At 71.0% G+C, this 56,319-nt stretch carries 48 protein-coding genes and 9 pseudogenes (1 of these 57 only partly in view); 37 read left to right on the forward strand and 20 right to left on the reverse strand.

Annotation, left to right across the window (positions count from 1 at the left end):
• The coding region (locus tag BIV23_RS34450) for a transposase (RefSeq protein WP_143079168.1) at positions 1-609 on the forward strand (609 nt) is incomplete at its 5' end.
• Here BIV23_RS34450 and BIV23_RS34455 read toward each other — a convergent pair.
• Positions 590-1,717: pseudogene (locus BIV23_RS34455) on the reverse strand (IS256 family transposase); the annotation flags it as partial. The gene BIV23_RS34450 and the pseudogene BIV23_RS34455 sit on opposite strands and share 20 nt — an antisense overlap.
• A 291-nt stretch (positions 1,718-2,008) precedes the next feature.
• Between BIV23_RS34455 and BIV23_RS49140 the strand changes: the two are divergent.
• From BIV23_RS49140 to BIV23_RS53345, 4 genes are read left to right on the forward strand one after another with little or no spacing between them, the layout of a single operon-like run.
• On the forward strand, positions 2,009-2,260 hold the full coding sequence (locus BIV23_RS49140; RefSeq protein WP_218161900.1) for a helix-turn-helix domain-containing protein: 252 nt from the start codon (positions 2,009-2,011) through the stop codon (positions 2,258-2,260).
• On the forward strand, positions 2,260-2,712 hold the full coding sequence (locus tag BIV23_RS34460) for a DDE-type integrase/transposase/recombinase (RefSeq protein ID WP_107471356.1): 453 nt from the start codon (positions 2,260-2,262) through the stop codon (positions 2,710-2,712). The genes BIV23_RS49140 and BIV23_RS34460 overlap by 1 nt, the downstream gene beginning before the upstream one ends.
• Entirely contained in the window at positions 2,663-4,081 is a 1,419-nt protein-coding gene (locus BIV23_RS34465; RefSeq protein ID WP_079173605.1) for an IS30 family transposase, read from the forward strand. The genes BIV23_RS34460 and BIV23_RS34465 overlap by 50 nt, the downstream gene beginning before the upstream one ends.
• Positions 4,062-4,385, forward strand: coding sequence for an integrase core domain-containing protein (locus BIV23_RS53345; RefSeq protein ID WP_107471357.1), 324 nt, complete (start codon positions 4,062-4,064; stop codon positions 4,383-4,385). Before BIV23_RS34465 ends, BIV23_RS53345 begins: the two co-directional genes overlap by 20 nt.
• A 473-nt stretch (positions 4,386-4,858) precedes the next feature.
• Here the strand turns inward: BIV23_RS53345 and BIV23_RS49150 are convergent, their stop codons facing one another.
• The 3 genes from BIV23_RS49150 to BIV23_RS34485 all read right to left on the reverse strand — a co-directional run bounded on the left by BIV23_RS49150 (position 4,859) and on the right by BIV23_RS34485 (position 7,828).
• Entirely contained in the window at positions 4,859-5,152 is a 294-nt protein-coding gene (locus BIV23_RS49150) for a hypothetical protein (RefSeq protein ID WP_071384931.1), read from the reverse strand.
• 91 nt (positions 5,153-5,243) lie between these two features.
• Complete coding sequence (locus BIV23_RS34480; protein ID WP_245790786.1) at positions 5,244-6,467, reverse strand: FAD-dependent monooxygenase; 1,224 nt, start codon at positions 6,465-6,467, stop codon at positions 5,244-5,246.
• Between the two features lie 1,184 nt (positions 6,468-7,651).
• A complete protein-coding gene (locus BIV23_RS34485) occupies positions 7,652-7,828 on the reverse strand; it encodes a hypothetical protein (RefSeq protein WP_245790802.1) in 177 nt (58 codons plus the stop codon).
• Positions 7,829-7,882: 54 nt separating this feature from the next.
• On the opposite strand from BIV23_RS34485, the pseudogene BIV23_RS47310 reads away from it, so the two are divergent.
• Both BIV23_RS47310 and BIV23_RS50745 read left to right on the forward strand, forming a co-directional pair.
• A pseudogene (locus tag BIV23_RS47310) lies at positions 7,883-8,150 on the forward strand (helix-turn-helix domain-containing protein); the annotation flags it as partial.
• Between the two features lie 100 nt (positions 8,151-8,250).
• Positions 8,251-8,496, forward strand: a pseudogene (locus BIV23_RS50745) (transposase); the annotation flags it as partial.
• A 46-nt stretch (positions 8,497-8,542) separates the two neighbouring features.
• On the opposite strand, the pseudogene BIV23_RS47315 reads toward BIV23_RS50745, so the two are convergent.
• From BIV23_RS47315 to BIV23_RS34505, 3 pseudogenes are all read right to left on the reverse strand, one after another.
• A pseudogene (locus tag BIV23_RS47315) lies at positions 8,543-9,147 on the reverse strand (universal stress protein); the annotation flags it as partial.
• A gap of 455 nt (positions 9,148-9,602) precedes the next feature.
• Positions 9,603-10,969, reverse strand: a pseudogene (locus BIV23_RS34500) (Ni/Fe hydrogenase subunit alpha).
• Positions 10,911-11,613, reverse strand: a pseudogene (locus tag BIV23_RS34505) (NADH-quinone oxidoreductase subunit B family protein); the annotation flags it as partial. The pseudogenes BIV23_RS34500 and BIV23_RS34505, both read right to left, overlap by 59 nt.
• Before the next feature lie 621 nt (positions 11,614-12,234).
• On the opposite strand from BIV23_RS34505, the pseudogene BIV23_RS34510 reads away from it, so the two are divergent.
• The 3 genes and pseudogenes from BIV23_RS34510 to BIV23_RS34525 form a co-directional block, all read left to right on the forward strand.
• A pseudogene (locus BIV23_RS34510) lies at positions 12,235-13,752 on the forward strand (heavy metal translocating P-type ATPase); the annotation flags it as partial.
• Positions 13,753-14,212: 460 nt separating this feature from the next.
• Complete coding sequence (locus BIV23_RS34520; protein WP_071384935.1) at positions 14,213-14,671, forward strand: Crp/Fnr family transcriptional regulator; 459 nt, start codon at positions 14,213-14,215, stop codon at positions 14,669-14,671.
• A gap of 44 nt (positions 14,672-14,715) precedes the next feature.
• Positions 14,716-15,369, forward strand: coding sequence for a CBS domain-containing protein (locus BIV23_RS34525; protein WP_071384936.1), 654 nt, complete (start codon positions 14,716-14,718; stop codon positions 15,367-15,369).
• Positions 15,370-15,411: 42 nt separating this feature from the next.
• Here BIV23_RS34525 and BIV23_RS34530 read toward each other — a convergent pair whose 3' ends face one another.
• On the reverse strand, positions 15,412-16,014 hold the full coding sequence (locus BIV23_RS34530; protein WP_071384937.1) for an Rv1733c family protein: 603 nt from the start codon (positions 16,012-16,014) through the stop codon (positions 15,412-15,414).
• Positions 16,015-16,049: 35 nt separating this feature from the next.
• Complete coding sequence (locus BIV23_RS34535; RefSeq protein WP_071384938.1) at positions 16,050-16,751, reverse strand: CBS domain-containing protein; 702 nt, start codon at positions 16,749-16,751, stop codon at positions 16,050-16,052.
• 174 nt (positions 16,752-16,925) lie between these two features.
• On the opposite strand from BIV23_RS34535, the gene ppdK reads away from it, so the two are divergent.
• The 3 genes from ppdK to BIV23_RS34550 all read left to right on the forward strand — a co-directional run bounded on the left by ppdK (position 16,926) and on the right by BIV23_RS34550 (position 21,286).
• A complete protein-coding gene (gene ppdK / locus BIV23_RS34540) occupies positions 16,926-19,613 on the forward strand; it encodes a pyruvate, phosphate dikinase (protein WP_071384939.1) in 2,688 nt (895 codons plus the stop codon).
• A 184-nt stretch (positions 19,614-19,797) separates the two neighbouring features.
• The gene (locus BIV23_RS34545; RefSeq protein ID WP_071384940.1) at positions 19,798-20,256 is read left to right on the forward strand and encodes a pyridoxamine 5'-phosphate oxidase family protein; all 459 of its coding nucleotides are present in this window, start codon (positions 19,798-19,800) and stop codon (positions 20,254-20,256) included.
• A gap of 442 nt (positions 20,257-20,698) precedes the next feature.
• Positions 20,699-21,286, forward strand: a complete 588-nt coding sequence (locus BIV23_RS34550) for an Rv1733c family protein (protein WP_245790787.1) — start codon at positions 20,699-20,701, stop codon at positions 21,284-21,286.
• 117 nt (positions 21,287-21,403) lie between these two features.
• Here BIV23_RS34550 and BIV23_RS34555 read toward each other — a convergent pair.
• Positions 21,404-21,757 (reverse strand): annotated as a pseudogene (locus BIV23_RS34555) (universal stress protein); the annotation flags it as partial.
• A gap of 20 nt (positions 21,758-21,777) precedes the next feature.
• On the reverse strand, positions 21,778-22,683 hold the full coding sequence (locus BIV23_RS34560) for a universal stress protein (RefSeq protein WP_071384942.1): 906 nt from the start codon (positions 22,681-22,683) through the stop codon (positions 21,778-21,780).
• A 239-nt stretch (positions 22,684-22,922) separates the two neighbouring features.
• Between BIV23_RS34560 and BIV23_RS34565 the strand changes: the two genes are divergently transcribed.
• The gene (locus BIV23_RS34565) at positions 22,923-23,579 is read left to right on the forward strand and encodes a CBS domain-containing protein (RefSeq protein WP_071384943.1); all 657 of its coding nucleotides are present in this window, start codon (positions 22,923-22,925) and stop codon (positions 23,577-23,579) included.
• Between the two features lie 116 nt (positions 23,580-23,695).
• Positions 23,696-24,421 (forward strand): response regulator, encoded by a 726-nt coding sequence (locus tag BIV23_RS34570; RefSeq protein ID WP_071384944.1) that lies wholly within the window; start codon positions 23,696-23,698, stop codon positions 24,419-24,421.
• Positions 24,422-24,441: 20 nt separating this feature from the next.
• Here the strand turns inward: BIV23_RS34570 and BIV23_RS34575 are convergent, their stop codons facing one another.
• On the reverse strand, positions 24,442-25,311 hold the full coding sequence (locus BIV23_RS34575) for a CBS domain-containing protein (RefSeq protein WP_071384945.1): 870 nt from the start codon (positions 25,309-25,311) through the stop codon (positions 24,442-24,444).
• 166 nt (positions 25,312-25,477) lie between these two features.
• Here BIV23_RS34575 and BIV23_RS34580 point away from each other — a divergent pair, with 166 nt between their 5' ends.
• From BIV23_RS34580 to BIV23_RS34620, 9 genes are all read left to right on the forward strand, one after another.
• Positions 25,478-25,915: a hypothetical protein gene (locus BIV23_RS34580; RefSeq protein WP_245790788.1), complete on the forward strand. Its 438-nt coding sequence runs from the start codon at positions 25,478-25,480 to the stop codon at positions 25,913-25,915.
• Complete coding sequence (locus tag BIV23_RS34585; protein ID WP_071384946.1) at positions 25,912-26,841, forward strand: hypothetical protein; 930 nt, start codon at positions 25,912-25,914, stop codon at positions 26,839-26,841. Before BIV23_RS34580 ends, BIV23_RS34585 begins: the two co-directional genes overlap by 4 nt.
• Positions 26,828-28,270 carry a V-type ATPase 116kDa subunit family protein gene (locus BIV23_RS34590; RefSeq protein WP_245790789.1) on the forward strand — a complete coding sequence of 481 codons (1,443 nt, stop codon included), beginning with the start codon at positions 26,828-26,830 and terminating at the stop codon, positions 28,268-28,270. The genes BIV23_RS34585 and BIV23_RS34590 overlap by 14 nt, the downstream gene beginning before the upstream one ends.
• Positions 28,255-28,668, forward strand: coding sequence for an ATP synthase subunit C (locus BIV23_RS34595; protein ID WP_071384947.1), 414 nt, complete (start codon positions 28,255-28,257; stop codon positions 28,666-28,668). The genes BIV23_RS34590 and BIV23_RS34595 overlap by 16 nt, the downstream gene beginning before the upstream one ends.
• 2 nt (positions 28,669-28,670) lie before the next feature.
• On the forward strand, positions 28,671-28,898 hold the full coding sequence (locus tag BIV23_RS34600; RefSeq protein WP_245790790.1) for a V-type ATP synthase subunit F: 228 nt from the start codon (positions 28,671-28,673) through the stop codon (positions 28,896-28,898).
• A complete protein-coding gene (locus BIV23_RS34605; RefSeq protein WP_071384949.1) occupies positions 28,895-29,407 on the forward strand; it encodes a hypothetical protein in 513 nt (170 codons plus the stop codon). The genes BIV23_RS34600 and BIV23_RS34605 overlap by 4 nt, the downstream gene beginning before the upstream one ends.
• Positions 29,408-29,514: 107 nt before the next feature.
• Entirely contained in the window at positions 29,515-31,200 is a 1,686-nt protein-coding gene (locus BIV23_RS34610; protein ID WP_245790791.1) for a V-type ATP synthase subunit A, read from the forward strand.
• Entirely contained in the window at positions 31,197-32,588 is a 1,392-nt protein-coding gene (locus tag BIV23_RS34615) for a V-type ATP synthase subunit B (protein WP_071384950.1), read from the forward strand. The genes BIV23_RS34610 and BIV23_RS34615 overlap by 4 nt, the downstream gene beginning before the upstream one ends.
• Positions 32,588-33,208: a V-type ATP synthase subunit D gene (locus tag BIV23_RS34620; protein ID WP_245790792.1), complete on the forward strand. Its 621-nt coding sequence runs from the start codon at positions 32,588-32,590 to the stop codon at positions 33,206-33,208. The genes BIV23_RS34615 and BIV23_RS34620 overlap by 1 nt, the downstream gene beginning before the upstream one ends.
• Before the next feature lie 64 nt (positions 33,209-33,272).
• Here BIV23_RS34620 and BIV23_RS34625 read toward each other — a convergent pair whose 3' ends face one another.
• A complete protein-coding gene (locus BIV23_RS34625; protein WP_071384951.1) occupies positions 33,273-33,695 on the reverse strand; it encodes an Hsp20/alpha crystallin family protein in 423 nt (140 codons plus the stop codon).
• 170 nt (positions 33,696-33,865) lie between these two features.
• On the opposite strand from BIV23_RS34625, the gene BIV23_RS34630 reads away from it, so the two are divergent.
• The 8 genes from BIV23_RS34630 (at position 33,866) to BIV23_RS34665 (ending at position 42,219) form a co-directional block, all read left to right on the forward strand.
• The gene (locus BIV23_RS34630) at positions 33,866-35,260 is read left to right on the forward strand and encodes a nicotinate phosphoribosyltransferase (protein ID WP_071384952.1); all 1,395 of its coding nucleotides are present in this window, start codon (positions 33,866-33,868) and stop codon (positions 35,258-35,260) included.
• 137 nt (positions 35,261-35,397) lie between these two features.
• Positions 35,398-35,685: a DUF1918 domain-containing protein gene (locus tag BIV23_RS34635; protein WP_071384953.1), complete on the forward strand. Its 288-nt coding sequence runs from the start codon at positions 35,398-35,400 to the stop codon at positions 35,683-35,685.
• Positions 35,669-36,547, forward strand: coding sequence for a universal stress protein (locus BIV23_RS47320; protein ID WP_079173595.1), 879 nt, complete (start codon positions 35,669-35,671; stop codon positions 36,545-36,547). The genes BIV23_RS34635 and BIV23_RS47320 overlap by 17 nt, the downstream gene beginning before the upstream one ends.
• Before the next feature lie 30 nt (positions 36,548-36,577).
• The gene (locus BIV23_RS34645; RefSeq protein ID WP_071384954.1) at positions 36,578-37,567 is read left to right on the forward strand and encodes an Acg family FMN-binding oxidoreductase; all 990 of its coding nucleotides are present in this window, start codon (positions 36,578-36,580) and stop codon (positions 37,565-37,567) included.
• Positions 37,568-37,606: 39 nt separating this feature from the next.
• Positions 37,607-38,065: a CBS domain-containing protein gene (locus tag BIV23_RS34650; RefSeq protein WP_071384955.1), complete on the forward strand. Its 459-nt coding sequence runs from the start codon at positions 37,607-37,609 to the stop codon at positions 38,063-38,065.
• Positions 38,055-40,910, forward strand: coding sequence for a cation-translocating P-type ATPase (locus BIV23_RS34655; RefSeq protein ID WP_245790793.1), 2,856 nt, complete (start codon positions 38,055-38,057; stop codon positions 40,908-40,910). Before BIV23_RS34650 ends, BIV23_RS34655 begins: the two co-directional genes overlap by 11 nt.
• Positions 40,907-41,566, forward strand: coding sequence for a potassium channel family protein (locus BIV23_RS34660; RefSeq protein ID WP_071384956.1), 660 nt, complete (start codon positions 40,907-40,909; stop codon positions 41,564-41,566). The genes BIV23_RS34655 and BIV23_RS34660 overlap by 4 nt, the downstream gene beginning before the upstream one ends.
• Positions 41,563-42,219: a potassium channel family protein gene (locus BIV23_RS34665; protein ID WP_071384957.1), complete on the forward strand. Its 657-nt coding sequence runs from the start codon at positions 41,563-41,565 to the stop codon at positions 42,217-42,219. The genes BIV23_RS34660 and BIV23_RS34665 overlap by 4 nt, the downstream gene beginning before the upstream one ends.
• Before the next feature lie 28 nt (positions 42,220-42,247).
• Here BIV23_RS34665 and BIV23_RS34670 read toward each other — a convergent pair whose 3' ends face one another.
• From BIV23_RS34670 to BIV23_RS34700, 7 genes are all read right to left on the reverse strand, one after another.
• A complete protein-coding gene (locus tag BIV23_RS34670; RefSeq protein WP_071384958.1) occupies positions 42,248-42,691 on the reverse strand; it encodes a universal stress protein in 444 nt (147 codons plus the stop codon).
• Positions 42,692-42,970: 279 nt separating this feature from the next.
• On the reverse strand, positions 42,971-43,846 hold the full coding sequence (locus BIV23_RS34675; RefSeq protein WP_079173596.1) for a universal stress protein: 876 nt from the start codon (positions 43,844-43,846) through the stop codon (positions 42,971-42,973).
• Between the two features lie 120 nt (positions 43,847-43,966).
• Positions 43,967-44,446, reverse strand: a complete 480-nt coding sequence (locus tag BIV23_RS34680) for a hydrogenase maturation protease (protein ID WP_071384960.1) — start codon at positions 44,444-44,446, stop codon at positions 43,967-43,969.
• Positions 44,443-45,789: a Ni/Fe hydrogenase subunit alpha gene (locus BIV23_RS34685; protein WP_071384961.1), complete on the reverse strand. Its 1,347-nt coding sequence runs from the start codon at positions 45,787-45,789 to the stop codon at positions 44,443-44,445. Before BIV23_RS34685 ends, BIV23_RS34680 begins: the two co-directional genes overlap by 4 nt.
• A 25-nt stretch (positions 45,790-45,814) precedes the next feature.
• Positions 45,815-46,663 (reverse strand): NADH-quinone oxidoreductase subunit B family protein, encoded by an 849-nt coding sequence (locus tag BIV23_RS34690; RefSeq protein WP_071384962.1) that lies wholly within the window; start codon positions 46,661-46,663, stop codon positions 45,815-45,817.
• A 1-nt stretch (position 46,664) separates the two neighbouring features.
• Entirely contained in the window at positions 46,665-47,483 is an 819-nt protein-coding gene (locus BIV23_RS34695; RefSeq protein WP_071384963.1) for an FAD/NAD(P)-binding protein, read from the reverse strand.
• Entirely contained in the window at positions 47,480-48,670 is a 1,191-nt protein-coding gene (locus BIV23_RS34700; RefSeq protein WP_071384964.1) for a 4Fe-4S dicluster domain-containing protein, read from the reverse strand. Before BIV23_RS34700 ends, BIV23_RS34695 begins: the two co-directional genes overlap by 4 nt.
• Before the next feature lie 468 nt (positions 48,671-49,138).
• On the opposite strand from BIV23_RS34700, the pseudogene BIV23_RS34705 reads away from it, so the two are divergent.
• The 5 genes and pseudogenes from BIV23_RS34705 to BIV23_RS34725 form a co-directional block, all read left to right on the forward strand.
• Positions 49,139-51,465, forward strand: a pseudogene (locus BIV23_RS34705) (heavy metal translocating P-type ATPase).
• A 155-nt stretch (positions 51,466-51,620) separates the two neighbouring features.
• On the forward strand, positions 51,621-53,453 hold the full coding sequence (gene acsA / locus BIV23_RS34710) for an acetate--CoA ligase (RefSeq protein ID WP_071384965.1): 1,833 nt from the start codon (positions 51,621-51,623) through the stop codon (positions 53,451-53,453).
• Positions 53,450-54,475, forward strand: coding sequence for a pyruvate dehydrogenase (acetyl-transferring) E1 component subunit alpha (gene pdhA, locus BIV23_RS34715; RefSeq protein ID WP_245790794.1), 1,026 nt, complete (start codon positions 53,450-53,452; stop codon positions 54,473-54,475). Before acsA ends, pdhA begins: the two co-directional genes overlap by 4 nt.
• A complete protein-coding gene (locus tag BIV23_RS34720) occupies positions 54,472-55,551 on the forward strand; it encodes an alpha-ketoacid dehydrogenase subunit beta (RefSeq protein ID WP_071384966.1) in 1,080 nt (359 codons plus the stop codon). Before pdhA ends, BIV23_RS34720 begins: the two co-directional genes overlap by 4 nt.
• 1 nt (position 55,552) lies before the next feature.
• Positions 55,553-56,319, forward strand: the 5' portion of a protein-coding gene (locus tag BIV23_RS34725; RefSeq protein WP_071384967.1) for a 2-oxo acid dehydrogenase subunit E2. Its footprint extends 721 nt past the window's final position; the window shows 767 of its 1,488 coding nt (coding positions 1-767); it begins with the start codon at positions 55,553-55,555; its stop codon lies off the right edge, out of view.

Here is a 56,319-nt window from a genome sequence, read left to right on the forward strand (position 1 = left end):
AATGCGTCCCCGCTACCCGACAAGGTCTACCGCGCCGAAGCCCTCGCAGCCAAGGCCGTCGAGGCCGCGGAGCGCCAGCACACGGCCGTTGCCGGTGAGAAGGCCATCTCCAAGATGGTGCACACCCTGGCGAGGGAGGTGATGGCCCTCAACGAGAAGATCACCGAGACGGACAAGCTCATCGAGGGCCGGTTTCGCGAACACGAACTCGCCGATGTGATCACCTCCATGCCCGGCATCGGCACCACCCTGGGCGCCGAACTGCTCGCCGCCACTGGCGGCAGCATGGACGCGTTCCCCACCCCGGACCGGCTCGCCGCTTTCGCCGGCGTGCCGCCCGCGCCACGAGACTCCGGGCAGGTCAGCGGCAACCTCCACCGCCCCAAGCGATACCACCGACGCCTGCAACGCGTCTTCTACACCTCCGCCTTGGTCAGCATCCGCTGCGACCCCAACTCGCGCCGCTTCTACGACAGGAAGAGAGCCGAGGGCAAACGACACGTCCAGGCCGTCCTCGCCCTAGCCCGTCGACGCGTCAACGTCCTGTGGGCCCTGATGCGTGACCGACGGTGCTACACCGTCACGCCACCAGCCACTCACGCCGCTTGACTTCGAGATTGGGAAGCATCTCGAAGAGCACGGCGGTGACCAGCCGGATGAGCGCGTCGTCGTTGGGAAAGACCTGGACGACGTCGATCCTGCGCTTGATCTCCGTTCACCCGCTCCAACGGGTTCGTCGACTGGATCTTCTTCCACCGCGGTGGGAAGTCCGCGAATGCGGTCAGATCCTCCTTCGCCTCCAGCAGCATCGCTTTGACCTTGGGAAACTGGGCGCCGAGCATGTCCGCGACCGTGTCCAGTTGAGTGCGCACGAGGCCGGCAGTGGGCTGGGTGAAGACCGTGCGGATCGTCGCGGCGACCATCTCACCGGAGTCCCGGTCGATCACGCTGAAGACATTGCGCAGAAAATGAACCCTTGCCAGGCAGCGCCGAGCATGACCTTGCGGACCGCGGCGACCAGCCCGGCGTGCTGGTCGGTGACAACCAGACGGACCCCGGACAGACCGCGCTCACGCAGCGAGCGCAGGAACTCCTTCCAGAACGCCTCGCTCTCGCTGTCGCCGACCATCAGGCCCAGGACCTCACGGTTGCCGTCCTCGGTGATACCGGTGGCGACCACGACGGCCCGCGAGACGATCTGGTGGTTCACCCTCGCCTTGCAGTAGGTCGCGTCCAGGTAGACGTAGGGGAAGCGGACGTGATCCAGCGGGCGGGTGCGAAATGCGGTCAGCGGCTCGTCCAGCGCCGCGCAGATCCGTGAGACCTCCGACTTCGAGATGCCGCTGTCCCCGCCGAGGGCTTTGACCAGGTCATCGGCGCTACGGGTCGAAACACCGTGCACGTATGCCTCCATGATCACGGCGTAGAGGGCCTGGTCGATCCGGCGCCGTCGCTCCAGCGGTGAGGGAAAGAAGCTGCCGGTGCGGACCTTGGGAATCTCCAGGTCCAGGTCGCCGGCCAGCGTGGTCAGCACCTTCTCGCGGTGCCCGTTCCGCGTCGGCGTGTGCTCGTTCCACTCCGCACCGATGTGGGCACTTGCCTCGGCTTCGATCAGCTCCTGCACCATCCGCTCGGCGATGGCGCGGATGAGCTCGATTCCGTCCGTCGAGCGTAGTGACTCAAGCAGCCGTATCAGTTCAGACTGGGACAGGGCCATCGTGCACTCCTCGTGGTTGAACTGGGCGTTCACCAAGGAGAGTTACGCGATGGCCCGCCTCCTGTTGAGGGAGCGGTACTCACCCGTGGAAGTGCGCCCCGGGCAGACGCCCGCGCACTCCCAGCCGCTGATCCCGTACACCACGACGAGGGACACCATCGGAGCGGTTTCGGGCCGAGGCGAGGGGACAAGGACAAGCGCATCCGTGAACTGGAGATGGCGTGATGTGTGCACGCGATTCGTGGCCTTGTGGGTGAAGTAGCTGACACGGACCCGGCCGCAGTGGTCCGGGTGATCAGCAGCTGCAAGGCCGAGCAGAAGATTCCATACCGCACCGCCTGCCGGGCTCTGGGTGTGTCCGAGTCGTGGTTTTACAAGTGGCGGGAGCGGCCTCCGACCTCGTGGGAGACGCGCCGGCAGTGCCTGGCGGAGGACGTCGAGGAGATCTTCCGGGGCTCGGGCGGCACCTACGGATCGCCGAAGGTGTTCATCGAGCTGGTGCGGCGAGGTTGGCAGGTGTGTGTGAATACCGTCGCGAGCTGATGGCCGAGCTCGGTCTGGCCGGACGCAGGGTCCGCCGGCGCCGGTCTCTGCCCAGGCCGGGCAAGGGGCTCGCAGCCCCGGATTTCGTGAAGCGGGATTTCACCGCTGAGGAACCCGACCTCGTCTGGGCGGGTGACATGACGGAGATCGACACCGGCGAGGGCAAGCTCTACCTTGCCACCGTCATCGACTTGTTCTCACGGCGCCTGCTCGGCTACGCGATGGGAACCCGGCACGACGCCGAGCTGGTGGTGGCCTCACTCAACATGGCCGCGGCCACCCGTGGAGGCCACGTTCGCGGCGTGATCATGCATACGGACAGGGGCAGCGAGGGTGGATTCAACTGGTCGTCGCAACACCCTGATCTCGGAGGTGTGCGACGTGGCCACGGCGGACTGGAGTTTGAAGACCAGCGATGTTCCGGAGGGGCGGCGTCGGCAGTGGCGCGCTGACCGTGCGTTGCGGCCGGCGATGCGTTCGCCGGGGCGGCCTGATCCGTCTCGGGTCGTGCAGCGCCAGTTCTGGCGACTGATCGCCACGGGGGTCACGACGGCCGAGGCGTCGCTGGCGGTCGGCGTGTCGTGGCCGGTGGGTGCGAGGTGGTTTCGTCACGCTGGCGGCATGCCTCCGATCTCGTTGGCCGAGCCCTCGGGCCGGTATCTCACGTTCGAGGACCGCGAGGAGATCGCGATCCTCAGGGCGATGAGCAAGGGTGTGCGCGAGATCGCCCGCGCCCTGGGGCGTGACCCCGGGACGATCTCGCGCGAACTGCGCGGCAACGCCGCCACGCGCAGCGGCAAGCAGGAGTACCGCGCGACGGTCGCCCAGTGGAAGGCTCAGCAGGCGGCCAAGCGCCCGAAGAGCGCGAAGCTCCTGGGCAACGACCGGTTGCGTGAGTACGTTCAGGAGAGGTTGTCGGGGAACGTTCACCGGCCTGACGGGACAGTCGCCGCAGGACCGCAGACGCCTCCGTGGAAAGGGCTGAACAAGCCGCACCGGCAAGACAGGCGGTGGGCGACAGCATGGAGCCCGGAACAGATCTCGCACCGGTTGAAGGCCGACTTCCCCGAGGATGAGTCCATGCGCATCAGCCACGAGGCGATCTATCAGTCGCTGTTCATCGAGGGCCGTGGTGCGCTCAAGCGTGAGCTGGTCGCCTGCCTGCGCACTGGGCGGGCGCTTCGAGAGCCTCGGTCAAGGTCACGTAACAGGCCGCAAGGGCATGTCACCGCGGATGTCGTCCTCAGTGAACGTCCTGCAGAGGCCGCAGACCGCGCGGTCCCGGGGCATTGGGAAGGCGATCTGATCATCGGGACGGGCCGGTCCGCGATCGGCACGCTTGTCGAGCGCAGCAGCCGATCCACCCTCCTGGTGCATCTGCCGAGGATGGAGGGCTGGGGCGAGGTGGCGCCCGTGAAGAACGGCCCGGCGTTGGGCGGTTACGGCGCCGTCGCGATGAACACTGCCCTAACGGTGTCGATGACGAAGCTTCCCGAGCAGCTCCGCAAGACACTGACCTGGGACCGCGGGAAGGAACTCTCCGGGCATGCCCAGTTCGCGCTCGAGACCGGGACGAAGGTGTTCTTCGCCGATCCGCACTCGCCCTGGCAGCGACCCACGAACGAGAACACGAACGGGCTGCTGCGTCAGTACTTCCCGAAGGGCACCGACCTGTCCCGGTGGTCCGCCGAGGACCTCGAAGCCGTCGCCCTGGCGATCAATAACCGCCCCCGCAAGATCCTCGGCTGGAAAACCCCGGCCGAGGTCTTCCAGGAGCAGCTACGCTCACTACAGCAGCCCGGTGTTGCAACGACCGGTTGAACTCGCCGAGTACTGCTCCCGGAAGCTCAAGCGAGCCTGCCGCAAGCTGGGCGTCACCCAGTCCATGGACAGAGTTGGATCTTGTTTCGATAACGCCGTGAGCGAGGCGTTCAACAGCGTGCTCAAGGTCGAGTACGTCCACCGTCACACATTCCGCACCCGCACCGAGGCCCGCATCAAGATCGCCACCTGGATCACCGACTTCTACAACACCAGGCGGCTACACAGCGTGTGCGGGTTCAAGAGCCCGATCGGCTACGAACGTGACTATCGGGCCACCCTCGCCGAGGGACTGGCCGCATAGATCGTCTCCACGCTGCGAGGGGATGGACACCCGTGCGAACCCGGTACCACGCCCGCCCCAACCTTGCTCGACCGATTCGAGCGATGGACTACGACTCATCGTGCGAGTGTCTCCGACCGGCCCGACGATCTCAACCAAGATCTCAGCCGCGCTGCTGGGGACGTTCATCCGTACGCGGCTGGGGAGTCGAAGCCGTACTCCGACAAGCGCCAAGGCATCGACGTCGACCAGGACGGTGCCGTGGGTCTTGCCCTTGGGGAAGGCGAAGTCGTCCACCCCGAGTACCTGCGGGCTGCCCGCCGAGCTGGTGGCGGGAGGGTCGGGCAGGGCCATCAGCATGCTGATCAGCGTCACCCGGCTGACTGCCACCGCGAGTACTGTCGCCATCCGGGCTCCAGCCCGGCCGGCCAGATCCATTGCGAGGGTCAGCAACGGGTGATGCAACAGCGGGGTTCTCCGCCCGTAGCGGATGGTCAGGCCCTCGACTTGCTCAACGAGCGTACGACGCCGGCATGTTGGCTGATCGCAGATGAGACGGCGCACCAATAGCCGATGACCACCGGGCGACCGGGGACAGCAGTATCGGCGAGGTGCCGCTGATAGCGGCCGTGGACACGGTGCGCGGCCATGCCGCAGCTGGGGCAGTCCACGGTGCGGTTGTCCGGAGTACGCGCGGTGACGTGCACCGTGCCACTCTCCACGCATACACGCTCCACCAGCACCGTCTTCAGGTGCGGAAACACGATGTCCAAGAGTTCGTCACACATGGGTGACGATGCCAGGTAGATGACGCTCCGTCACGCTCCACAATGTTGCCTGAACCGCTTTCAAGAGCGTCATCAACCCTGTCCGGTGCCCTCACCGCTGGTGCCCCGCCGGTGCCGCCAGGGCCGCCGTGGTCGCGGCCCTCCCGGTGGTGCTGCCCGCGCCGAGGACCCTCTCCCCGCGCCGCAGCGCCAGATACCTCCGCAGGCCCGTGTTGGCTTCTCGTCGCACCCGGCGCAGCACCGGGACCTGGGTGGCCCTGTGCAGCTGGTAGTGCCACGGCGCCTGGGCCCCCTGCCGTACCGACATCGCGTAGGCGAAGTCCACCAGTTCCTGCTCAAGGTAATGGTCGAGATGCTCGAACCAGGCCATGCTCGTGCGGGCCGCGGCCTGCACGGGATGGAGCGCGGCCCGGCGGCGCCTGTCGTAAGCCTGCAAAGCGGCAGGCAGCTCTGCCTCCGTATACAGGCTGTGCGCGAGCTCGATCGCATCCAGCAGCGCCAGCCGGGTGCCCGAGCCCAGGGTGTAGTGGGTGGTGTGGGCGGCATCCCCCAGCAGCACCACGTTGTCGTGGCACCAGGTGGCGTTGCGTACCTCGGTGAAGTGCTGCCAGCGTGCTGGTTCCCCCCGGGACCGGCCAAGCAGCGTGTGGCCGTCCAGAGCGGAGACGAAGACCTGTTCCAACAAGCGCACACCATCGGCGGTATCGAGCGTATCGAGCCCCAACCCCCGCCAGGTCTCTGGGGCGCACTCGACGACGCAGGTGCTGATTTCCGCGCTCGAGGGGTAGGCGTAGAACCAGATCCACCCGGCCGGGGTCGGTTCGAAGGCGAAGGTGAAGCGGGGGAACACCTTGTCGGTGCCCAGCCATATGTAGGGGTTGCGGCCGACTTCCAGGCGGGTGCCGAAGTGGTCGCCGTGCAACTGGCGCACCCGGCTGCTCGCCCCGTCGCAGGCGACGATCAGGTCGGCCTCGGCGAACTCGGCCAGGTCGTCGACCTTGCGACGGTGCTGGACATCCACCCCCAGCTCGGCTGCGCGTCGGGTCAGGATGTCGAGCAGGGATGCGCGGGCGATGCTGTAGCCGTACCGGCCCAGATACACGGTCTCTTCCCCGCGGCGGACCTCCTGGTCCTGCCACAGCGCCGACGCCGCACGCACCGCCTCGGCACTGCCGGGATCGTTGCGGTAGAGGTGGTCCAGCAGGTCATCCCCATACCCCACACCCCAGCCGTAGGTGGCCCCCGGCGGATCACGTTCAATCACAGTAATGTCAAGACCGGCATCCCGGCGCTTGGCCGCGATCGCGAAATACAACGCGCCCGGCCCACCACCGACACACACGATCTTCCTAGCATGTCCCGTCCCGACCGCACGACCGGACGACCGCATCGCGGCTGCGGCACCCCGGCGCGCGGTCAGCGTCGGATTCGGCGTCGGATGGGGGCCGCCCAGCGGCGGGCGGGGGGTCCCGGCCGGCGTCCCCTGCCGGTCGGATCCCTGGAGTAGTGGTCGCATGGGTTCCTCTTCTCTGGATCGAATCTCTGGGTTGACTCGGTGGGTTGGGTCTTGGTGCTTGCAGGTCGGTGTGCGCACCCGAGGATGCAGAAGGGGGCTGGGCCCGCGCCCGGCACCGGGCGCGCGGGTGCGGCGAACTCACACCTCAGGCGTGGCTGCCGCACCCGCGCCCGGGCCTCGGCGATCTGACCGGGGGCTCCTCGTGGCCGGTCAGGCGCCGCCTCGGGGTGCCGCAGGGGTTAGGGCAGTTTCGGTGCCGCTGTCCCCAAGTCGGCTACCCCCAGCCGCCCCAGCCTCCATCGTCACCCCAGCCACCCCAGCCTCCGTGGTGGTGACAGCCACCCCAGCCTCCATCGTCACCCCAGCCACCCCAGCCTCCGTGGTGACCCCAGCTATCGTCGCCCCAGCCGCCCCAGCTGCTGACGCTTGCCACGGTGGCGGCGTGCGTCGTGGCGGGTGCGGCCTGGGCGGCGGCGCCGCCGCCCAGGAGCGCCCCTGCGGCGGTTGCGGTGATGGCCGCGACCTTGGCGATCCTCTTACGCGTTCGAAACATAACCTGTCCCTCTTTCGGTGGATGAGCCTCACTCCGGATCGGTGAGGTCGTGTTTCGAGTAAGCCCGAAGGGGTCATGCGTCGTCACGCCACTGAATGTCGTGACTTGACACCCATAAATGATCTTGATAAGAGTCCGCGTCCCTCCTAGGCCAGCCGGGTACCCAGCCCCGTGACAGCCCTGTCGGCCCTGGGACGAGCCCCTTGAGGCGCCTGGCCCCGCGGACCAACCGGACGGCCGCCGCGACCCCGCCCTCCGCACCGGCCCCGGCGTCTTCGCAACCGCACCGGCGACCGCACCCCACTTCATCGACTCCACCCGCAGCACCGGAACCACCGACCCACCGATGCAACCTGCGCGACTGGACACTGCCCATGGCCACACCAGCACTGCCATCGTCCCGTCCACTCCCCCAGCCCGGTGCGGACGGTCAGTGCTCGGCGGAGAAGATCTCCCGTACCTCGCGGACTGCGTAGTAGACCAGCACGTACCCGGCGGCCGGGTCGGCCCACCACCAGCCGACGGTTGCATTGAGGACCAGGCCGAGAAGGACGGCGGCGGCCAGCAGACCGTCGATCAAGGTGACGCGGCTCTCGGTCTTCAGCACGGTTGTCCAGCGCGGCGCCGGTGCGGGCCTTGCCCGCGGCGAGGGCGAACATGCGGTCGCCCGCCGCGGCCAGGCTTCCCCGACCAGGTTCTGGCCACGGTCCTCCATCTACGGGTTTCCCTGGCCGCGGAACCCCTCGCCGTGCTGTTCGACAGCAGCCGGACCGCCATGCACCGCGCCCTGCTGAAGGTCAGGAGACTACTCAAGGCGCACGGCATCGTTATTCCGTCGGCGACCACCCCACCCCCTGCCCTCGCCGCCCTCCAAGCTCGGGCTCGCCCAGAGCGACGAACCCCACAGCAAGATCAAGACAACGTGTTGATGATCGGTGAGCCCTTAGAAATCCCAACAGAATCCGTAACCAGCCTTGGAATGTTGGTGCCTGATGGGGTGTTAGCCTGCATGTGAGATTGGGTGAGCAGCTGCCCTGGATCGTGTCGGATGAGCTGTGGGGGAGGGTCGAGCCGTTGTTGCCGGTCGTGCCGCGTCGAGCGGATCACCCGGCCCGCAAGCGTCTGGACGACCGGAAGGTGCTGTCAGGCATCCTGTTCGTGCTGTACACCGGCATTCCGTGGGAGTTCCTGCCCCAGGAACTCGGCTTCGGATCCGGCATGACCGGTTGGCGGCGGCTGCGCGACTGGAACGACGCGGGTGTGTGGCAGCGACTGCGCGAGTGATGTGCCCCGGCTTGCATGGAGTCGAGTCGCTGGAGGCCGGAGGCTCGGGCCAGGCGTGGACGACCCGAAGGGCGGCCTTGCGACATGCAGCGGCCTCGAAGGCGAACTCCAACAGCGTGTCGTCCGGATGCCCGATGTCCAGGCCCAGCACCACTGCCCGGAAGGGGCCGCGGCGGACGGCACACCCGACGCACCCATCCAGTGCTCGTCCGCGGCCTGCTCTCCCGCCCGGACCAGCACCACCGGACGCTCGGCGTGCGCCACGACGGACAGGCTCACCGAGCCGACCATGAAGCCGCCGACCCCGCCGAGGCCCCGCGAGCCCAGCACGACAAGGTCGCCGGGACCCGCCGCCTCGCACAGGACATCGGCCACGGTTCCCGCGGGCTGGTCGGTGCACACCTCTATACCGGGGTGACGAAGCCTGACGCCATCCGCCGACTCGTGGGTCAGCTGCTCGGCCCAGTGCCGGTAGGTCTCGGGATCCAGCAACGGGGTCCGGGCCACGAACCTCGGGGTCGGCTCCCAGACGTACACGATCTTGAGAGGCAGGCGACGTAGCAGCGCCTCGCGCGCCGCCCACTCGACTGCGGCCTGGCTCTCGGGTGAGCCGTCGACACCGACCGTGACGGTTCGGGGCATGGTCTCCACCTCCTGGTCGGGGTTCAGGTCTCAGCTTGGCGCCGCGGCACCAGCTCGTTCAGGGGCCACACGGTCCCATCGAGGCACGACCGACCCTCTGCGGTGCGAAGCCGGACGGCTCCTGGCCCGGCGTCGGGCTCCTGACCCACCCGGAAACCAGTCGCCGCCGTCGGCCGACAACTCCTCAAGAAGACCGTCCTGACACGCGACGCGCAGGCAACTGTCCCGCCCGCGACCGTGGGCGCGGCCTGGGCGGTCGGTGTGGTCTCTCCGAGGTCTGCCTGCCGGCCAAGGACGATCTCCGGGACAACCCCGTCACGGACTGCCGCCGACTGCGTCATTCCGTGACGGGGGGTGACGAAGACGGTATGGCCGGCGGTCAGCTCGCTCAGTCACTCCGACATGGCCGACGCATCCTCGGGGTGCCCAGCCGCCGCCCGGCGTCCGCAGCTGTCTCAGCTTCGCTCGACGCTGAGTTTCAGGAAATGGGTGGAGCAGGAGATGCACGGGTCGTGGTTGCGGATCGTTCTCTCGCACAGGGCGGTCAGCTCGGCCTCTGTGGGTTCACCACTGTCGAGGCGTTCCTGGACCATGCGGCGCAGGTCCTCCTCGATGGCGCCCTGGTTCTGCGCGGTGGGAGGGACGAGGCTCGCGTCGGTGAGCGTGCCGTCGGCGTCGATGGTGTAGCGGTGGTACGACAGCCCGCGGGACGACTCGGTGGCCCCATGGCCAGTGGCGGCGCGAGGCGGCACGTCGACGTGCGGGTGTGGCGGCGGCTCGTAGCCATCGTGATGCGCAGAGCCTCGTCGACCGCGTAGAGCGCCTCGACGGCTCGGACGATGATGCTGCGGAACGGGTTGCGGCACACCACGCCCTGGCGCGGGTCGCCGAGCCCGGCATCCTGGTCCGCCTGCACTGCGATTGTCGAGAGCCGACCTCCGCTGATCGCATAGCGTGCGAGCGAGCCGGTCAGATGGCGGCGTCCATCCAGCAGTGAGCGGAGTGCGGTTGAATACGGCACCTGGGTCTCCGCCACGTGCTCACCGAAGTCACGCACGTCGAAGGTGCGGGTGGGCAGCGCCCGGTCGTGGTCGGCGGGCACCCCGGCCGCGCTTGAGGCGGTCATCGCGGTCGGAGTGCCCGATTCGATGGCGTAGGTGCCGGGTTCGGCGAGGGCCAGCAGTTCGTTGTCGCATCCGGCGTCGGGGAAATCGAAGCCGGCAACCCAGCGCACGGTGCGCTCGGCGTCGTCGCGGGCCCGGCGCAGTCGCTCGGCGAGAGGGCGCAGTTCACTGACGGCCGGGACGCGGTGGAAGCCGCCATGGCGGACGTTGACGGGGTGGATCGCCCGGCCGCCGAGGAGTTCGAGAATCGCGTTCCCGGCCTGTTTCAGGCGCAGGCCGCGTTCGATGTCCGCACGCCGGGTGCGCGCCAGGTCGATCGCGCTGTCCGCGCCGAGGAAGTCGGGCGCGTGCAGCAGATAGATGTGCAGGGTCTGGCTCTCGATCCACTCGTCGCAGTACAGCAGTCGGCGCAGTGGGGCCAGTTGGCCGTCTACGACGACTCCGCAGGCGTCCTCGACGGCACGGCAGGCGCTCGTCTGGTAGGCGACCGGGCAGATCCCGCACACCCGCGCGGTGATGTCGGGCGGTTCGGTGTACGAGCATCCGCACAGGAACGCCTTGAAGAAACGCGGGGGTTCGTAGATCTGCAGCCGGGCCTGGTCGACCTCGCCGTCGCGCAGGCTCAGGTGCAGGGCTCCTTCACCTTCGACGCGGGTGAGGGAGCCGATGCGCAACACCTTGGACCGACGGTGTGTCACTCGCCCAGTTCCTTCCGTGAGGCGGCGTCGAACTCGGGGCGGCGGTGTTGAAGGTGCGTAGCACCCGCACCACGTCGAGGGTGTCCATACCGTCACGGCGCAAAAGCGGGACGAAGGCGCGGAAGTTGGTGGAGTCGGACGGGCCGAAGCAGCCGTAGCAGCCGCGCGCGTACGCGGGGCACAGCGCGCCGCAGCCGGCGTGGGTGACCGGACCGAGGCAGGGTGTGCCGTGGGCGACGGTCACACACAATGCCACGCCGTTTGCACTCGAAGCAGACGCTGTGCGCCGGGACGTCCGGGGTGCGGCCGGAGAGGTAGGCGGTGATGACCTCGATCAACTGGCCGCGGTCGATCGGGCAGCCCCGCAGTTCGAAGTCGGCGGGGACGTGGGCGCTGATCGGGGTGGAGGTGGCCAGCGTCCGGATGTAGTCGGGCCTGGCATAGACGAAGGCGCGGAACTCGGCCACGTCGGCGTAATTGCGCAGCGCCTGGACACCGCCGGCGGTCGCGCAGGCACCGATGGTCACCAGCCGGAGCGAGACCTCGCGGATGTACCGGATGCGCTCGATGTCCTGCCCGGTGGTGACCGATCCCTCGACCAGCGACAGGTCGTACGGTCCGGACCCGAGGGCGCTCGATGCCTCCTCCTCCTGGCCGCGACCGGCGCCCGGCTCCTTGTCGACGAGGGCTCGGAGACACTTGCACCTACCTCCTGACCGGGCCGCTTGAACGCAGGCCCCGTCCTTGATGACTCATAGGTAGCGGCTTGAGCTGACGGCCGTGCAAGCCGCACAGTGCGAGGAGTTCGCGAAATGACGCGCCGCGGTGCAAGCAACTGGCCGACGCCGGCCCGGCAGGGTGTGGTGCTGGTGCGCCCGGAGAATCCACGTGCATTGACGCAGACGCGGAAGGCTGTCGGACGGGCGTGCGCCGAAAGGCACTTCGGCGCGTCCGTGCACGGCACTGGCACGGTTCTGGACGTAGCGGTGGTGGAGGGCGCCCGGTCGTACGTCGCGGGTGAGCAGACCGCGCTCCAGCGTGGGCTGTGGGGTCCGCCGACGGCGGTGAACAACGTCGGGAGCCTGGCGGCGTCCCGTGAATCGTCTCCCGAGGCGGTGAGGCGTACGCCCGGCGCGGAGCTCGCGGCGAGACCGGGACGAAGCTGGTCTGCCTGTCGGGACGGTTGGCCCGGCCGGACGCGTACGAGGTCGAGCTGGGTACCGACTGCTGCGAATCGTCACGCCGTCCCACCGGCGGTGGGCTGGGTGGTCGCCGCACTCCGCCAGGGCCGTGCGGGCGTCGGCCTGATCGCGGTTCTCGCTCTCTGCGGCACCCTTGCCGTCCACGAGTACCTGGCCGGGGCGCTGATCGCGCTGATGCCGGCCTCTGGTCGCACCCTGGAAGCGACAACCCGGCGGCGGGCCTCGCACGATCTGCGCGCGCTGCTGGAGCACGCGCCCCGCGCGGCCCGCCGTCGGACAGCGGCCGGTGTCGCCACGCTTCCGCTTGCCGATGTCGTCGAAGGTGACCTGCTCGTCGTGGGTCCGCGTGAGGTCGTGCCGGTCGGCGGACGGGTGGAGGGCGCCGTGGCCACCCTCGATGAGGCCGTACTTCACCGGCGAGTCCCCGAGCGTGGAACGGGTGGCGGGCGACACCTTACGCAGCGGGGTAGTCAACGCGGGCGCCGCCTTCGAACTGCGGGCCACGGCAGCCGAGCGGGACAGCACGTACGCCGGAATCGTGCGGCCGGCCAGGCAGGCCGGTACCGAATCCGCCCCTGTGGTGCGGCTGGCCGACCGTTGCGAGACCTGGTTCCTTGCGCTCACCTCGGCGGTGGCGGGACTGGCCTGGCTGCTCAGTGGCTCGGCGGTGCGGGCGGCCAAGGTACTGGTGGTCACCACTCCGTGTCCGCTGCTGCCGGCCGCTGCGGTGGCCATCGTCTCCGGGATCTCCCGCGCCTCGCGCCTGGGAGTCATCGTGCGCGACGGTGGCGCGCTGGAGAACCTGGGCCGGGCCCGCACTCTGCTGCTCGGCCCGGCACCCTCACCCGCGGGCGGCCTCGCGTCCTCGTCGTGGCCGCCGCACCCGGGTGGCAGCCGGCGGAGGTGCTGAGGCTGGCCGCATCGCCGGACCAGTACCCGCCCCATGTCCTGGCCGAGGCGATCGTCGGTGCCGCGCGTGAACGGAGGCTGGACCTGTCGGTCCCGTCCGATGTGACCGAGGTCCCCGGCCGGGGCCTCGGTCACCGTGGCCGCCACGACGCGTCCGGCGCCCCTCCGGCCTGGACGCTCGCGGCGGACAACCAGGCGCTTCTCGACGGTGCTGCCGTGGCCTGGGTGACCGTCGACAGCTGTCCTGCGGGTGCTGTGCTCCTCCTGGACCCCGTGCGCCCCGACACCCCGCGTACCCTGCGCGCCGCGGGCATCGAGCGGCTGCTGACGCTGACAGACGACCGCGCGGAGCAGGCCCGCGAGGTGGGCGCCGTCCTCGGTCCGGACGACGTCCGCGCCGGCCTCGACCCGACCGACAAGGTCGCCGTCGTCCAGGCCGAACGCGAGCGCGCGGTCACCGCCATGGTGGGCGACGGCGTGAACGACGGCTCCGCGCCGGCCGCCGCCGACGTCGGTGTGGCGATGGGTACGCACGGCTCCACCGCCTCTTCGGCAGCCGCAGACATCGTGCTGACCACCGATCGTGTGGCCCGGCTCGCCGACGCCGTCCTCATCGCCTCACGGGCCCGGCGGATCGCCGTACAGAGCGCCCTGGGCGGGTCGGTGGTCACGACCCGGCGGCGGAAGCCGTCACGGGCCAGTCGGCGCAGGTAGCCGCAGTGGTCGAGGTGCGCGTGGGCGAGCACCAACAGGCGACCAGGGTGCTGGCGGGGCCGTACGGACCGGCCGTGTGCATAGGCAGCACGCTCAGTCGTCATGTTGTCGCGCTCCTCGTGTTCATCGTGGTATTGAGGCCGATCGGCGCTGGTGGGTCGGCGGCGCCGGTGGTGTGCTGGTAGTGGCGGGAAGGACTTGTTGGGATGCGGAGAAGCGGCCGGCAGCCGTGCACCGCGCGATCCGGACCCGCGAGAAGCGGGTGGCCCTTCCCGTCCAGCCTTGCCATGACCAGCGTGCGGGAGCAGCTGGTCCAACGTATGGGCCGAAGAACCCGAGCCGGGTCCGGGCGGCCCGTGGCGCGCGTACGCAAGGGCGCGCACGCTGGGATCAGCAGCCCATGAAGGGAGCCGGTGCGATGACCTCCGCGACCACCATGACCACGGCTCTTGAGCCTGCGCACCGCGAACGGCTGATGGGCCTCGCCCATGAGGTCTCCTTCCCGGCCGGTACCCGCCTGTTCGAGGAGGGCCACCGGGCCGACCGCTTCTGGATCGTGCGCACCGGCACCGTCGCCCTCGACCTGCACGTGCCCGGTCGGCGCCCCGCCGTCATCGAGACGCTCGGACACGGCGAGCTGGTGGGCTGGTCCTGGCACTTCCCTCCGCACATCTGGCACCTCGGGGCCGAGGCGATGAGCCCCGTGCGGGCCTGGGAGTTCGATGCCGAGGCGGTGCTCGCGATGTGCGCCACCGACGCCGAGTTCGGGCGGGCCGTAGCGGTGTGGGTGGGACGCGTGGTCGCTCAGCGGCTGCACGCCTCGCGTGTCCGGCTGCTCGACCTCTACGCCCCGTACGGCAGCGGAAGCCTGACGTGACCGCCCGGGCGCCCGGCCCTGCCAGGGAATTCGAGGAGAAGAGCATGGACAGCAGCCCGCACCGGGTGGGCGACGTGATGACGCGCGCCGCCGTCGCGGTGGGCCGCAAGGCTCTGTTCAAGGACATCGTCGAGCGCATGGAACAGTGGCAGGTCAGCGCCCTGCCGGTGCTGGAGGGTGACGGCCGGGTGATCGGGTTGGTCTCCGAGGCCGATCTGCTGCCCAAGGAGGAGTTCCGGGACAGCGATCCGGACCGGTTCACCCAGCTGCGCCGGCTGCCCGACCTCGCCAAGGCCGGGGCGGTCTGCGCCGAGGAGCTGATGAGCACGCCGGCCGTCACCGTCCACGCGGACGCGAAACTCGCCGAAGCGGCCCGCATCATGGCTCTGCGGCACGTCAAACGGCTGCCCGTGGTGAGCTCCGAGGGCGTCCTCGAAGGCGTGGTCAGTCGCGGTGACCTGCTGAAGGTGTTCCTTCGCCCGGACAACGAACTCGCCGACGAGATCCGCCGTGACATCGTCGACGTCCTCTTCCCGGCGCCGATCGAGCCCATACACGTGATGGTCACCGACGGCGTCGCGACCCTGACCGGGCACGTCGGGGCTTCTGCTCAGGTCGACCTGGCCACGCGCCTGGTCCGGGGCGTGGAAGGCGTCGTGGGGGTGGACTGCCGCCTCACTGCCGCCGACGCGGTGTGACCCCTCAGTGGCATTTGGAGTCAGCGACAGCCGTCGTCAACGTCACCCCTTGCCCCCGCTCCGATTCCGCCACTCGGGGCCGATCCGCTTCCACTCCTGATCCCATTCGGCCAGGCGGCGCACGAGGAGCCGTTCACGGATCAGCCGGCCTCCGGCCCAGACCGTCGCACCGGCCAGCGGTGCCACGAGGGCACCGGTCAGAACCACCTCCAGGGTCGCCTCCGCGCCGCTGGGCGGCGGAGAGACGATCCGGCCGGCGCGGTCCGCCCACACGATGACCCTGCTGCCCGCAGGAGCGCCCGGAAAGACCTTCGCGAGCCCCGTGTGCACCGAGCCGTCCGTGTCCGTCCAGCGCACGATGGCCCAGACCTGGCTGGTGTCGTTGCCGGAACCCCCGGGCGGGGTCTTCGCCGCCTCGTCGGTGAGCACGGCGGACATCGAGTGCACCTGATCCCGCCGCGCGGCGAACGCCGAGTCCATGGCCTGCGCCGCCACGACGCCCGCGAGGACTCCGCCGAGGAAGGCGACGGCCCAGATGAGCAGCACGATCCAGGCCTCGACGACATCGCTGTGGCGCCTGATCGGGTTGCGCCGCCAGCGCCACAGCCGCACCCCGGTCACGGTCGTGGGAGGAGTCCCGGTCATCGGTACGCGCCACCTCTCGCCCGACTCCTACGGTGTCAGGCAGTGGTCGACCGCCGTGGATCCGGCAGGTCCGGGTCAAGATCCGGATGGCGGGGCGGTCCGGTCAGCGCGCAGTGCACGTCCACCACACCGGCCACGGTCCGGGCGAGGTGGGTGGCGAGCGGTATCAGAGCCGTTTCGTGGATCCGGCCGGTCAGCGTGACCACACCGTCCTGTACCTCAACCCGGACGCCTTGCGCATACGTGCCAAAGAGCCGAGCGACGACCTCGCGCCGGACTTCCTCGACGATGTCCGCGTCGTCCCGAAGGAAAATCTTCAGCAGGTCGGACCGGCTCACGATGCCCTTCAGTGTTCCGTTGCGGCCGACCACCGGGAGCCTCTTCACCCTGCTGCGCGCCATCACGCGCGCGGCATGGGCGAGGGTGGAGTCGGGCGCGACGGTGATGGCGGGAGTGGTCATCAGCTCCGCGGCGGTGACCGCGTGCGCTTTGTGGACATCGACTGAACGCCGGACCTGCCCGTACCGGCTGAGATCGCGCTCGCTGAGCTCCTCCTTGGGCAGCAGATCGGCCTCGGAGACCACGCCGACGACACGTCCGCCGTCGTCCAGGACCGGTAGGGCACTGACCCGCCACTCCTGCATGGTCCGCACGATGTCCTTGAACGCCGCCCCGGTGCGCAGGGCGACGACCCTGCGGGTCATCACGTCGTTCACGACGGGGGGAGTGCCGGTCATGGCGTCCTCCAGGGCTTGGCGCCGTACCACGACACCACCAGGCTGCGCCGTCGCGGCGTCCCAGCGTATGGGCCGATCGGCCCGCCTGACGGGACCGAGGGCACCTCCCGGGTGCCCCGCTGCCGTCCCAGGCTGGAAGGGCATCGGATGATCGCGGAGCCGAGGAGTGGCGTCATGGTCCGCTATGCGTACGACTTCCGGAGCGGCAGCCGCGACATGGCCGGCCTGCTCGGCGGCAAGGGCGCGAACCTGGCCGAGATGAGTCGGCTGGGCCTGCCGGTGCCGCCGGGGTTCATCGTCTCCACCGAGGCCTGCCGTGCTTTCCTGACCACCGGTGAGGAGCCCGCGGGTCTGTCGGCGGAGATCTCCCGGTACCTGTCGGCGCTGGAGACAACCACCGGGCGGCTGCTCGGACAGCCGGACGACCCCTTGCTGGTCTCCGTCCGCTCCGGAGCGCGCTTCTCGATGCCCGGCATGATGGAGACCGTCCTGGACATCGGCCTCAATGACGAATCCGTCCTCGGTCTGGCCAAGGTGTCCGGCAGTGAGCGCTTCGCCTGGGATTCCTACCGGCGGCTCGTCCAGATGTACGGCATCACTGTGATGGGCATCGACCCCGCCCTGTTCGACGAGGCCATGGCCTTGCTGAAAGAGGCCCGTCACGCTTCCGACGACCTTCGTCTCGACGCGGGCGACCTGGCCTGGCTCGTGGAAACCTACAAGCGGCTGATCCGCGACGAGGCAGGCCGAGACTTCCCGCAGTCCCCGGCCGAGCAACTGCACGAGGCGGTCCTCGCGGTCTTCCGGTCCTGGAACGCCGAGCGGGCCCGACTGTACCGGCGCCGCGAGCACATCCCGGACGACCTCGGGACCGCCGTCACCGTGCAGCGCATGGTGTTCGGCAACCTCGGTCCTGACTCCGGCAGCGGCGTCGCCTTCACCCGCGACCCGGCCACCGGGCGCCCAGGCCTGTACGGCGACTACCTGCCCAACGCCCAGGGCGAGGACGTGGTCTCCGGCATACGGGACGCCGTACCGCTGGCCGAGCTGGAACACCTCGACCCGGTCTCCTACCGGCGGCTGCGCGATCACGCGCAGACGTTGGAGCGGCACTACCGCGACCTGTGCGACATCGAGTTCACCATCGAGCGCGGGACGCTGTGGATGTTGCAGACGCGGGTGGGCAAGCGCACGGCCGAAGCGGCGTTCGCCATCGCCGCCGAGCTGGTGGAGGAGGGACTCATCAGCGCGGACGAGGGCCTGGCGCGGGTGAGCGGCGACGGGCTCGCACGGCTCATGTTCCCCCGTTTCGACAGCGCCGCCACCGGTGAGCCGCTCGCCCACGGTGTGCCGGCCTCGCCGGGGGCCGCGGTGGGCGCGGCGGTGTTCGATTCGGCGGAGGCCGTACGGCGTGCCGCCGCAGGTGAGAAGGTGGTCCTCGTCCGCGAGGAGACCACTCCCGACGACCTGTCCGGCATGGTCGCCGCGCAGGCGGTGCTGACCGGCCGGGGCGGCAAGACCAGCCATGCGGCCGTCGTCGCCCGCGGTATGGGCAAGGTGTGCGTGTGCGGCGCCCAGGACATCGCCGTCGATGGCGAGGCGCGGCGCTTCACCGGTCGGGACGGCACCGTCATTGAAGAGGGCACCGTCATTTCGGTGGACGGCTCCGCCGGCGTCGTGTACTTGGGGCCGGTCCCCTTGGTCGCTTCCGCGACGATGCGCTACTTGGAGAGCGGCGAGCAGGCCGACAGCGTGGTCTGCGCGGTGGGCCGGGCCCTGGATCACGCCGACTCCGTACGGAGGTTGGAGGTTCGGGCCAACGCCGACACCCCCGAGGACGCGGCGCGCGCCCGGCGCTTCGGGGCCCAGGGCATCGGGCTGTGCCGTACCGAGCACATGTTCCTCGGCGAACGGCGCAAGCTGGTCGAGGACATGATCCTGGCCCGCACGGAGACGGGTCGTGACCGGGCGCTGGCGGCTCTTCTGCCGCTGCAGCGGAAGGACTTCACAGGCCTCCTGCAGACGATGGACGGGCTGCCGGTCACCATCCGGCTTCTCGACCCGCCGCTGCACGAGTTCCTGCCCGACCGCACCGCTCTTGCGGTGCGCATCGCCGCGGCCGAGGCCGCCGGAGAACAACCGGACGCGCACGACGTGGAGTTGCTCAAGGCAGTGAACCGGATGCACGAGGAGAACCCGATGCTCGGCCTGCGGGGCGTGCGGCTGGGGCTGGTGGTGCCGGGACTGGTCACCATGCAGGTGCGGGCGATCGCCGAGGCGGTCGTCGAGCGCACCCGCGCGGGTGGGTCTCCCCGGGCGGAGATCATGGTGCCGCTGGTCGGCGCCGTCGAGGAGCTGCGGCTCGCCCGCGAAGAGGTCATGCGAGTCCTGGCGGAGGTCGGCGAGGAGACCGGGGTCCCCGTCAGGTGTCCGGTCGGCACCATGATCGAGCTGCCCCGGGCCGCACTGACCGCAGGCCGTATCGCCGAGGAGGCGGAGTTCTTCTCCTTCGGCACCAACGACCTCACCCAGACCACCTGGGGCTTCTCCCGCGACGACGTGGAGGCCGCGTTCTTCTCCGCCTATCTCGACAAGGGCGTCTTCGCCGCCTCACCGTTCGAGACGCTCGACCGCGAGGGTGTGGGCCGACTGGTCCGGATCGCGGTCGAGGAGGGGCGCGCGGCACGCCCGGATCTGGAGACAGGTGTCTGCGGCGAGCACGGCGGCGACCCGGAGTCGATCCACTTCTTCCACGCCACAAACCTGGACTACGTCTCCTGCTCACCGTTCCGGGTTCCGGTGGCCCGTCTGGAGAGCGGCCGGGCGGCGCTGACCGGCATGGACGCGAGTGTCAGCAGGTGAGGGGGACGTTCGGGCCCCTTGCTCGACCCGAATGGCACTGGAGAGCAGGTCCGTCATGGACGACGGTGAGAGCAGGAGTGGCGACGGTCCTTCGGGTGCCGCTCCACCCTCGTCGCACCCGACCGTGCACGGGCCAACTGGGTTCGGTCGAGAACCAGTTACTCACCTGCAGAAGAAGCAGCCCATGACCCGCAACCAGTCTCCCACGAACCGGCGCATCGACCTGGACCCTGCCGAGGCGCTGCGGTTGCTGGGCAGCGTATCGCTGGGGAGGATCGTCTTCACCCGGCAGGCCCTGCCCACGGTCCGCCCGGTCAACCACGCCCTGGACAGTGGGGACATCGTCATCCGCACCTACGAAGGCGCGGCTCTGACGTCCCACGCCGAGGAGGCCGACGGCACAGGCGTGGTCGTCGCCTACGAGGCAGACGTCATCGACCCGGACACCCACCTCGGCTGGAGCGTCGTCGTCACAGGTTACGCCCAACTCGTCTCTGACCCGGCCGAACTGGACCGCATCCGGGAGTTGTTGCAGCCCTGGGCACCCATCGAAGGCATGGACCAAGCGGTGCGCATCCGCCCCGAACTGGTTGCGGGTGTCCGCCTGACGGAGTCGAGCGAGACCAGGACGGCACCCGGCTGAGTCGCCGGGCTGTCGCAGCAATCGCTGACCCAGCGATCCGACGTCCTGTCACCACAGTGCCGTGATCGACGCTCACCCGCGCCGCGCGGTCGCCTCCCGCCCGGGGCTCGGTGTGCGCCTTGTCCGCTACCAGCGCTGCCTTTGCGGGTCTCTCACCACCCGCACTGCCGCCTTCGGCCTGAGCGGTGCGCGGAACGCTGCGTTCGAGCCGTCCGGCCCCCATCCCCGGCCGGGCGGTTCCGAACGGCTCGGCACCGGGGCGGTGGGGCTGCGGCGCCTCACCGGGTCACGTCCGCTTCCCCGCGTCCCTCCCGTGGACATCGCCCATGGAGACCAATGGGCCCCGTGGCCCGGTGACCGGGCCCGGGTGGCCCGGCAGGAGGGCCCCCGGCCTCTGTGAAAGCCGCACCTTCGGAGTCACCGTCGAAGGAGTCGTCGCGGCATGGAGGTGTCCGTTATGAGCAGCGGCAAGCGGCTGTGGCGATGGCGGAGCAGTCCCCTGCGGCGGCGTGAGGACGTCATCGAGGCCTGGATCGTCCTGGCAGTCTGGCTGGTCGTGGTGGTCTGTGGCGGCGTTGCCGCACTCGTCACGGACCGCAGCGCCGAGCACGAGTTCGCGCAGCAGCGCACCCACCGGCATCCCGTCAGCGCTGTCCTGCTCACCGACGCACGGCACGGCGTCACCGCGGACTGGTCGACCGACGGCCGTGTCCAGGGAGCCCTGCGCTGGACGGCCCCCGACGGCACCGCTCGTACCGGGCACGCGCTGGTGGACGGCGGCTTGAAGGCCGGGGCTCGGGTGACGGTGTGGCAGGACGACCGGGGCCGGCTCAGTCCGTCGCAGCCGACGGGCCGGGACGAGGGTCATGCCGAAGCCGCGCTCTTCGCCGCCGCGGCGGCCCTCGCCGTCGCAGCCCCGGCCTTCGGCGCGGGCGCCGTCGCGCGAGCGCGGCTCGACCGGCGCCGTATGGCCCATTGGGACCGGGAGTGGGATCTGGTGGGACCGCGGTGGGGCCCCAGGACGGGCTGATCCGCAGGCCCAAGGCCCGCATCGGGCCTGCTGACCGGACACAGCGAGTCCTCGGCACGCAACTCAAGGATGGGGCGAGGTTCATGGACGAGACGCTGCCCCTCGGCCGGATCGCCGGACCATCGCGAGGGCGCTGCGGCTCTCGCGTACCAGGCCGTATTCCGGTTCTTCGGGCAGCACATCGGTGGTGACCTTCACGCCTGGTTGCCGGTGACGGGCCCGCCGCTCGGCGGTCCGGACGATGTCCTCGGCCATCACCTCTTCGGACGGCTTGCCGAGGTCGGCGGCCATGGAAGCGTCCTCGTAGCGCTCCCAGAGCGAGGCGTACACCAGCCGGAGTGACGCCCGGCGCAGGGCGGCCTCGTCGGCTGCCCACTCCACGGCGCGCAGGCTCGGCTCGCAGCCGTCGACGCCGGCGACCACGGGCAGATCCAGAGGCTCCCCGTCGGCCTGTGCGGCTGATGCACTCATGGCTTTCTCCGGAGCGGAGGTCAGCTGTGGGCGACGACCGCGACGGGAGCTGCGATGTGGTGCAGGGCGGAGTGGGCGACATGGCCGATACGGGCACCGAACGACCTGGTGCGGATGCGTCGGCCGACGACCACCAGGGAGGCGTCACGGGAGTCGTTGACGAGAACCTGCGCGGCGCTTCCGCACCGGCTTGCCTCGATCACCTCGACGTCAGGGAACCTCTGCCGCCAGGGCTGCAGCACCTTGCTCAGGAGGGTGGCCTGTCCGCGTTCGAGGGTGTCGTAGAGTTCGGCGTCGCCGGCGAAGCGGTAGAAGGAGGTCGGCGGCTCGGGCCAGGCGTGGACGACCCGCAGGGTGGCCTTCCGCCGCGCGGCGGCGTCGAAGGCGAACTCCAGCAGGGTGTCGTCCGCTTGGTCGGTGTCGAGCCCCAGCACGACGGGCCGGAACGGCGCCGCAGCGGACGGGACGCCCGCCGGATCCATCTCGTGCTCGTCGGCGGCCTGCTCTCCCGCCCGCACCAGCACCACCGGCCGCTCGGCGCGGGCGACCACGCCCAGACTCACCGAGCCCACCATGAACCCCGCCAGTCCACCGAGGGCCCGCGAGCCCAGGACCAGCAGCTCGGCGAAGCCCGCCGCCTCGCACAGGACGTCGGCCGGGGTTCCGGTCAGCTGCTCGGTGATCACCTCGATGCCCGGGTGGCGAAGCCGGATGCCGTCCGCGGACTCTCTCGTCACCTGCTCTGCCCAGTGCCGGTAAGTGTCGGGATCGAGCAGTGGTGTCCTGGCCACGAACCTGGGAGTCGGCTCCGAGATGTACATGATCTTGAGGGGCAGGCCGCGCAGCAGCGCTTCTCGCGCCGCCCACTCGGCCGCGGCCCGGCTCTCGGGCGAGTCGTCGACACCTACGGTGACGGTGCGGGACATGGTCTCCACCTCCCGGGACGAGGGTTCCGACACCAGCGTGGCGTCGGGGCGCCGAGGCAATCAGGGGCCACACGGCCCCATCATGGCCCGACCGACCCACTGCGGCCCGGCAGCGCGCCTCTTGCGGCCCGGAAGCCGCACGGGCCCGTGCGAGGGCCGTGCGGCCCCTGGCACTGCCGCCTGTCCCCGGCACACCCTGGAAGGAGCGGACACCTCATCGAGGCCCTTACGGAGTCACCATGTACGGCACCCGCCACATCGTCAGCGACGTGATGACCCAGACGGTCGCCGCCGTCGGCCGCCGTGCCCCCTTCAAGGAGATCGTGCAGCTGATGCAGGACTGGCAGGTCAGCGCCCTGCCCGTGATCGAGGGCGAGGGCCGGGTGGTCGGCGTGGTCTCCGAAGCCGACCTGCTGCCCAAGGAGGAGCTCCGGGACGACCCCGACGCGGGCTACCTCCAGCTGCGACAGCCCGTCGATGTGGCGAAGGCCGGCGCCCTCATGGCCGACGACCTCATGTCGTCCCCCGCCGTTACTGTCAGGGCCGGCGCCACCCTTGCCGAGGCCGCGCGCATCATGGCGCACGAAGGGGTCAAGAGGCTGCCCGTGGTGGACGACGCAGGGCTGCTGGCCGGTGTCGTCAGCCGGGCCGATCTGCTCAAGGTCTTCCTGCGCGACGACGAGGACATCGCCGAGGAGGTGCGGCGGGAGATCGCCTCGTACCTCTTCCCGCCGCCGTCGTCGGCCGTCCACGTGGAGGTGCACGACGGGGTCGTGACGCTCACCGGCCGGCTCCCCGACACCGCCCTCGTGCCCGTCGCGGCCCGGCTGATCAGGGCCGTCGAAGGGGTGGTGGACGTGGAGTTCGACCTCGCTCAGCACACCGCCGGCCGGTGACCGGAGGCGATATCGTCGTGGTGACCGGGCCGGTCGGCCCCCGTGCGACCGCCGGTGACGATCGGCCTCCTGGGGCAGTCGGCAGTCTTCCATCGTCCGCGAAACGTGGGGTCGCCATGACCGAGATGCGCACCTTCAGCGAGCAGGACCCGATCCGCGTGTTCCTGCTCGACGATCACGAGGTCGTACGACGTGGCCTTGCCGACCTCCTCGACGCGGAACCCGACATCAGCGTCGTCGGCGACGCGGACACCGCCGAACACGCGCTGGTCCGGGGCTTCGCTCTGCGCCCCCACGTAGCCATTCTCGACGTCCGTCTGCCCGACGGCGACGGCATCTCGGTCTGCCGCGAGTTGCGCGACCGGATGCCCGAGCTGGCGTGTCTGATGCTGACCTCGTTCGACGACGAGGACGCCCTGCTGGATGCCATCATGGCCGGCGCGTCCGGATACGTCCTGAAGCAGATCACGGGCTCGGACCTGGTGTCAGCGGTGCGCACCGTGGCCTCGGGGCAGTCGATGCTGGATCCGGCGACAACCGCCCGGCTCATGCGTTCCCTGCGCGCGGACGCGGCCGAGGTCCCCTCCCTGCCGGCGGAACTTGCCGGCCTCTCTCCCCGGGAAAGGGACATCCTCGAGCTGATCGGTGACGGCCTGACCAACCGCGAGATCGGCAAGCGGCTGTACCTGTCGGAGAAGACCGTCAAGAACCACATCTCACGGCTGCTGGCGAAGCTCGGAGTGCAGCGCCGGGTCCAGGCGGCCGTCCTCGCCTCCCACCTCGACCAGCCAAACCCCCACCTGCACGATTCCCACCACGCCGGGAGGCCAGACCCCCGGTGATCGGATGAGAGCGGCCGAACTCAGTCGGCGCTGAGCAGGTTCTTCACCTCGATGACGTCGGCGATCCCCTCGACCTCCGCCACCAGCCGGGCCGTCGTCGCCGACGGCAGCCGGCCCGTCAGCTCCACGATCCCGTCGCGCACGGTGACGGCCACACTCTCCCGGTCAGCCGGTGGACAGCAGGCTTCCAACGTGGCCTGAACCTCCGCCCGGATACCGGAATCATCCCTGATCAGCGCCTGCAACAACGCGTCACGACGCACGACGCCCACGAGTCGGTCGTTGCGATCGGTGACGGGCATGCGCTTCACCCGGGACAACGCGGCGAGCCAGGCGGCCTCGGCCACCGTCGTGCCCGGCAGTACCGTGATCGCGGGACTCGTCATCAGGTCGGCGGCCGTCTCGCCCCGAGCTTTGTCGTGCATCCGGCGTTCGCGCAGTCTGCCGATGCGTCCGGGCCGGTGGCCGGAGGCCTCGAACGCGACTTTGGCCAGCAGATCGGACTCCGAGACGACGCCGACGACATGGTCATCGGTGTCCACGACCGGGAGCGCGCCCACCTGCTCGCGGGCCAGCAGCCGGGCGATGTCGCGATACGCCTGGTCCTCGCAGAGGGAGGCGGCGGGCACGTCCATCACGTCCCGCACCAGTGGCATACCGGGTTCCTGCGGGAGGTCTGGCCGGCGCGTGGGCGTCACGGCCGACGGTGCCCGCTCCTCGGTGTGCGCGTGCTCGGCCGCACTGCCGGAGTGCTTGGCCGCGGCCGAGGCGACCGCACCCAGGTAGCGGAGCAGCGCGTCCTGTCGAGCCGTTTCTCCCGGGCTCCAGGCACCTGCGGGCACACCCTGCCGGGCGTCGGCCCCCGCGCGGAGGTTCTCGTGCGCGCTCACAGCGGCCTCCTGACTCCGTCGAGTCGCCTACCGTCCCATTGTCCCGTTCTCGCCACCCATGCCAAGAGCCGAACGGCCCTGGTGGAACGACGTAAGGGCTCTATCCGGTGCGGGGTGGGCCGGAGACGGTGAAACTGGAGGAGCACCGACCGGCAGGAGGCTGCCGATGAGCCTGCGGGACTTCCTGGAGCGGTTCCGTCCGGCGGGGACGCCGGGGGCGTCCGCAACCGGCGTGCCTGCCGACCGCATGGCTGAGCGCGCTGCGGAACTGGAGCCTGCTCTTGCTCGGCTGGCTGACGCTCAGCAGCAGGTGGCACGGATCCGGGCCGCCGCGGAGGAGACGGCAGAAGCCCTTCGACAGAACGCCATACGAGAAGCGGAACATCTCCTGGCGGACGCGCGGGAGCAGGCTCCCGAGATCCGCCGGCAGGCCGCGGAACCCCTCCTCCGAGCAGCCAGGCAGGAGGCCGCAGCGCTGCGGGCGGCCGGAGACCGTACGGCCTCGGTGATCCGCGAGCGGGCAAGGGAACGCATGCCGCACCTGGTGGACCTCGCCGTGGCCGATGCCATGAGACCGGCTCGCGGGACGGCGGCAGAGCCGTGAGTGCCGGCTGGGTCGCCGGAGCGGTGCGGGCGCAAGCCCTCGTCGCACGGTATCCGGGCGCCGATGGGGCACGTGACATCGCGCACGGTCCGACGCTCGACGACGCCCTGCGGCGCCTCGCCACGACGCCGTACGCACGGTACACGCGGACGACCGCGGGCCTTCCCGATGCTCAGCGGGCGGTGGCCGCCGGCCTCCTGTGGCATCTGCGGGTGCTGGCCGGATGGCTGCCGCCCGGCGGCGCCCGCCTGCTGGTTCCGCTCGCGGCGGGATTCGAGATCGCCAACGTGGTGTCCCGGCTGCAGGCACCGGAAGGTCGGCGCACCGAGGCACCGGAGCCATACCGGCTCGGTGCCCTGGAGACGGCCTGGCGGAGTCTGGAACGTGCCGAGACGCTCGCGGAACTGCGGGCGGCGCTCGCCGCCTCGCCCTGGGGCGACCCGGGCGACGACACTCCGTGGGCCCTGGTCACAGGCATGCGAATGGCCGCAGCGCGGCGTACCGCCGTGTCCGTCCCGCCCGCACACCGCTGGGCTCAGGGGCGTGCAGTGCTGCTGACCGCGAGGGAACTCTTCGTGTACCACCGCTCTCTCACGGAGTCCGTGCGTCGCGATGCGGCACGACTGCTCGGGGCACGGGCGTCGGCCGCCTCGTCGTACCGGGAGTTCCGCGACAGCCTTCCCTTGGCAGCCCGATGGGTCCTGGCGGACATCGACGAGCCCGGTGAGCTGTGGCGGGCCGAGACCCTCTGGTGGCGGACGGTACAGGCCGAGGGCGCGACGATGCTGCGGCAAGGCCGGTACGGGCCCGCGGTCGTCGTCGGCGCGGTCGGGTTGTTGTCCGTGGACACCTGGCGGGTGCGGGCCGCGCTGGAGTCCGCGGCACGAGGTGGACGGCCCGGAGAGGCGTTCGATGCCCTGGTCTGAGGCGATGACACCGGTCCGGATGCGCCGCGTGGCGGTGGTCGTACCCCAGACGGGCCTGCGAGACGCGCTGGTGCGGATCGCCGAGGAGGGCTGCGTGGAACTGGACCGCGCCGAGGACGCGGCTCCGGGGGCGGCGGCCGTGCGGTTGCAGCGGTTGCGTGGGCAGGGAACGACATCCGAGTCCCAGAGCACCGCTCCGGCCGTACTGGCCGTCACGGCGCCCGACCTCGACATGCTCGACCATCGGCGCCAAGTCGCCCTGCTGGCCGGTGAGGCTCAACTGGAGGAGCGTGCGCAGGGCGCCGTACGACAGGGAGAGGTGGCCGCGCTGGCCGGATGGTGCCCGGCCGCCGAGGTACCGCGCGTCGCGGACCGACTGGCCGCGGCGGGCGGCGCGCTGTTGCCGTTGCCCCTGCCGCGCGGCACGGATCCGCCGACGCTGCTGCGCTCGGGCCGGGCCGCCTCCTTCACTTCCCTGGTGACGACGTACGGCACACCGGCCTACGCGGACCTCGACCCCTCGTGGCCTGCCGGCCTGGCCTATGTCGTGATGTTCGGGATCATGTTCGGTGACGTGGGGCACGGCGCGCTGCTGGTGCTCGGCGCGCTCGCTCTGCGCCTCGGGTGGCCCCGCCCCTTGGCGCGTCTCACCCGGCTGTGGCCGTTCCTGGCGTACGCGGGAGTCGCCGCCATGGTCGCGGGCGTCGCGTACGGCGAGTTCTTCGGGCCGACCGGTCTGCTGCCGGTGCTGTGGCTGAGCCCGCTGGACGAGCCCGCTCGTCTGCTGGCCGCCGCGGTGATCTTCGGGGCCGGTCTGCTGGTGCTCGCGCATGCCGCGGGCGCGGTGAACCGCGTGCGGGAGAACGGCTGGGCCGTGGGCCTGTACGCGGCTTCCGGCTGTGCCGGGCTGCTGTTCTACCTGGGGCTCGCGCTGGCCGCAGCAGGCCTGCTCCTGCACTGGCAGGCCTTGGCAGTGGCCGGGGCTGCGTGCGCCGCGGCCGGGCTCGGGCTGGTGGGGTTCGGCTTGTTCCGGGTCACGGCGGGCGGCGGCGCGGGAGTCGCCGAGACGGTGGTGCGGCTGTTCGACGTCGTCGTGCGTACCGGCACCAACACCCTGTCGTTCGCCCGGCTCGCGGCCTTCGGTCTCACCCATGCCGCGCTCGCCGACCTGGTGTGGCGCGGCACCGTGGCCCTGGCAGGGCGTGGCGCGGCCGGTGTCGCGGGCGCCGCTGTGCTGTTCGTCGTGGGCACAGCCCTCTCCTTCGGCCTGGAGGCCCTGGTGGCCGGCGTGCAGGCCTTGCGGCTGGAGTTCTACGAACTCTTCTCCCGGCTTTTCGAGATTGAGGGCCGCCCGTTCCGTCCCTGGCACGTTCCTCCAGCGGAACCTGCCGACCCCGCTGCGAAGGTGATCACATGCTCACCTGGCTGATCGTCCTGCCGGTCCTGGTCTCGGTGCTCGGTGCCGTCCGGTTGCTGCGGCGGCGCCGGACCAGACACGCCTTCCGCTGGCTCCTGGCCACGAACCTCGGCCTGCTGGGCGGCGCCCTGGTCGTCCTCGCCACGGCGCTGACGGGGCCCGCGCAGGCTTCGGCGCGGGCCGCCGCATCCGGTGGAGTGAACGGATCCGCCTTGATCGGTGCGGCCATCGCGGTGGCCGGAGCCTCGATAGGAGCCGCGATAGCCGTCGCCTACACGGGAGCTGCGGCACTGGCCGCGCTGAGCGAACGACCGGAGATGTTCGGCCGGGCCATGGTGATCGTCGGACTGGCGGAAGGCATCGCCGTGTACGGGCTCGTCGTCGCGATCCTGCTGATCGGAAAGGCCTGACGATGGGGACGGTGTCCGCCATCGGCGCACGGACCAGCGTGTGCGGCCTTGCGCTGGCCGGGGTCGACGTCCTCGTGGCGGAGGACCCGGACGCCGTTCGCAGGGCCTGGCGGACGTTGCCCCGCACGGTCGGCCTCGTGATCCTCACGACCGAGGCCGCAGACGTTCTGGGGGACGCGGCGACGGCGCCGGCCCCGGCCCGGCCGTTGGCGGTGGTGATGCCCCCATGACCGCTCCGGTTGATGAGCTCGGCCCCGTCCGCGCCGAGCTGCTGCGGGCGGCACGAGCCGCCGCGGACGCCACCCTGGACCGTGCACGCGCCGACGCGGCTGACACCCTGCTCGCAGCCCGCACCGCGGCTGAAACAGTGCTCGCGCAGGCCCGCCAGCTTGGCGAGGCCGACGGCGCCAAGGAGGCCGATCGGGAACGGGTGCGGGCCGCACAGGAGGCCTGGGAGACGGAACTCGCGGTCCGCACCGAGGTCTACGTGGCGCTCAGGGCCGAGGTCCGCGCGGGCGTGCGGCGGGCGCTGGCCCGGGAGGGTGCGGTTGCCCGGTCACACCTTGCTCACGTGGCACGGGCCGCACTGGGTGCGGAGGCTGAGGTCAGGGCCGCTGAGCAGAGCGGGGTGACAGCCGAAGTGCCTGGCCGCCGAGTCGATCTGTCGGCGGACGCCCTTGCCGACGGCGCCCTGGACCGGCTGGGGGCGCGGGCCGAGACGCTCTGGGGACCGCCGTGATCGCTCCTGGCGCCCCAGGGCCGGACTGGTCCGGCGCGGGCGCGCTTGCACACGTCGGAGGCGGTGCCCCGACCTCCGTCAGGGCTGACCGCCTCCACATCCTCCGGGTGGCCGGCTCCCTCGTGGAGATCGCATGCCCGCCCACGGTCGCCATGCATGATCTCGTCCTGCTGGGCAGCGCCGGCCTGCCGGGCGAGGTGGTCGCCATCCACGGGGACACCGCCTCCGTCCAGGCGTACGAGTACACCGGCGGGTTGGCTCCCGGACACCCGGCGGAGCCTCAAGGGCGGCCGCTGACGGTGCGGCTGGGCCCGGATCTGCTCGGTGGCGTGTTCGACGGCCTGCTGCGCCCGCTGGCGGGCGCCGGCGATCTTCTGACGACGAGTGGGCAAGCGACCGCTGAGGCGGCTGCACGGTCGTTCACTCCCCGGGTGGTACGAGGGCAAAGGGTCGGGCCCGGTGACGTCCTAGGGGACATCGGGGCGCGTGTCCCACTGCGGCTTCTGGTACCCCCGGACCTGTCGGGCGAGGTGACACGGATCGCGTCGGTGGGCGCGTACGCCTCGGACGCCCCGCTCGCCGTCGTAGGCGGTGAGGAAGTGTGCATGGTTCAGTCGTGGCCGGTGCGCAAGCCGCGGCCGGTCGGACGACGCCTGCTGGCGGACACACCACTGAACACCGGGCAGCGCGCCGTCGACCTGCTCTTCCCCGTCGCGCGCGGCAGCACGGTCGCCGTCCCGGGCGGTTTCGGCACGGGCAAGACCATGCTGCTCCAGCAGATCGCCAAGTGGTGCGACGCGGACGTGATCGTCTACGTCGGCTGCGGCGAGCGCGGAAATGAAATGGCGGACGTCATCGAGGAGCTGGGAGAGCTGACCGATCCACGGACCGGTGGCCGGCTGGCGGAGCGGACCGTGACGATCGCGAACACCTCGAACATGCCGATGATGGCGCGGGAAGCGAGTGTGCACACGGGCGCGACCGTGGCGGAGTACTTCCGCGACATGGGCCTTGCCGTCGTCCTCATCGCCGACTCGACCTCCCGGTGGGCGGAGGCGCTACGCGAGTTCGCCTCCCGCATGGGCGAACTGCCCGCCGAGGAGGGCTACCCGGCTTCGCTCGCCTCCCAACTGGCCGCGTTCTACGAGCGGGCGGCGGCCGTTCGCACGCTGGGCGGTGCGACGGGGTCCGTCACGGTGATCGGTGCTGTGTCTCCACCGGGTGGCGACCGCACCGAGCCCGTCACCGCGCACACCGAACGGTTCGTGCGGTGTCTGTGGAGCCTGGACCGCGATCTCGCCTACGCACGGCACTATCCGGCCGTGTCCTGGTCGGAGTCGTTCTCCCGGGACGCCGCCGCGCTGTCGGTCGCACACGCGCGTGCCGGTGACCCCGGGTGGGCCGGGCGGCGAGGGCGCGTCGCGCGGCAGCTGGCGGAGGCGGACCGGCTGGCCGACATTGTCGAACTGGTAGGGATCACCGCTCTGCCGCCCCGTGAACGGATCAGTGTGCTTGCCGGGCAGCTGCTGCGCGAGGCCGCGATCCAGCAGAGCGCGCTGTCCCCGGCGGACGCCTACAGCGCCCCGGCGAAGACGACCGCTCTGGTGGACGCCGTGCTGACCGTGATCGACCGTTGTCTGGAGGTGGTGGACGCCGGTACCCAGGCCGAGGTCGTCGAGGCGGTCGACTTCAGCCCGTTGCTGCGGGCACGCGAGGCGGCGGGCCCCGCGGAGACAGCCCCGGTGACGGCGGCCCGCGACACCGTGCTGGCCCGGCTCGAGGAGACAGCGTGAGCGGCCCGGTGGAGGTCGAGTACACGGGCGTGCGCGAACTGCGCGGTCCGCTCGTGGTCGTCGAAGGGGTGAGCGGGGTGGGCTGGGACGAGTTCGCCACGATCGTGCTCGACTCCGGTGAACGGCGACACGGGCTGGTCCTGGAGGTGGACCGCGACCTCGCGGTGGTCCAGGTTCTGGAGGACACGGCCGGCATGAACCGCACCGGCACCCGTGTCGCCTTCTCGGGGTCGCCGATGCGGATCCCGGTCGGTGCCGGGTGGCTGGGACGGGTGTGCAACGGGCGCGGCGAACCGGCCGACGGTGGACCGCCGGTGCTGGGCGGGTCGTACGAGGCGGTGGGCGGCGCGCCGATCAACCCGGTACGCCGGGAGCCGCCGAACGAACCGGTGCTCACCGGGGTGGGCGCGGTGGACGTGCTGACCACGCTGGTGCGGGGACAGAAGCTGCCGGTTTTCTCGGCCGCCGGGCTGCCGCACCTGGAACTGGCCGTGCAGATCGCGGCCCAGGCGACCTGTGGGGGTGAGCCGTTCGCCGTGGTGTTCGCCGGGATGGGGCTCACCCACGCCGACACGGCGTTCGTCCGCGACGGGCTGGCCACGCGTTCCGCGGCACGGGAACTCGTCCTGTTCCTCAACACCGCCGACGACCCGGTGATCGAGCGGCTGCTCACTCCGCGACTCGCCCTGACCGTCGCCGAACACCTGGCGTTCACGGAGGGCCGCCACGTTCTGGTGGTGATGACGGACATGACGGCCTACTCGGAGGCTCTGCGCGAGGTGTCCGCCGCACGTGGCGAGATACCGGCACGGCGTGCCTATCCCGGCTACCTCTACAGCGACCTGGCCTCCCTCTACGAACGCTGCGGCAGAATCAGGGGCCACCCGGGATCGGTCACCATCCTGCCGGTCCTCACCATGCCCGCCGGCGACATCACCCACCCCGTCCCCGACCTCACCGGCTACATCACCGAAGGCCAGATCGTGCTGTCCGCCGACGTGCAAGCGGCCGGCACGTATCCGCCTGTCGATCCGCTGGCCTCGCTGTCACGTCTGATGCGCAAGGGAGCCGGGGCGGGACGCACCCGTGCCGATCATCCGGCCGTCGCCGCCCAGCTGATCGCAGCGCTGGCCCGGTCCCGGCAGGTCGCGGAACTCGCCGACCTGATCGGCCGTGCCGCGCTCAGTCCGACCGATCTGCGCCACCTGGACCTCCAGGACGCCTTCCGGGATCGCTTTCTCGCCCAGGGCACCGACGAGGACCGGTCGTTGGACGATTCCCTCGATCGGGCTTGGGAGGTGCTGCTGACCCTGCCGCGCAGCCAACTGGGCATGCTCCCGGCCGACCTGCTCGACACCCACGCTCCACCGCGGTACGAGGAACGGTGATGAATCCGCGGGGACGCCGAGTCCCGGCGGGGCGGGCCGGACGCCTACGGCTGCGCCGCCGCCTCACTACGGCGCTGCGCGGAGCGGACCTGCTCGAACGCAAACTCCGGCTCCTGCTGGACCACGAGCACACGGCACGCCGGGCTGCTGAGGACGTGCGCCGGGTGTGGGAGGAGAGGCTGGCCGACGCGGAGTCCTGGCTGCTGCGCGGGGTGCTGCTCGGAGGCGAACGCGCGCTGGCCGAGGCGACGCCCGCTGACCGGGCCCGCGTCGACATCCGGTGGGCCGCGCTGATGGGCGTACGCCACCCGGCGGCAGTGGAGTGCGCGGCGCCCGCACGCTCCCCGGCGGAGCCGACTCCCTCCAACACGGCGCTCGCCCACGCCGAAACGGCTTACCGCGCCGCGGTCCGCGCGGCGGCGGAACTCGCCGCCCATCAGACAGCCGCCGACCTGCTGGCCGCCGAGGCCGAACGGACACGGCAGCGAGTCCGTGCCCTCCGCAGCCACTGGATCCCGCGCCTGCGGGCCGAACTGGACGCTGTGGAGCTGGCGTTGGAAGAGGCGGAACACGAAGAAGCGGTACGACGCCGCTGGGCAGCCACCCGCGCGGACCGATGACGTCTGCGCTGCGACTCACCGACGGCGGGCCCGGGCAGAGCCCGCCGGACCTCACCAAACGGTGTCAGTCGCCGTGCCGGATCTCCACGTGCTTCGCCTCCGTCTTCTTGGCGCCCAGGCCCACACTGACGGTGAGCATGCCATTGGTGTACTCGGCCCTGACGTCGTCCTCGTCGGCACCGGCCGGCAGCGACACGCTGCGGCTCATCGCTCCGTACCGGATCTCGCTGTGATTCTTCGTGACGTCCTTCTCGGTACGTTCGGCCTGGACCGTCAGCACGCCGTCGGTGATGAAGACGTCGATGTCCTCGGGTGACATGCCCGGAAGTTCCGCCCGCATCACGTAACGGTCGTCCTCGATGTAGTCCTCGATCCGCACCGTGTACAGCTCACTCATCGTGGGCATCGCGAAACGGGCCGGAAGGGTCTCGAACCAGTCCGACATCTCCGGGAACGCGAATCTCTGCTTGCGTGCGAGTGCGTTCATCGCCGTACCTCCCGGCTTGGTCCTCTCTGCGGACACATCCAGTTCAGCGCGGTGGAATACCCCTTCGCTGGGGCCGAAGAGCCCATGCGCGGGGCCCTGAAGTCCCTTTCCTCCCGCACGGTCGCGGCCAGACTGGGATCAGGGAACCTCGACACTCGGCGGCGATCACCATGTCCGACGTCACCACCACCGACCTCTACGAGGTGACCATGGCCATGTCCTACCTCCGGGAGGACATGCGGGCGCCGGCCACCTTCAGCCTCTTCGTCCGCGACCTTCCGCCCGGCCGGGGCTTTCTCGTGGCCGCCGGTCTGGAGTCCGCCCTGGACTTTCTGTCCCGCTTCCGCGTGGAGAGGGACGATGTCGAGAGGTTCGCTGACGCCCTGCACCGGCCTGTCCCTGACCTCGAACCGCTCCTCGGGCTCTCTTTCGAGGGCGAAGTGCGCGCGGTCCCGGAGGGCCATGTGGTGTTCGCCGGTGAGCCCCTGCTGGAAGTGACCGCACCACTCCCCCAGGCCCAGCTCGTCGAGACGTACCTGCTGAACCAGCTCTGCCACCAGACGGCGGCGGCGTCCAAGGCGGCACGCTGCGTCCTGGCCGCGGACGGCAGGGCGGTCGTGGACTTCTCACTGCGCCGCACGCACGGCCCGTGGGCGGGACTGCAGGCCGCCCGGCTGGGTGCCGTGGTGGGCTTCGCCGGCACCAGCAACGTCGCCGCCGCCACCTCCCTGGACATTCCGGCCTCGGGCACCATGGCCCACTCCTACATCGAGGCGTTCCCCAGTGAGGAGGCGGCGTTCCGCGCATTCGCGCGCTGCCACCCCGGTCCGGTCACCTTCCTCGTCGACACCTACGACACGCAGGAGGGCGTACGGATCGCCGCGCGGGTCCTGACCGGACTGGGGCTCGGTCCCGGCTGCGCGATCCGCCTGGACAGTGGAGACCTCGACGCACTTTCGCGGCGGTCGCGCGCCCTGCTCGACGCCGCCGGGCTGACCGACGTACGGATCGTGGCCAGCGGCGGACTCGACGAGTACGGGGTGGACCGGCTCGTACGCGCCGGGGCCCCCATCGACGTGTACGCCGTGGGCACGAAGGTGGGTGTCGCCGCGGACGCCCCGTACCTCGAAGCCGCTTACAAGCTCGTCGAGTACGACGACCGGCCAGTGATGAAGCTGTCCTCGGCGAAGGTCACGGCCCCGGGCCGCAAGCAGGTCTTCCGTCGGCCCGGACGGCCGGACGTCATCGCCCTGGCGGACGAGGAACCCGTGGACTCCGCACAGCCGCTGCTGCGCACGGTCATGCGGGGTGGGCGGCGGACGGGGGCGCCGGACCACTGGCTGGACGCACGCAATCGGTTCCGCGAGGACCTGGCCGATCTGCCCGACTCGGCGCGCCGGATCGATAGTCCCGAGCCGGTCCGGCCGGTGCGGTCCGAGGCGCTCGATCATCTGACGGCCTCGGTGCGAGCCGACATCGAAGTCCGCCGGTGCCCGGAGCACCGCACCGCGCCGTCGGACGTTGCCGGCCCGCATTCCGCCTCCCTCTCGGTCTGCGGACACTGACCTGCCGCGTGACGGCCGAGGGGTCGGCAAGCCTCCGGTGGGGACCAATGGCCCCTGGCAGGCAGGCACTGCCAACGCCTTCCATGGAAGTGGCGGCGGCATCCTTCCGCGCCACCGCAAAGAAGGAGGCGAGGGCGATGTCCGCTCCCGCACCAGCGAAGAACGCGCAGGCCGTCGCGCAGGCCGGTCCAGAGGCAACCAGCACCTCCATGCGCGCCCGCGCGGGCGACGAGATCGTGGTACGTGGGGTCACGGCCGGGGTCGTCGCGCGAGACGGCCAGATCGTCGGCCTCCACCATCAGGACGGCAGCCCGCCCTACGACGTACGGTGGGCCGAGGACGGACGAGTGACCCTGTACTTCCCGGGTCCTGATGCGTACGTCCGGCACTTGGTGAGCGGAGCCGGGCATGTCCGGGCCCGGTGACCGCCGACCGATCGTGGTGGGTGTCGATCCCGATCCCGTCCACCGGATGGCACTGGCCTGGGCGGCGGACGAGGCCGTCCGCAGACGGCTGCCGTTGCGCGCGGTCCATGTGGAGGGCGTGCCCACTCGGGGCTACCGGAGGCGGGAAGTCCCGCCGTCCTGGGAGGAATGGAACGAGGCTCTGCACAAGGCCGGCCAGCAGGTGCTGGGGCAGGCCGTGGACTTCGTCTCGGCCCGGCACCCGCAGCTCCAGGTCGACGCGCTGCTCGCGGAGGGCGACCCGGTGTGGGTGCTGCGCGAGCAGAGCCGCGACGCCACCGCCGTCGTGCTGGGATCGCGGCACCTGAGCCGGAAGCAGGAGGTGTTCGGCTCCGCGTCGGTCGCCCTGCCGGTCATGGCCCGCACGCACTGTCCCCTGGTGGTCGTCCCCGAGCCGGAACATGTCACCGAGGAGCCAGCTTACTTCGTCGTCGGTGTGGACGGCAGCGAACACTCCGCCGCTGCGGTCGATGTGGCGTTCGAGGAGGCGGCCCTGCGCGGCGCCCGGCTGCGGGCCCTGCTCGTATGGGAGCCCGGACCGCTGAGGGTCTTCGACGAGCACCAGCCGCAGCAGGAGTGCCGCCGGCTCCTCTCAGAGATCGTGGCCGGACGCCAGGCCCGCTGTCCCGACGTGGACCTGCACCACGAAGTGCTCGTCGGGCACCCCGTCCAGGTGCTCACCGACGCCTCGGCGCACGCGTTGGGCCTGGTGGTGGGGACCCGGGGCCGTGGAGGCTTCGCCGGCATGCTGCTGGGCTCGGTCAGCCAAGGCGTGCTGAACCACGCCCGTTGCCCTGTCATCGCCGTACCGACCCGCGAGTGAACCGGCAGACCGGCACGAAGGGAAGCCGCCGTGACTGCACAACCTCTCGACGTGGACACCGTCGCCGGTCTCGTGGCGGAAGCCGCAGCGGCGCCCTCGCTGCACAACGCCCAGCCCTGGAATTTCCGCTACCTGCGGGACCTCGGCGTCCTGCGGTTGTACGCGGACCTGGAGCGGGCACTCCCGCGTACCGACCCCGACAACCACGGCCTGCACGTGGGGTGCGGCGCCGCCCTGCTCAACCTGCGCGTGGCCGCCGCGGCAGCCGGGCTCGCGCCGGTCGTCCGGCTGCTCCCGGACCCGGCCTGCCCGGAGTTCCTCGCCGAGGCGCATCTGTGCGGCACGGGAACCCCCGACGGGGCGCTCGCCCGGCTGAGCTCTGCGATCCGTCGCCGTCACTCCAGCCGCTTCCCCTTCCGCGAGGAGACGCTCCCCACCGCCGTGCGGGAGACGTTGCAACAAGCTGCGCTCGCCGAGGGCGCGCAGCTGCTGTTCCCCGGCGCATGGCACGTGCAGTCGATCCTGGAGCTGGTGCGGGACGCCGAGGGAAGGGAGGCGCTCGCCCCGGATGTGCGTGAGGAGACGGCGCGCTGGGCGCACAACGGCTCTTCCGGCAAGGCCGGGGCCGTTGACGGCATCGCCGCCGAGGCTTTCGGTCCTCGGCAGCGCCACACCACGGTCCCCGTGCGTGACTTCGCCGCCGGTCGTCCGGTGCCCGAACGCGGCTGGGCGCCCTTCGAGAGGGAACCGAACATCGCCCTGCTGGGCACTGCCCACGACGGGCCCGCGGACTGGCTGTCGGCCGGTCAGGCTCTGGAGCGGGTCCTGCTCCGGGCCACGATGGACGGGCTGGTCGCCTCGGTCACTTCCCAGCCCCTGGAGTGGCCCGAGATCCGGTGGGCCGTCCGCGACCCCGTCTCCGCGATGGCTCATGTCCAGATGGTCATCCGGCTCGGTCACGGCCCCGAAGGCCCCGCGAGCCCGCGGCGAGCGGTGGCCGAAGTGCTCGACGTTCTCTGAGTCGGACCTTGCGAACCGTGGGACAGCGAGGAGGAGCGCATGAAGGTCTCCGAGGTGATGACGGCTCCTCCGGTGTGCGTGGCGCCGAACAGCACCCTGGTCGAGGTGGCCCGGCAGATGGCCGAGAGCGCCGTCGGGTCTGTGCTGGTGGTCGAGGGCGGCGCACTGCACGGCATCGTCACCGATCGCGACCTCGCCGTTCGTGGCATGGGCAGCGGCTTGGGCGCGAGGGCCCGGGTGGAGGCGGTGATGTCGGCCCGAGTCGTCACGGTCGAAGCCGTCGAGGATGTCGGGGCTGCCTATCGTGCGTTCCGTCGCACGGGGGTCCGCCGGCTTCCGGTCCTGGACGCGGGCCGGGTGGTGGGGGTGCTGACGATCGACGACCTGTTCCTCGACCTGTTCCGGCGGTTCGCCGACCTGCTGGGGCCGGTGGCCTGGAGCGTCCTGCAGGAGCCTCCGGGACCGCCCCAGGAGGCCGGAGCCCCGGATGAACCCTGAACAGGCCCGGCAGGGCGCGACCGCGCTCCACGAGGACGGTCCGGCGGCGGATGGCGAGACCGCGGCACAGGCGCCACCCGCGGACCGGCCGAGCACCCCTGTGCCGTCGATCCCCTCCCTGCCGGTTCCCGCGGTCTTCGCCGCCCTGGGAAGCTCCCCGCGCGGTCTGACACCGGCCGAGACCACCGCGCGACGGGACCGCTACGGCCCCAACGAGCTGCCCGGACCGAGCCACGGCCAGGTATGGCGTCGGCTGCTCGCCCAGTTCACCGACCTCTTCGCGGTCGTCCTGCTGGTCTCCTCGGCGATCACGTTCCTCGCCTACTGGCTGGGACAGCCCCGGGACCCGGCCACCCTGCAACTGGCCCTTGCCATTCTCGGTGTGGTGCTGCTGAACGCCGGCATCGGTTTCGCGCAGGAGTATTCCGCCGAGCGCACCGCGGAGTCCTTGCAGGCGATGGTGCCGCACACCTGCCGGGTACTGCGGGACGGGGAGCGGCGGGAGTTGTCCGCGCGGGATCTGGTGCCGGGCGATGTGGTGGTCCTGGAGGCCGGGGACGCGGTGCCGGCCGACTGCCGGCTCGTCGAGGCTCAGGAAGCGGCCGTCAACAACGCCGCGCTCACCGGTGAGAGCGATCCCGTCACGCGCATCGCGGAACCCGTGCCACCGGGGCCGCCGCTGGAGGCACGCAACTGCGTCTTCATGGGCACCGACCTGGTCGCCGGCACCGGCAAGGCCGTCGTGTTCGCCACCGGTACGGCCACCGAGTTCGGGAGGATCTTCCGGCTCACCGCCGCCGCCCCGAGGCAGCAGACCCCACTGCAGCGGCAGGTCGCCGTCATGGCCCGCCGGGTCGCGGGCGTGGCACTCGCAACCGGCGCCGCCCTGTTCGCGGTGCGCGTGCCCAGCGGGCAGCCGTTCGTCGACACGTTCGTCTTCTCGCTGGGAGTGATGGTCGCTCTCGTGCCCGAGGGGCTGCCGGCCACGCTCTCCGTGTCGCTGGCGATCGGTGTCCGTCGTATGGCTCGTCGGCACGCACTGGTCAAACAGCTGCTCGCCGTGGAGGCGCTGGGTTCGACCAGCGTGATCTGTACCGACAAGACAGGCACTCTCACGCAGGCCGAGATGACCGTCGTGCAGCTGTGGACGGACGGGGTGTCCCACGCCGTGGCGGGAGTGGGGTACGCGCCGGCCGGTGAGATCACCGACGCTCCGCCCGTACGGGAGCTGCTGCGGGCGGCGGCTCTGTGCAGCAACGCCCGACTGGTGCGGCCCGCCGGGCGGGACGCGTGGCGGGTGCTGGGAGACACGACCGAGGGTGCGCTGCTGGTGGCGGCCATGAAGGCAGGTCTGGACCCCGCCAAGGAGGAGATGGGGGCACCCCGGGTGGCGGAGTATCCCTTCGACTCGGCGCGGAAACTGATGAGCACCGTCCATCGCGACAGCGACGGGACGTATTTCGCATGTACCAAAGGCGCCCCCCTCGAACTGCTCACCCGCTGCGACGCCCTCGACCACGGTGACGGGAAGACGCCGCTGACGGACGCCGACCGCAGCCGTGTGATCGCGGCCGCGGACGGCATGGCCGGGCGGGGCCTGCGCGTGCTGGCGGTCGCCCGACGGCAGGTCTCCGGGCCTCGGCCGCCGATCGCGGACGTCGAGTCGGAGCTGACCCTGCTGGGGCTCGCCGGGATGTACGACCCGCCCCGGCCGGAGGTACGGGACGCGGTGGACGCGTGCCGGCGGGCCGGGATCCGCATCGTCATGGTCACGGGTGACCATCCGCTGACCGCGGAGGCCGTCGCCCGTCGCGTCGGCATCGTGCGCGAGACGGCTCCGGCCGTGGCGACCGGCACCCAGCTGGACACGATGGACGACAGCGACCTGGACGACCTGCTGACCGGCTCCACCGAACTGCTGCTGTGCCGCGTCAGCCCCGAGCACAAGATGCGGGTGGTCACCGCGCTGCAGCGGCGCGGAGAGGTCGTAGCCGTGACCGGCGACGGGGCCAACGACGCCCCGGCCCTCAAGCACGCCGACATCGGCGTCGCCATGGGCGCCTCCGGCACCGACGTCGCCCGCGAGGCCGCCGTGATGGTGCTGCTCGACGACTCCTTCGCCTCCATCACCACTGCGGTGGGACTCGGCCGCTCGGTCTACCGCAACATCCGCAAGTTCCTGATCTACCTCTTCAGCCACAACATCGCCGAACTCATGCCGATCCTCGCGGCGACCTTCGCCGGATTCCCGCTGGTGCCGATCACGGCCTTGCAGATCCTCGCCATCGACCTCGGCTCCGACGTGCTGCCCGCCCTCGCGCTCGGCGCGGAACCGATGGAACCCGACGTCATGAACAGCTCGCCGAGGCCCCGCCAGGAGCGGCTCTTCTCGGCCGCCGTCATGGGCCGCATCCTCTTCCTGGGGGGTATCCAGGCCCTCGGCGTGTGCGCCGTCTTCTTCTGGCACATCCACGCCTCCGGCATCCCCTACGCGGACTTCACCAAGGACAACCCCGTCTACCGCGAGGCGATCACGATGGTCCAGGCCGGCATCGTCGTCAGCCAGTTTTTCAACGCCCTCGCCGTGCGCACCGACCGGCAGAGCGTCTTGCGAGCCGGTCTGCTGAGCAATCCGTGGCTGCTGGCCGCCGGCTGCTTCGGCATCGGGCTGATGGCCGCCATCAGCTACGCGCCACCGCTCCAGGCCATCTTCAACACCGCGCCGCTGACCCCAGCCGACTGGGCGGTCCTGGTGGCGTTCGGAGCACTGCTGCTGGCGGCCGAGGAACACCGCAAATGGACGCTGAGCCGCCGGAGATCATCCCCGAAGGGAGGAACGCCATGAGAGTGATCATCGCGGGCTGCGGTCGGCTCGGGGCCACCCTGGCCACGCAACTCGTCACCGAGGGCCATGACGTCCGCCTCATCGACCACCAGTCCAAAGCGCGGCGGAGGTTGCCACCGGGCTTCCCCGGCGCCTTCCACGTCGGCAACGGCTTCAGCCGCTCCGCGCTGGAATCGGCCGGCATCGCCCATGCGGACGCCTTCGTCGCCGTCACCTCCGCAGACAACAGCAACATCGTCAGCGCGCGCACCGCCAAGGAGACGTACCGGGTCCCGATCGTCCTCGCCCGCATCCACGATCCACGCCGCGCCGACATCTACCGGGACCTGGGAATCCCTACCATCTCCAGCGTCCGCTGGGCCGTGGGCCGCATCCACCAGATGCTGCTGCACCGGCACCTCACACCCGAAGTCTCCTTCGGCAACGGCGAGACGCTCCTGGTCCGCTCCCAGCTGCCGTCCTATCTCACCGGACGGCAGGTCACGGAGTTCGACGTCGACGGCGAGATCCGGGTTGTGGAAATCACTCGTGGCGGCCGGTCGCTGCTCCCCGCACGCGGTGTCCTGGCCGAGCCCGGCGACCTCGTCACCTTCGGTGTCGCCGCAACGGCGCTGGGCCGGCTGAGCGGCTTTCTCGACAAGGAGCTGGGAACGTGAAGGTCCTGATCGCGGGCGCGGGCCGACTCGGCACCCAGATCGCCCAGGTGCTGTCCGCCGCCCATAACGACGTCACCCTCGTCGAGTACGACGACGAACGCGTGGCGGAACTCGGAGGCCTGCCGCACGTGCGCCTCGTGGCCGGGGACGCCTGCGAGCCGGGCCTGTTGGAGAGCGCGGGCGCGCTGGCCTGCGACCTCGTCATCGCGGTCACCGGCCGCGACGAGGACAACCTGGTCATCAGCCTGCTGGCGAAGCGGCAGTTCGGGGTGGGCCGGGTGGCCGCGCGCGTCAACGAGGCGGAGAACGCCTGGCTCTTCGACCAGCGGTGGGGCGTGGACGCGGCGGTGCCCGCCGCCACCCCGCTGATCTCCCTCATCGAGGAAGCCACCGGAGCCACGGACACGGTGGCGCTGCTGCGGCTGAGCAAGGCCGGTGTCGAGGTCATCGAGACCGCTATCACCGAACGGTCCCGGGCCGCCGGTCACACGCTGGGCGAGGTCTCCCTGCCCGCCGGCACCGTGGTCGCCACCGTCGTACGTGGCGGGCAACCCACTGTCCCGGGTCCCGACGTGCGGCTGCTCCCCGGCGACGAGTTGCTGCTCGTGTCGCACGAGGCGACCGAGCAGGAGATCCACGCGGCCTTCGAGTGATCTTTCGCGGCACGGGACCGGCTTCGCGTCACTGCTTCTGGCAGCGCACGATCACGACCGGGCAGCTCGCATGCTGCGACACATGCTGGCTGACGGAGCCGAGCAGGGCGGCGGCGAACCCGCCTCTGCCCCGGCTGCCGACGACCAGGACCTCGGCTCCCTCGGCTGCTCTCAGCAGGACGTCGGCGGGGTTGCCGTGCACCACGTGGGTCCGGACCGCGTCCGCAGCTCCCGCGCCGAGCACATCGGTCAGTTCCTGGCTCATCTTCTGCCGGGTCTCGTCCTCGTCGACGTCCATGTCCACGGCGGGCGCCGACCAGCCGTACAGGCCCGGCAGCTCCCACACCGCGACCGCGTCCACGGTGCCGCCGACCAGGCCGGCATAGCGCACGGCCCAGCGCAGGGCCTCGTACGAGGACTGCGACCCGTCGACACCGACCACCACCCGGCGCTCGGAGGCATCCTTGTCCATGCGTCCCACCTCTCCTTCGGTGTCTGTGCACGCCGGCCGGTGCACCTCTGTTCTCCACGCTGCGGGCCGCCTCGCCGCACCGCCAGAGATGAGCATCCGGCGGCATGACGGGCGCCCGGAGTGACGGTGTCGTCAGCGCCGGTAGCCTGTTGCTGCGTGGCTGCCGACGGACGCGAGGCCGTCCGGTGACCGCCGCGGGGCGTCAGGATTCGGAGTCTCTTCGGCTGAGAACACCGGGGCGTCCGTGCCTCGCTCTCCATCGTGTGCCGAGGCCCTTCATTACCGTTGGGGAACGACCGCGACCGGGCACTGGGCATGGTGCAGGAGTGCATGGCTCACGCGGCCGAGCTGGAATCCGAAGGTCCTCGTTCGGCGCCGGGCCCCGACGATCACCAGGTCGGCGGCGGCCGACCGGTCCACGAGGATCTTGGCGGCTGGTCCCTCCGGCGTCGCCGGGCGCGTCCGGACATGCGGATACTCGGCGATCGCGGCCTTGAGCCGAGCGTCGACGACAGCGGAGGCACGCTCCCCGTACGTGTCCGCCGGCCCTCCTGTACGTATCCGGTTGCCGTTCCTGTCGAAGGCGGGCCTGCGCCAGGCATGCACCACGTCCAGGACACAGCCGCGCACTTCGGCCTCCCGGAAGGCGTACCGCACGGCCTCGGTGCTCGTGTCGTCGGCGTCACCGATGCCCAGCAGGATCCGCTCATGCGTGCCCGCGAGCCCCGCCGGATCGCCCCGGACGACGATCACCGGGCAGTGTGCACGGGCCGACACGGCCAGACCCACCGACCCGAGAAGCAGTCCCTTGACCTCGCCCCGGCCACGCGAACCCGTCACGAGCGTGAAGGCCTGGCCACTCTCGTGAACGAGAGCGGCCACCGGGTCCTCCGGGATGATGTCGGTGGTGACCTTGACATCCGGGTTGCGCCGTTCGGCGCGATCGGCCGCCGAAGCCACGATGTGCTCGGCCAGCACCTGCTCGGAAGGGCGCCCCGGGCCCACCGAGGGGAGGCCGGCCTCATAGCGCTCCCACAGGGAGGCGTACACGAGCCGCATCGGGGCACCGTGACGCACGGCCTCGTCCACGGCCCAGTCGACCGCCGTCAGACACGAGTCCGATCCGTCGACGCCCACCACCAGAGGGAGTGTCATCGTCCCCACCACCTTTCCTGGTGCCTGGCGTACGGCACGTGGGGGTGACCTTCACCGTCGCATCCCCGTGGCACAGGTCGCGAGGGCGGTTCGACCCGTGCCGGGGGACCTTCGGCCCCGCTACCGCTCGTGGTTTCGCTCGTACGCCTGCCGCACGGAGGCGGCGACCCGGTCGGCCAATCCCGGAAGCGCCGACCGCACCGCTTCGCTCAGGCGCGCACCGAGTTCGACGTCGGCCACCTCCATGGCGTGCACCACGAGACTCGACGGCAGCTGGTCGAGGGCCTCCGCCAGGGCGAGGCACTCCCCGAGGCCGAGCGCATGCGTACTCGCCGCACCCGCTGTTCGGGCGGCCGCGTCCGCCACCGTGAGGGTGTGCAGCTGCCCTGGCCGGCTCGGCCGAGCGCGGAGCGCTTCCACCACGACCACCGTGTCAGCGCCGCGCCACAGGTCGAGCATGCGGGCAGGTTCACCATCGCTGACCGCCAGGACGGTTCCGTCGGGAACCCGGCCCCGCAAGGCCTCCACGGCTGCCGGGCCGACCCCGTCGTCACCGCGCAGGGGATTGCCCACGCCGATCACCACGACCCGCGCGCTCATGCACGTTCCACGGTGACGTCGAGGAAGTGCGCGGCACAGGAGATGCAGGGATCATGGTTGCGGATGGCCCGTTCGCAGAGACGAGTCAGTTCCTCGTCGTCGGCGGCGGGCCCGGGCCCGTCGAGGCGAGCCTGGACAGCCCTGCGCACGTCCTCCTCGATGGCCGTCTGGTTCTGGGCCGTGGGCGGGACGATGCGAGCCTCGGTGAGCGTGCCGTCCTCCGTGAGCGCGTAGCGGTGGTACAGCAGGCCCCGGGGCGCCTCCGTGGCCCCGACGCCCGCGCCCCGGCGGGGCGGGACCTCGACGGCCGGCCGTGGAGGTCGTTCGTATCCGTCGATGATCCGCAAAGCCTCCTCCACGGCCTGCACCACTTCGACGGCCCGTACGACGATGCTGCGGAAGGGGTTGTCGCAGATGGCGCCGGCCGCGGGATCACCGAGACCGGCTTCCCCCGCCGCCTCGGCGGCCACGGGATGCAGCCACTGGCCGTTGATCGCGTAGCGGGCCAGCGGGCCGGTGAGGTAGCGGCGGCCGTCGAGCGTGGCCGTCAGGGCGGTGGAGTGCGGTACCTGCCCTTCCCGGACGTGCTGTTCGAAGTCGGACAGGAGGATCGGGCGCGGCGCCCGGCCGTTGTCACCAGCGGCCATGACGGCCGGTGTTCCGGTGTCGACGGCATACCGGCCGGGGTCGCGCAGCGCGAACAGGTCGTGGTCGCACACCGCGTCGGGGAAGTCGAACGCCGCCACCCAGCGGACGGTCTCCAGCGCGTCATCCCGGGCTTGCCGCAGCCGTTCCGCCAGTGGGCGTAGCTCGTCCGGTGTCGGCGTCCGGTAGAAGCCGCCGATCCGGACGTTGACCGGGTGGATGGGGCGGCCGCCGAGTTGTTCGACGATCGCGTTGCCGGCCTGCTTGAGCCTCAGGCCGCGCTCGACGGCGGCTCGTTGGTCGCGGGCGAGTTCCACGACATCGGCACGCCCCAGGAAGTCCGGGGCATGCAAGAGGTAGATGTGCAGCGTGTGGCTCTCGATCCACTCGCCGCAGTACAGCAGGCGGCGCAGCTGCGCGAGGGGGCCGTCGACCGTGACGCCGCAGGCGTTCTCGATCGCCTGGCAGGCGCTCATCTGGTAGGCGACCGGGCAGATACCGCAGATGCGGGCGGTGATGTCAGGGGGTTCGGTGTGGCCCCGGCCGGTCAGGAAGGCCTCGAAGAAGCGTGGGGGTTCGTAGATGCGCAGCCGCGTCTCGGCGACCGTGTCACCCTCGACGCGCAGGTGGAGGGCAGCCTCGCCTTCCACCCTGGCCAGCACGTCCAGCCGCAGGAAGCGGGTTCCGCGATGGTTCATGCGAGCCTTTCCGGGCGGGGGTCCGTCAGGCCGGAGGGCCCTGTCGCTCCTCGGCCGCGAGGTCGGGTACGGGGGCATATTCCGGCGACGCGGCGTTGAAGGTGCGGAAGACACGCTGGACATCCCGCTCGCTCATCCCGTCGTGGCGCAACTGGGCGACCATGGAGCGCAGATTGGGTTTGCTCGACGGTCCGAAACAGCCGTAGCAGCCGCGTCCGTAGGCGGGGCAGATGGCACCGCACCCCGCGTGCGTGACCGGGCCCAGACAGGGAGTGCCGTGGGCCACGGTGATGCAGGTGGTGCCGCGCCTCTTGCACTCGAAGCAGACGCTGTGATGGGAGATCTGGGGCCTGCGGCCGGCCAGGTAGGCGGTGATGACCTCGATGAGCTGACGGCGGTCGATGGGGCACCCGCGAAGCTCGAAGTCGACCGGCACATGGGCCGAGATCGGTGTCGAGGTCTCCAGGGTGGCGATGTACTCCGGCCGGGCGTAGACGGCGGCGAGGAAGTCGTCGACGTCGGCGAAGTTGCGCAGTGCCTGGACACCGCCCGCGGTGGCGCAGGCGCCGATGGTCACCAGATACCGGGAGATGCGGCGGACGTGCTGGATCCGCTCGGCGTCCTCGGCGGTGGTGATCGACCCCTCGACCAGGGAGAGGTCGTACGGTCCCCGGCCATCCAGCTGCGCGCGTTCTCTGTCGGCGCCCTCGGCTGGGGTCATCTCCAGGAAGTGGTCGATCCGTACCCGCTCGGTGAGTCCGAGAAGTTCGTCCTCGCAGTCCAGCAGGGTCAGCTGGCAGCCGTCGCAGGAGGCGAACTTCCACACGGCGAGCTTCGGCCGTGTGCGAATGACCGGGCCGAGGTCGGTGACCATGTCACAACTCCCTCACGAGGAGCAGGTCTGCCACGCGGTCGTAACCGACGACCGGCCCGTCCCGGCACAGCAGGAGCGGACCGAGCTGGCAGTGGCCGCAGTGGCCGGTGGCGCAGTGCATGTTGCGTTCCAGGGACACCTGGATACGGTGCGGGGCCAGGCCCCGGGTCACGAGGTCGCGAGCGCTGTGACGCATCATCACCTCAGGCCCACACACCAACGCGCAGGTCCGTTCGGGGCGCAGATCGAGGCGGTCCAGGAGCGTGGTGACCACGCCCACCGCGCCCTGCCAGCCCGGGGCGGGCCGGTCGACGGTCACCTCCACACGCGCCTGGCCCCGCCAGCTCTCGATCTCGTCGCGGTAGACCAGATCGGCAGGGGTACGGGCGCCGACGAGGACCGCGAGCGGGCCGTACGCCGCCTGCCGGTCCAGGACGGCGTGGACGACCGGCCGCAACGGTGCCAGACCGATGCCGCCGGCGACGATCAGAACATCGTGGCCGACCGCCGCTTCGAGGTCCCAGCCGGTGCCGTACGGCCCGCTGAGCCCGACGCCGTCACCCGGACGCAGTCGGCAGAGAGCGGCGGAGACCGCACCCACCGCACGCACGGTGTGTACGAGCCCTCCGTGGCGGCCCCGCAGGGCGCTGGCAGAGACGGGCACCTCACCGACCCCGAACGCGTAGATCATCGCGAACTGCCCCGGTGCGAAAGGCGGGAGTCTCCGTCCGGCCGATACCAGCTCGATCGACCGGGTGTCGCCGGTCTCGTCCCAGGTGCCGGCGACCCGGTACGGCAGCGGGGGCGTCACGGTGCTCATGGTGGCTCCGGCGCCGATGCCGATGCCGATGTCCCGGACTGTGTCCAGTCGTGCAGGGCGGCCGCTTCCTCGGTGATGTCGATGCCGACGGGGCACCACACGATGCAACGCCCGCAACCCACACAGCCGGACGAGCCGAACTGGTCGTACCAGGTGCCGAGTTTGTGGGTCATCCACTGCCGGTAGCGGCTGCGCGAGGAGGCGCGGACCGGACCGCCGTGCAGCTGGGAGAAGTCCAGGTCGAAGCAGGAGTCCCACAGCCGCCACCGCTCCGCGTGGTCCCCGGTGAGGTCGGTGACGTCCTCAGTGGTGGTGCAGAAGCAGGTGGGGCACACCATGGTGCAGTTACCGCACGTCAGGCACCGCCCTGCGACGTCGTCCCAGCGGGGGGCGTCGAGGGTTCCGGCCATCAGCTCCCGCAGGTCGGCTTCGGGCATGGTCCGGCCCATGCGGTCCGCGGCGGCCGTGACGCCTGCGCGAGCCGTCTCCCGGGTTTCCGGGTCGGCAGGACGGGTGGGCAGTTCGGCCAGGATCTCCGCGCCTTCCTGGCTGCCGCTGCGCATCCAGAAGCGGTGCCCGTCCTCGTCGACCACTTCGGTCATCACCAGGTCGTAGCCGGGACCGGCAGCGGGTCCGGTGCCCATCGAGACGCAGAAGCACGTGGCGCCGGGCTCCGTGCACTCGACCACGATCAGCAGGGCCCCGGAACGCCGCCCCTCATAGCCGGAGTCCCGGTACGCCCCACCGGTCAGTACCCGGTCCTGGATGGCGATGGCCCTCAGATCGCAGGGGCGCACACCCAGGAACGCGTACCGAGGCGGCGTGTCCTGGTCTGCCGTGAAGACCAGCTCCCCCTCCACCCGGTCGGCACTCCATTCCCGCACTCGCACCGGGTGCAGGAAGGACTTCCACGACTGGGGACCCGCCGCGTTCGCGAAGGCCGCGCCGTCCGGCCGCTCCCGCAGCCGGTACCGCCCGGCCTCCAGCTCCACACCCCATCCGTACGGCAACTCGTCGGCCGACCGCAGCTCCGCCAGCACGATGGCGCCGTCCCGGGCGGTGGGTCCGACCACGGTGAAGCCGCGCCGGATCAGGACGTCCACGAGCGCGGCCATACCGTCCTTGCCCATGACGAGCCCGTCGGACGCGGGCGGCTGGGAGGCATGCACATCGGCGTCGGTGCTCATGACCGGCCTCCTTCGGCACAGCGGACGGCACGTGGAGCCCCGCCGTCCCCTCACACCTACGATCGCAGCATTACCGCTGTGGCGCCGCGCCGACAGAGCCACATGGACACGTACCCGGGGTCCATTGGTCCCGGTGACCGGGTTCCGACAGTTGTGGTGGCAGAGAGCAACTACGGGCAGGCGATCCGGGACGGCGACGATCTCTCGCGGAGATGGGCGGGCTCAGGCTCCACCTGGTCCAGCCGGAGACCAGCTGGACCCGTGCGAGCTCGACGATCAGACGGCGGCGGCCCGTCCGCCCACGCCTCTCACCGAGGGCGGCGAGGGTGACCGAATGCGGTCGGCGGTCGGCGGTCGGCGGTCGGCCCAGGAACAGGGACGAACGTCCCCTGGCGTGCACTCGTAGTGCGGCGATGTCATGGAGAAGGACCGACCCGAGAGTCATCGCACCCGGCACTCAGGTATGCCATGAATGACCGACCCTCCCTCACGGCACAACTGCGTCGCTCGATCGCGGCGGGTGTGTCACCGCGGCTCGACCCCGTCCTGCTGGCCGTGACCGCGGCGGCCCTGATCGCTGGTGGCATCGCCTGGCTCATGGACGCCGGTGACTTGGCCGGTCTCTGCTGGGAACTGGGCACCCTCTTCGCCCTCGTTCCCGCGGTGGGGTGGGTGCTGGCCGCACTGCGGCAGGGCCGCACAGGTGTGGACCTCATCGCCGTCCTCGCGCTCGGCGGCACTCTGGCCGTGCACGAGTACCTGGCCGGTGCCCTGATCGCACTGATGCTGGCCACTGGCCGCACACTGGAGGCCGCAGCCCAGCGACGCGCCTCGCACGACCTGCGTACCTTGCTGGAACACGCACCACGCTCCGCACGCCGCCGCACTCGCGCCGGGGTGACCACGGTGCCGCTGGCGGAGGTCGCCGCCGGTGACCTGCTCGTCGTCGGCCCCTGGTTCCCGTCGACGGCCGCGTGGAGAGCGGCGCCGCGGTCCTCGACGAGTCGGTGCTCACCGGTGAGCCCCTGCAGGTCGAGCGGGCAGGCGGGGAAACCGTGCGCAGCGGCGTGGTCAACGCCGGAGGCGCCTTCGAGATGCGGGCCACGGCCACCGAGCACGACAGCACGTACGCCGGGATCGTGCGACTGGCCCAGCAGGCCCGCGCCGGGTCCGCGCCGGTCGTGCGGCTGGCGGACCGGTACGCGGCCTGGTTCCTGCCGCTGTCCCTGGCGGTGGCGGGACTGGCGTGGCTGATCAGTGGTTCGGCCGTGCGAGCGGTCGCCGTACTCGTGGTCGCCACCCCGTGCCCGCTGCTGCTGGCGGCACCGGTCGCGATCGTCTCCGGTCTCTCCCGTGCTTCCCGCATCGGCGTCGTCATCCGCGACGGCGGCGCCTTGGAGAACCTGGGCCGCGCCCGCACCCTCCTGCTCGACAAGACCGGCACCCTCACCCGAGGCCGGCCCCGCGTTGTCGACGTCACCGCCGCCCCCGGCGTCAAACCCACGGAAGTCCTGCGCCTGGCGGCCTCCCTCGACCAGTACTCGCCCCACGTACTGGCCCAGGCCATCGTCGACGCCGCCCGGGACCGCAAGCTGGAGCTGTCGATCCCCTCCGATGTCACCGAGGAACCGGGCCGGGGCGCCACCGGCACCGCCGACGGGCACCGGCTTGGCATCGGCCGTATCGCCGCCGGCGAGGACCGGCCGTCCTGGGCCCGGGCGGTCGACAAGCGCGCCCTCCTCGACGGCGCGGCCGTCGCCTGGCTGACCTTCGACGGACACCTGGCCGGCGCCATCCTGCTGCGCGACCCGCTGCGCCCCGACGCACCGCGCACCCTGCGCCACCTGCGGGCGGCGGGCTTCGCGCGACTGCTGATGCTCACCGGTGACCGAAACGCACCCGCCCGCGAAGTCGCCACCATCCTCGGTCTGGACGACGTACGCGCCGAACTCTCCCCCGCCGACAAGGTCGCCACCGTACGGGCCGAAGGCGAACACGCGGTCACGGTGATGGTGGGCGACGGCGTCAACGACGCGCCCGCCCTCGCCGCCGCCGACATCGGCGTCGCCATGGGCGCACGCGGCTCCACCGCCTCATCCGAAGCGGCCGACATCATCCTGACCACCAATCGCGTCGACCGACTCGCCGACGCCGTCGCCATCGCCCAACGCGCGCGGCGCATCGCCGTCCAGAGCGCCCTCGGCGGCATGCTGATGTCCCTGGCGGCCATGGCCGCGGCCGCTGTCGGGCTGCTCCCGCCCGCCGCCGGCGCGCTGCTCCAGGAGGGCATCGACGTGGCCGTCATCCTGAACGCCCTGCGCGCCCTGCGAGTCGGCGAGGCCGCACGGCCGACCCTCGCTCCCGCTGCCGAGGCCCTCATCCACCGTTTCGCCGCCGAACACGAAGGGCTCCAGGACGTCCTCGAATCCGTCCGCGACACCGCCGACCGACTCTCCGACTCCCCTGGCCCCCAGGCCCTGGAAGCCGTCGAGGAGACCCACCGGCTGCTCATCGAGCGGCTCCTTCCGCACGAGTACGCCGAGGAGCACGAGCTGTACCCGGCCCTCGCGCCGACGCTCGGCGGACCCGAGGCCACCGCCACCATGAGCCGTGCCCACACCGAAATAGAGCGTCTCTCCCGCCGCATCGCCATCCACCTGCAACTTGCCCACGCAAGCGGGGGCCTCTCCCCCGAGCAACTCGACGACCTGCGCTCCTGTCTGTACGGCCTGAACACGGTCCTGCGCCTGCACTTCACCCAGGAGGAGGAGAACTACTTCTCCCTCGCTCCCTGAACGACGGCGTCATCAGCCTCCTCGTTCCGCCCCGGCAGGCGAGAAGGATGACGCGGATCTGAGCCGTCCGGCCGCGGACGGGGCCCTTCGACCCAGTGCGGACGGGGCGAGCCGGGCGGATGGTTGAAAAGGGCCCGGAGGAAGGAGGGGCCGGCATGCCCTGGGAAACCGTCCGGAAGGACACCCCGCTGCGCACCGCCCCCAATCTGCGCGACTACGGCAAGGAGTGCGCGAGCTTCTCGTGGCAGGCGGCACGCCGCAGGCTGCAGGGGCTGCCTGGTGGGCGGGGACTGAACATCGCGCACGAGGCCGTGGACCGGCACGCGGCGTCGGAGCGGGCCACAGCGGTCGCGCTGCGCTGCGTGGGACGGGACGACTCCGTCACCTCGGTGACCTACGGCGAGCTGGCCCGTTCGACGGCACGGTTCGCCAACGTACTCCGCGGCCTCGGGATCGAGTACGGCGACCGGGTGGTGACGCTGCTGGGGCGCTGCCCCGAGCTGTACACCGTGGTCCTCGGCACGCTGAAGAACACCAGTGTCCTGTGCCCGCTGTTCTCCGCCTTCGGACCCGACCCGGTGTTCCAGCGGATGACGCTGGGCGACGCGCAGGTCCTGGTCACCACGGCGGACCTGTACCGCAAAAAGATCGACGGGCAGCGCGACCGGCTCGCCGCCCTGCGCCACGTACTGATCGTCGGCGAGGACGCGGACGACCTGCCCGGCACCCTGTCCCTCACCGCGCTGATGGCCGACGCGGCCGACACCTTCACGATCCCGCCGACCTCCCCCCACGACATGGCCCTGCTGCACTTCACGAGCGGCACGACCGGCATCCCCAAGGGCGCGGTGCACGTGCACGAGGCGGCCGTCGCCCACTACATGACCGCGCTGTACGCCCTCGACCTCCACGAGGACGACGTGTTCTGGTGCACCGCGGACCCGGGCTGGGTGACCGGCATGTCCTACGGGATCGTCGCCCCTCTCATGCACGGCGTGACGGTCGTGGTGGACGAGGGCGACTACGACGCCCGCCGCTGGTACCGGATCCTCGCCGAGCAGCGGGTGAGCGTCTGGTACACGGCGCCGACAGCCCTGCGCATGCTGATGCGGACGACGCCGAGGACGGGGCCGTACGACCTGCCCCGCTCCTTCGACCTGAGTGCACTGCGGTTCATCGCGTCGGTCGGCGAGCCGCTCAATCCGGAGGCGGTGGTGTGGGGGCGGGACGTGCTCGGGTTGCCGGTGCACGACAACTGGTGGCAGACCGAGACCGGCGCCATCATGATCGCCAACTTCGCCGCCTGCGACATCCGTCCCGGCTCGATGGGGCGTCCGCTGCCCGGTGTTGAGGCGGCGGTGCTGCGGCGCGGCGAGGACGGCCGGGCAGAGGTCGCCGACGGGCACGTCACCGTACTGGAGGAACCCGGCGTAGAGGGTGAGCTGGCCCTCCGGCCCGGCTGGCCCTCCATGTTCCGCGGCTATCTGCACGACGAGCCACGCAGTGCGGCGGCCTTCGCTGACGGCTGGTACCTCACCGGTGACCTCGTACGACGCGACGCTGACGGCTGGTACTGGTTCGTCGGGCGCGCCGACGACGTCATCAAGTCGGCAGGACACCTCATCGGGCCGTTCGAGGTCGAGAGTGCTCTGATGGAGCATCCGGCGGTCGCCGAGTCCGGGGTCATCGGCCGGCCGGACCCCGTGGCAGGGAACATCGTCAAAGCATTCGTCACGCTGCAGCCGGGCTTCGACGCGAGCAACGCGACCCGGCGGGACCTGCTGGCCTTCGCCAGGCGCCGGCTGGGCCCGGCGGTGGCGCCCCGCGAGATCGAATTCGACCAGCACCTGCCGCACACCCGCAGCGGCAAGGTCATGCGCCGCCTGCTGCGGGCCCGTGAACTCGGCCTGCCCGAGGGCGACATCTCCACCCTGGAGGACTCCACCTCGAAGGCCGTCTCCACGGCGAGGACGGAGCAGCCCGCATGACCACCACACGCACCCCTCGCGCACCACGGCCCGCCGCCCGGCCGAACCGTCAGGCCGCACATCGCCTGGCCCTGCTGGAATCCATGCTGCGCGTCCGCCGGTTCGAGGAACGCTGCGTGGAGCTGTACAGCGCGGCGCGCATCCGGGGTTTCATGCACCTCTACATCGGCGAGGAAGCCGTGGCCGTCGGCGTCAACGAGGCGCTCACGGACGACGACGCGGTCGTGTCGACGTACCGCGAACACGGGCACGCACTCGCCCGCGGGGTTCCGGCCGAGGCGATCATGGCCGAGATGTTCGGCAAGGTCACCGGATGCAGCCGCGGCCGTGGCGGCTCGATGCACCTCTTCGACGTCGGCCGCCGCTTCTACGGCGGCAACGCGATCGTCGGCGGCGGGCTCCCCCTCGCGGCCGGCCTCGCCCTCGCCGACCGCATGACCGGGCGCAACCGCGTCACCTGCTGCTTCTTCGGCGACGGCGCCTTCGCCGAGGGCGAGTTCCACGAGACCGCCAACCTCGCCGCACTCTGGCAACTGCCCCTGCTGCTGGTCTGCGAGAACAACCTGTACGCCATGGGCACCGCTCTGGCCCGCCACCAGGCCCAGACCGACCTCGCGCTGCGCGCGGCCGCGTACGGCATGGTCTCCTGGGCCGTCGACGGCATGGACGTCTTCGCCGTAGAGGACGCCGCCCGGCGGGCCTCCGAAGGGGTGCGCGCCGGAACCGGGCCGCACTTCCTGGAGATGCACACGTACCGCTTCCGCGCTCACTCCATGTACGACTCCGACCGCTACCGCGACAAGGCCGAGATCGAACACTGGAAGGAACGCGACCCGGTCGAGGGGCTCGTGCGGCGGCTGCAGGATGCGAAGGAGCTTTCCGACAAGGCCCGCACCACCTTGGAAGACCGTCTGGCCGCCGAGATCGACGCGGCCGTGGAGGCGGCCGAGCAGGCTCCGGAAGAGCCCGTCGAGGATCTACTGAAGTACGTCACCAGCCCGGTGGAGGTGACCCGGCCATGACCACGACGCACACGCGTGCCGCCGAAGCCGCCGCGCCTTCCGACCGGAAGACGACGTATCGGGAGGCCATGCGTGAGGCCATGCGCGAGGCGCTGCGCAGCGACGAGCGGGTGTTTTTGATGGGTGAGGACGTCGGCCGGTACGGCGGCTGCTTCGGCGTCAGCCTCGGCCTGCTGGAGGAGTTCGGGCCCGAACGGATCCGCGACGCCCCGCTGTCCGAGTCGGCGTTCGTCGGCGCCGGCATCGGTGCCGCCCTGGCGGGCATGCGGCCGATCGTCGAGATCATGACGGTCAACTTCAGCCTGCTGGCCCTGGACCAGATCCTCAACAACGCGGCGACGCTGTTGCACATGTCGGGCGGCCAACTGCCCGTACCGATCGTGATCCGGATGACCACGGGCGCGGGACGACAACTCGCGGCCCAGCACTCGCACAGCCTCGAAGGCTGGTACGCGCACATCCCCGGCCTGCGGGTCCTGGCCCCGGCGACTCTCACCGACGCCCGGTACATGTTGGCCCCCGCGCTCGCCGATCCCGACCCGGTGCTGATCTTCGAGCACGGCAGCCTGTACAACGTCTCGGGCGACCTGCCCCCCGACGCCGGTCCGGTCGACATCGACCACGCGGCCGTCCGTCGGCCCGGCACGGACGTCTCGCTGATCACCTACGGCGGCTCACTGCCCAAGGCACTGGCCGCCGCCGACGACCTCGCGAGCGGCGGCATCAGCGCCGAGGTCATCGATGTGCGCACGCTGCGCCCCTTGGACGACGCCACCGTCGGCGACTCGGTCGCTCGCACCCACCGTGCCGTCGTCGTCGACGAGGGCTGGCGCACCGGCAGCCTCGCCGCGGAGATCTCGGCACGCCTCACGGAACAGCACTTCTACGACCTCGACGCCCCCGTCGAGCGGGTGTGCAGCGCCGAAGTGCCCATACCCTACGCACGCAGGCTGGAGGAGGCCGCGCTGCCTCAGGTCGACGGAATCGTCGCAGCCGCGCACCGCGCCGTGGGCGAACCGGTGCCGACCGGAACCAACGGGGCGGAACGGCAACCGGTGACCGGAAGGTCGGGCTGAGATGACCGCGTTCACCATGCCCTCGCTCGGCGCGGACATGGACGAAGGGCTGCTGCAGGAGTGGCTCGTGAGTCCCGGGGACCGGGTGCACAGGGGCGATGTCATGGCGGTCGTGGAGACCGACAAGGCCGCCATCGAGGTCGAGTGCTTCCAGTCCGGGACCGTGGGGCAGTTGCTCGTCGAGCCCGGTACCCGGGTACCTGTGGGAACACCGCTCGCGCTGATCGAGGAGCAAGCCGTACTGGACGAGCGGGCGGGCGTCGGGGAGGCCATCGTGAACAAGGCACCCACGCGCGCGGCGACCGAACAGGAACCGGCCGCACGGCGCCAGCGTCCGACGCCCCGGAAGAAGGCGGCCCGCAGGCCCGAGGCGACTCCGGAGCCGGCACTCGCCGCACCCCGGAAGGAGCCGACCGACAAGCACGTACACGCGCCCCCGGAGCCGTCCGGTGGAGCCGACTCGGTGATCGGCGCCGGCCCGCTCGTACGGCACCTGGCCGCGCTGCGCGGTGTCGACCTGACGACACTGCACGGCACCGGCCGGGGCGGCCGGATCACACGTACCGACGTGGAGCACGCCCAGCCGCCCCTCGCCCCGAGGGTGCGGGCCAGCCCGTACGCACGGCGCCTCGCCCAGGACCTCGGCGTCGACCTGGCGGCGGTGCGGGGCACCGGGGACGGCGGAGCCGTGCGGGCCGCGGACGTGCGCACGGCCATGCGCACCCTTGCCGTAGGGAACGGACCCGAGCGACCCGATCGAGACCCGCT

It is taken from the genome of Streptomyces monashensis, assembly GCF_001866665.1.
GTDB lineage: Bacteria > Actinomycetota > Actinomycetes > Streptomycetales > Streptomycetaceae > Streptomyces > Streptomyces monashensis.

Coding starts and splice junctions, on each gene's coding strand:
- BIV23_RS34460 (WP_107471356.1), top strand. CDS start 2,260: ATGGCCGAGCTCGGTCTGGCCGGACGCAGGGTCCGCCGGCGCCGGTCT.
- BIV23_RS49150 (WP_071384931.1), bottom strand. CDS start 5,152: ATGTGTGACGAACTCTTGGACATCGTGTTTCCGCACCTGAAGACGGTG.
- BIV23_RS34520 (WP_071384935.1), top strand. CDS start 14,213: ATGACCTCCGCGACCACCATGACCACGGCTCTTGAGCCTGCGCACCGC.
- BIV23_RS34525 (WP_071384936.1), top strand. CDS start 14,716: ATGGACAGCAGCCCGCACCGGGTGGGCGACGTGATGACGCGCGCCGCC.
- BIV23_RS34530 (WP_071384937.1), bottom strand. CDS start 16,014: ATGACCGGGACTCCTCCCACGACCGTGACCGGGGTGCGGCTGTGGCGC.
- BIV23_RS34535 (WP_071384938.1), bottom strand. CDS start 16,751: ATGACCGGCACTCCCCCCGTCGTGAACGACGTGATGACCCGCAGGGTC.
- ppdK (WP_071384939.1), top strand. CDS start 16,926: ATGGTCCGCTATGCGTACGACTTCCGGAGCGGCAGCCGCGACATGGCC.
- BIV23_RS34545 (WP_071384940.1), top strand. CDS start 19,798: ATGACCCGCAACCAGTCTCCCACGAACCGGCGCATCGACCTGGACCCT.
- BIV23_RS34550 (WP_245790787.1), top strand. CDS start 20,699: ATGGAGGTGTCCGTTATGAGCAGCGGCAAGCGGCTGTGGCGATGGCGG.
- BIV23_RS34560 (WP_071384942.1), bottom strand. CDS start 22,683: ATGTCCCGCACCGTCACCGTAGGTGTCGACGACTCGCCCGAGAGCCGG.
- BIV23_RS34565 (WP_071384943.1), top strand. CDS start 22,923: ATGTACGGCACCCGCCACATCGTCAGCGACGTGATGACCCAGACGGTC.
- BIV23_RS34570 (WP_071384944.1), top strand. CDS start 23,696: ATGACCGAGATGCGCACCTTCAGCGAGCAGGACCCGATCCGCGTGTTC.
- BIV23_RS34580 (WP_245790788.1), top strand. CDS start 25,478: ATGAGCCTGCGGGACTTCCTGGAGCGGTTCCGTCCGGCGGGGACGCCG.
- BIV23_RS34590 (WP_245790789.1), top strand. CDS start 26,828: ATGCCCTGGTCTGAGGCGATGACACCGGTCCGGATGCGCCGCGTGGCG.
- BIV23_RS34595 (WP_071384947.1), top strand. CDS start 28,255: ATGCTCACCTGGCTGATCGTCCTGCCGGTCCTGGTCTCGGTGCTCGGT.
- BIV23_RS34600 (WP_245790790.1), top strand. CDS start 28,671: ATGGGGACGGTGTCCGCCATCGGCGCACGGACCAGCGTGTGCGGCCTT.
- BIV23_RS34605 (WP_071384949.1), top strand. CDS start 28,895: ATGACCGCTCCGGTTGATGAGCTCGGCCCCGTCCGCGCCGAGCTGCTG.
- BIV23_RS34620 (WP_245790792.1), top strand. CDS start 32,588: ATGAATCCGCGGGGACGCCGAGTCCCGGCGGGGCGGGCCGGACGCCTA.
- BIV23_RS34625 (WP_071384951.1), bottom strand. CDS start 33,695: ATGAACGCACTCGCACGCAAGCAGAGATTCGCGTTCCCGGAGATGTCG.
- BIV23_RS34630 (WP_071384952.1), top strand. CDS start 33,866: ATGTCCGACGTCACCACCACCGACCTCTACGAGGTGACCATGGCCATG.
- BIV23_RS34635 (WP_071384953.1), top strand. CDS start 35,398: ATGTCCGCTCCCGCACCAGCGAAGAACGCGCAGGCCGTCGCGCAGGCC.
- BIV23_RS47320 (WP_079173595.1), top strand. CDS start 35,669: ATGTCCGGGCCCGGTGACCGCCGACCGATCGTGGTGGGTGTCGATCCC.
- BIV23_RS34650 (WP_071384955.1), top strand. CDS start 37,607: ATGAAGGTCTCCGAGGTGATGACGGCTCCTCCGGTGTGCGTGGCGCCG.
- BIV23_RS34655 (WP_245790793.1), top strand. CDS start 38,055: ATGAACCCTGAACAGGCCCGGCAGGGCGCGACCGCGCTCCACGAGGAC.
- BIV23_RS34660 (WP_071384956.1), top strand. CDS start 40,907: ATGAGAGTGATCATCGCGGGCTGCGGTCGGCTCGGGGCCACCCTGGCC.
- BIV23_RS34670 (WP_071384958.1), bottom strand. CDS start 42,691: ATGGACAAGGATGCCTCCGAGCGCCGGGTGGTGGTCGGTGTCGACGGG.
- BIV23_RS34675 (WP_079173596.1), bottom strand. CDS start 43,846: ATGACACTCCCTCTGGTGGTGGGCGTCGACGGATCGGACTCGTGTCTG.
- BIV23_RS34680 (WP_071384960.1), bottom strand. CDS start 44,446: ATGAGCGCGCGGGTCGTGGTGATCGGCGTGGGCAATCCCCTGCGCGGT.
- BIV23_RS34685 (WP_071384961.1), bottom strand. CDS start 45,789: ATGAACCATCGCGGAACCCGCTTCCTGCGGCTGGACGTGCTGGCCAGG.
- BIV23_RS34690 (WP_071384962.1), bottom strand. CDS start 46,663: ATGGTCACCGACCTCGGCCCGGTCATTCGCACACGGCCGAAGCTCGCC.
- BIV23_RS34695 (WP_071384963.1), bottom strand. CDS start 47,483: ATGAGCACCGTGACGCCCCCGCTGCCGTACCGGGTCGCCGGCACCTGG.
- BIV23_RS34700 (WP_071384964.1), bottom strand. CDS start 48,670: ATGAGCACCGACGCCGATGTGCATGCCTCCCAGCCGCCCGCGTCCGAC.
- acsA (WP_071384965.1), top strand. CDS start 51,621: ATGCCCTGGGAAACCGTCCGGAAGGACACCCCGCTGCGCACCGCCCCC.
- pdhA (WP_245790794.1), top strand. CDS start 53,450: ATGACCACCACACGCACCCCTCGCGCACCACGGCCCGCCGCCCGGCCG.
- BIV23_RS34720 (WP_071384966.1), top strand. CDS start 54,472: ATGACCACGACGCACACGCGTGCCGCCGAAGCCGCCGCGCCTTCCGAC.